The 55914-nt window shown below is 71.6% G+C and carries 51 protein-coding genes, 1 rRNA gene and 1 pseudogene (1 of these 53 only partly in view); 24 read left to right on the top strand and 29 right to left on the bottom strand.

The window, feature by feature from the left end; genetic code table 11:
- From ABWI04_RS14510 to ABWI04_RS14500, 3 genes are all read right to left on the bottom strand, one after another.
- Nucleotides 1-467: the start of a hypothetical protein gene (locus tag ABWI04_RS14510; protein WP_353832702.1), read on the bottom strand. The gene continues 682 nt to the left of window position 1, outside the view; the window shows 467 of its 1149 coding nt (coding positions 1-467); the start codon lies at nt 465-467; the stop codon falls past the left edge of the window.
- A 92-nt stretch (nt 468-559) separates the two neighbouring features.
- Nucleotides 560-1723, bottom strand: coding sequence for an alpha/beta hydrolase (locus tag ABWI04_RS14505; RefSeq protein WP_353832701.1), 1164 nt, complete (start codon nt 1721-1723; stop codon nt 560-562).
- A 179-nt stretch (nt 1724-1902) separates the two neighbouring features.
- A complete protein-coding gene (locus ABWI04_RS14500) occupies nt 1903-2805 on the bottom strand; it encodes a LysR family transcriptional regulator (protein ID WP_345183113.1) in 903 nt (300 codons plus the stop codon).
- A gap of 126 nt (nt 2806-2931) precedes the next feature.
- On the opposite strand from ABWI04_RS14500, the gene ABWI04_RS14495 reads away from it, so the two are divergent.
- Complete coding sequence (locus ABWI04_RS14495; protein WP_353832700.1) at nt 2932-3828, top strand: serine hydrolase; 897 nt, start codon at nt 2932-2934, stop codon at nt 3826-3828.
- 98 nt (nt 3829-3926) lie between these two features.
- Nucleotides 3927-4622, top strand: coding sequence for a DoxX family protein (locus ABWI04_RS14490; RefSeq protein ID WP_353832699.1), 696 nt, complete (start codon nt 3927-3929; stop codon nt 4620-4622).
- 92 nt (nt 4623-4714) lie between these two features.
- On the opposite strand, the gene ABWI04_RS14485 is transcribed toward ABWI04_RS14490, so the two are convergent.
- The 3 genes from ABWI04_RS14485 to ABWI04_RS14475 form a co-directional block, all read right to left on the bottom strand.
- Nucleotides 4715-5650, bottom strand: coding sequence for an NAD-dependent epimerase/dehydratase family protein (locus ABWI04_RS14485; RefSeq protein WP_345183119.1), 936 nt, complete (start codon nt 5648-5650; stop codon nt 4715-4717).
- Nucleotides 5651-5736: 86 nt separating this feature from the next.
- On the bottom strand, nt 5737-6678 hold the full coding sequence (gene sigJ, locus ABWI04_RS14480) for an RNA polymerase sigma factor SigJ (protein WP_345183122.1): 942 nt from the start codon (nt 6676-6678) through the stop codon (nt 5737-5739).
- A 113-nt stretch (nt 6679-6791) separates the two neighbouring features.
- On the bottom strand, nt 6792-7391 hold the full coding sequence (locus ABWI04_RS14475; RefSeq protein WP_353832698.1) for a TetR/AcrR family transcriptional regulator: 600 nt from the start codon (nt 7389-7391) through the stop codon (nt 6792-6794).
- 102 nt (nt 7392-7493) lie between these two features.
- On the opposite strand from ABWI04_RS14475, the gene ABWI04_RS14470 reads away from it, so the two are divergent.
- Complete coding sequence (locus ABWI04_RS14470; RefSeq protein WP_353832697.1) at nt 7494-8966, top strand: MFS transporter; 1473 nt, start codon at nt 7494-7496, stop codon at nt 8964-8966.
- A 177-nt stretch (nt 8967-9143) separates the two neighbouring features.
- Here ABWI04_RS14470 and ABWI04_RS14465 read toward each other — a convergent pair whose 3' ends face one another.
- The 3 genes from ABWI04_RS14465 to ABWI04_RS14455 form a co-directional block, all read right to left on the bottom strand.
- Nucleotides 9144-11960: a vitamin B12-dependent ribonucleotide reductase gene (locus tag ABWI04_RS14465; protein WP_345183129.1), complete on the bottom strand. Its 2817-nt coding sequence runs from the start codon at nt 11958-11960 to the stop codon at nt 9144-9146.
- A 118-nt stretch (nt 11961-12078) separates the two neighbouring features.
- Complete coding sequence (gene nrdR / locus ABWI04_RS14460; RefSeq protein ID WP_141583086.1) at nt 12079-12552, bottom strand: transcriptional regulator NrdR; 474 nt, start codon at nt 12550-12552, stop codon at nt 12079-12081.
- Nucleotides 12553-13173: 621 nt separating this feature from the next.
- The gene (locus ABWI04_RS14455) at nt 13174-13509 is read right to left on the bottom strand and encodes a LysM peptidoglycan-binding domain-containing protein (RefSeq protein ID WP_353832696.1); all 336 of its coding nucleotides are present in this window, start codon (nt 13507-13509) and stop codon (nt 13174-13176) included.
- Nucleotides 13510-13685: 176 nt separating this feature from the next.
- Here ABWI04_RS14455 and lexA point away from each other — a divergent pair, with 176 nt between their 5' ends.
- The gene (lexA, locus tag ABWI04_RS14450) at nt 13686-14372 is read left to right on the top strand and encodes a transcriptional repressor LexA (RefSeq protein WP_353832695.1); all 687 of its coding nucleotides are present in this window, start codon (nt 13686-13688) and stop codon (nt 14370-14372) included.
- A gap of 783 nt (nt 14373-15155) precedes the next feature.
- Here lexA and leuS read toward each other — a convergent pair.
- Nucleotides 15156-17618: a leucine--tRNA ligase gene (gene leuS / locus ABWI04_RS14445; RefSeq protein ID WP_353832704.1), complete on the bottom strand. Its 2463-nt coding sequence runs from the start codon at nt 17616-17618 to the stop codon at nt 15156-15158.
- A gap of 228 nt (nt 17619-17846) precedes the next feature.
- Nucleotides 17847-18461 (bottom strand): hypothetical protein, encoded by a 615-nt coding sequence (locus ABWI04_RS14440; protein WP_353832694.1) that lies wholly within the window; start codon nt 18459-18461, stop codon nt 17847-17849.
- 291 nt (nt 18462-18752) lie between these two features.
- Between ABWI04_RS14440 and ABWI04_RS14435 the strand changes: the two genes are divergently transcribed.
- On the top strand, nt 18753-20297 hold the full coding sequence (locus tag ABWI04_RS14435; protein WP_353832693.1) for a long-chain-fatty-acid--CoA ligase: 1545 nt from the start codon (nt 18753-18755) through the stop codon (nt 20295-20297).
- 21 nt (nt 20298-20318) lie between these two features.
- On the opposite strand, the gene ABWI04_RS14430 is transcribed toward ABWI04_RS14435, so the two are convergent.
- Nucleotides 20319-21161 carry a helix-turn-helix transcriptional regulator gene (locus tag ABWI04_RS14430; protein WP_353832692.1) on the bottom strand — a complete coding sequence of 281 codons (843 nt, stop codon included), beginning with the start codon at nt 21159-21161 and terminating at the stop codon, nt 20319-20321.
- Nucleotides 21162-21275: 114 nt separating this feature from the next.
- Here ABWI04_RS14430 and ABWI04_RS14425 point away from each other — a divergent pair.
- Together ABWI04_RS14425 and ABWI04_RS14420 are read left to right on the top strand one after the other, a co-directional pair.
- Nucleotides 21276-21659 (top strand): annotated as a pseudogene (locus ABWI04_RS14425) (SDR family NAD(P)-dependent oxidoreductase); the annotation flags it as partial.
- Nucleotides 21660-21783: 124 nt separating this feature from the next.
- Entirely contained in the window at nt 21784-21945 is a 162-nt protein-coding gene (locus ABWI04_RS14420; RefSeq protein ID WP_353832706.1) for a Rossmann-fold NAD(P)-binding domain-containing protein, read from the top strand.
- 6 nt (nt 21946-21951) lie between these two features.
- Here the strand turns inward: ABWI04_RS14420 and ABWI04_RS14415 are convergent, their stop codons facing one another.
- Nucleotides 21952-23199 (bottom strand): cytochrome P450, encoded by a 1248-nt coding sequence (locus ABWI04_RS14415; protein ID WP_345183146.1) that lies wholly within the window; start codon nt 23197-23199, stop codon nt 21952-21954.
- 147 nt (nt 23200-23346) lie between these two features.
- Nucleotides 23347-24738, bottom strand: coding sequence for an aspartate aminotransferase family protein (locus ABWI04_RS14410; RefSeq protein ID WP_353832691.1), 1392 nt, complete (start codon nt 24736-24738; stop codon nt 23347-23349).
- A 162-nt stretch (nt 24739-24900) separates the two neighbouring features.
- Here ABWI04_RS14410 and ABWI04_RS14405 point away from each other — a divergent pair, with 162 nt between their 5' ends.
- Nucleotides 24901-25782 carry an alpha/beta fold hydrolase gene (locus ABWI04_RS14405; RefSeq protein WP_345183150.1) on the top strand — a complete coding sequence of 294 codons (882 nt, stop codon included), beginning with the start codon at nt 24901-24903 and terminating at the stop codon, nt 25780-25782.
- Here the strand turns inward: ABWI04_RS14405 and ABWI04_RS14400 are convergent.
- Nucleotides 25763-27319, bottom strand: a complete 1557-nt coding sequence (locus tag ABWI04_RS14400) for a GMC family oxidoreductase (protein WP_345183152.1) — start codon at nt 27317-27319, stop codon at nt 25763-25765. The two genes, ABWI04_RS14405 and ABWI04_RS14400, sit on opposite strands and share 20 nt — an antisense overlap.
- Nucleotides 27320-27498: 179 nt before the next feature.
- Between ABWI04_RS14400 and ABWI04_RS14395 the strand changes: the two genes are divergently transcribed.
- Nucleotides 27499-28989, top strand: a complete 1491-nt coding sequence (locus tag ABWI04_RS14395; protein ID WP_353832690.1) for a tetratricopeptide repeat protein — start codon at nt 27499-27501, stop codon at nt 28987-28989.
- Between the two features lie 30 nt (nt 28990-29019).
- Here the strand turns inward: ABWI04_RS14395 and ABWI04_RS14390 are convergent, their stop codons facing one another.
- Nucleotides 29020-29592 (bottom strand): TetR/AcrR family transcriptional regulator, encoded by a 573-nt coding sequence (locus tag ABWI04_RS14390; protein ID WP_345183157.1) that lies wholly within the window; start codon nt 29590-29592, stop codon nt 29020-29022.
- Between the two features lie 89 nt (nt 29593-29681).
- Here ABWI04_RS14390 and ABWI04_RS14385 point away from each other — a divergent pair, with 89 nt between their 5' ends.
- Together ABWI04_RS14385 and ABWI04_RS14380 are read left to right on the top strand one after the other, a co-directional pair.
- Nucleotides 29682-30053, top strand: coding sequence for a DUF4267 domain-containing protein (locus ABWI04_RS14385; RefSeq protein ID WP_353832689.1), 372 nt, complete (start codon nt 29682-29684; stop codon nt 30051-30053).
- A 34-nt stretch (nt 30054-30087) separates the two neighbouring features.
- Nucleotides 30088-30582, top strand: coding sequence for a cupin domain-containing protein (locus ABWI04_RS14380; RefSeq protein WP_345183161.1), 495 nt, complete (start codon nt 30088-30090; stop codon nt 30580-30582).
- Nucleotides 30583-30651: 69 nt separating this feature from the next.
- Here ABWI04_RS14380 and ABWI04_RS14375 read toward each other — a convergent pair whose 3' ends face one another.
- The 4 genes from ABWI04_RS14375 to ABWI04_RS14360 form a co-directional block, all read right to left on the bottom strand.
- Entirely contained in the window at nt 30652-31917 is a 1266-nt protein-coding gene (locus ABWI04_RS14375; RefSeq protein WP_353832688.1) for a class I SAM-dependent methyltransferase, read from the bottom strand.
- 89 nt (nt 31918-32006) lie between these two features.
- Nucleotides 32007-33374 carry an FAD-binding oxidoreductase gene (locus ABWI04_RS14370; protein ID WP_353832687.1) on the bottom strand — a complete coding sequence of 456 codons (1368 nt, stop codon included), beginning with the start codon at nt 33372-33374 and terminating at the stop codon, nt 32007-32009.
- 228 nt (nt 33375-33602) lie between these two features.
- Nucleotides 33603-34121, bottom strand: coding sequence for a DUF1707 and DUF4870 domain-containing protein (locus ABWI04_RS14365; protein ID WP_353832686.1), 519 nt, complete (start codon nt 34119-34121; stop codon nt 33603-33605).
- Between the two features lie 35 nt (nt 34122-34156).
- Nucleotides 34157-34939, bottom strand: coding sequence for a polysaccharide deacetylase family protein (locus tag ABWI04_RS14360; RefSeq protein ID WP_345183170.1), 783 nt, complete (start codon nt 34937-34939; stop codon nt 34157-34159).
- A 200-nt stretch (nt 34940-35139) separates the two neighbouring features.
- On the opposite strand from ABWI04_RS14360, the gene ABWI04_RS14355 reads away from it, so the two are divergent.
- Nucleotides 35140-35511, top strand: coding sequence for a hypothetical protein (locus ABWI04_RS14355; RefSeq protein WP_345183172.1), 372 nt, complete (start codon nt 35140-35142; stop codon nt 35509-35511).
- 133 nt (nt 35512-35644) lie between these two features.
- Nucleotides 35645-36514 (top strand): alpha/beta fold hydrolase, encoded by an 870-nt coding sequence (locus ABWI04_RS14350; RefSeq protein WP_353832685.1) that lies wholly within the window; start codon nt 35645-35647, stop codon nt 36512-36514.
- Nucleotides 36515-36651: 137 nt separating this feature from the next.
- On the opposite strand, the gene ABWI04_RS14345 is transcribed toward ABWI04_RS14350, so the two are convergent.
- On the bottom strand, nt 36652-37638 hold the full coding sequence (locus ABWI04_RS14345) for a DUF4192 domain-containing protein (RefSeq protein WP_353832684.1): 987 nt from the start codon (nt 37636-37638) through the stop codon (nt 36652-36654).
- A 180-nt stretch (nt 37639-37818) separates the two neighbouring features.
- Between ABWI04_RS14345 and ABWI04_RS14340 the strand changes: the two genes are divergently transcribed.
- Nucleotides 37819-39870: an ATP-dependent DNA helicase gene (locus tag ABWI04_RS14340; protein WP_353832703.1), complete on the top strand. Its 2052-nt coding sequence runs from the start codon at nt 37819-37821 to the stop codon at nt 39868-39870.
- Here ABWI04_RS14340 and ABWI04_RS14335 read toward each other — a convergent pair.
- The 3 genes from ABWI04_RS14335 to ABWI04_RS14325 form a co-directional block, all read right to left on the bottom strand.
- The gene (locus ABWI04_RS14335; protein ID WP_345183179.1) at nt 39867-41078 is read right to left on the bottom strand and encodes a pyridoxal phosphate-dependent aminotransferase; all 1212 of its coding nucleotides are present in this window, start codon (nt 41076-41078) and stop codon (nt 39867-39869) included. The two genes, ABWI04_RS14340 and ABWI04_RS14335, sit on opposite strands and share 4 nt — an antisense overlap.
- Before the next feature lie 148 nt (nt 41079-41226).
- Nucleotides 41227-43737 carry an FtsX-like permease family protein gene (locus ABWI04_RS14330; RefSeq protein WP_353832683.1) on the bottom strand — a complete coding sequence of 837 codons (2511 nt, stop codon included), beginning with the start codon at nt 43735-43737 and terminating at the stop codon, nt 41227-41229.
- Nucleotides 43734-44510: an ABC transporter ATP-binding protein gene (locus tag ABWI04_RS14325; protein WP_345183183.1), complete on the bottom strand. Its 777-nt coding sequence runs from the start codon at nt 44508-44510 to the stop codon at nt 43734-43736. The genes ABWI04_RS14330 and ABWI04_RS14325 overlap by 4 nt, the downstream gene beginning before the upstream one ends.
- 210 nt (nt 44511-44720) lie before the next feature.
- On the opposite strand from ABWI04_RS14325, the gene ABWI04_RS14320 reads away from it, so the two are divergent.
- From ABWI04_RS14320 to ABWI04_RS14305, 4 genes are all read left to right on the top strand, one after another.
- Entirely contained in the window at nt 44721-45395 is a 675-nt protein-coding gene (locus ABWI04_RS14320; RefSeq protein WP_345183185.1) for a TetR/AcrR family transcriptional regulator, read from the top strand.
- A 58-nt stretch (nt 45396-45453) separates the two neighbouring features.
- The gene (locus ABWI04_RS14315; RefSeq protein WP_353832682.1) at nt 45454-46455 is read left to right on the top strand and encodes an AurF N-oxygenase family protein; all 1002 of its coding nucleotides are present in this window, start codon (nt 45454-45456) and stop codon (nt 46453-46455) included.
- A gap of 200 nt (nt 46456-46655) precedes the next feature.
- A complete protein-coding gene (locus tag ABWI04_RS14310) occupies nt 46656-47474 on the top strand; it encodes an SDR family NAD(P)-dependent oxidoreductase (RefSeq protein WP_345183189.1) in 819 nt (272 codons plus the stop codon).
- 123 nt (nt 47475-47597) lie between these two features.
- A complete protein-coding gene (locus tag ABWI04_RS14305) occupies nt 47598-48089 on the top strand; it encodes a 2-thiouracil desulfurase family protein (protein ID WP_345183191.1) in 492 nt (163 codons plus the stop codon).
- Between the two features lie 30 nt (nt 48090-48119).
- Here the strand turns inward: ABWI04_RS14305 and ABWI04_RS14300 are convergent, their stop codons facing one another.
- Complete coding sequence (locus ABWI04_RS14300) at nt 48120-48635, bottom strand: Lrp/AsnC family transcriptional regulator (protein ID WP_345183193.1); 516 nt, start codon at nt 48633-48635, stop codon at nt 48120-48122.
- A 77-nt stretch (nt 48636-48712) separates the two neighbouring features.
- Between ABWI04_RS14300 and ABWI04_RS14295 the strand changes: the two genes are divergently transcribed.
- Nucleotides 48713-49774 carry a Glu/Leu/Phe/Val dehydrogenase dimerization domain-containing protein gene (locus tag ABWI04_RS14295; protein WP_345183195.1) on the top strand — a complete coding sequence of 354 codons (1062 nt, stop codon included), beginning with the start codon at nt 48713-48715 and terminating at the stop codon, nt 49772-49774.
- A 90-nt stretch (nt 49775-49864) separates the two neighbouring features.
- On the top strand, nt 49865-50419 hold the full coding sequence (locus ABWI04_RS14290) for a DinB family protein (protein WP_345183197.1): 555 nt from the start codon (nt 49865-49867) through the stop codon (nt 50417-50419).
- 72 nt (nt 50420-50491) lie between these two features.
- Here ABWI04_RS14290 and ABWI04_RS14285 read toward each other — a convergent pair whose 3' ends face one another.
- The gene (locus ABWI04_RS14285) at nt 50492-51121 is read right to left on the bottom strand and encodes a TetR/AcrR family transcriptional regulator (protein WP_345183199.1); all 630 of its coding nucleotides are present in this window, start codon (nt 51119-51121) and stop codon (nt 50492-50494) included.
- 78 nt (nt 51122-51199) lie between these two features.
- On the opposite strand from ABWI04_RS14285, the gene ABWI04_RS14280 reads away from it, so the two are divergent.
- Nucleotides 51200-51916, top strand: coding sequence for an SDR family NAD(P)-dependent oxidoreductase (locus ABWI04_RS14280; protein WP_345183201.1), 717 nt, complete (start codon nt 51200-51202; stop codon nt 51914-51916).
- A 10-nt stretch (nt 51917-51926) separates the two neighbouring features.
- Here the strand turns inward: ABWI04_RS14280 and ABWI04_RS14275 are convergent, their stop codons facing one another.
- Together ABWI04_RS14275 and ABWI04_RS14270 are read right to left on the bottom strand one after the other, a co-directional pair.
- The gene (locus ABWI04_RS14275; RefSeq protein WP_345183203.1) at nt 51927-52265 is read right to left on the bottom strand and encodes an STAS domain-containing protein; all 339 of its coding nucleotides are present in this window, start codon (nt 52263-52265) and stop codon (nt 51927-51929) included.
- A 183-nt stretch (nt 52266-52448) separates the two neighbouring features.
- Nucleotides 52449-53357, bottom strand: coding sequence for a helix-turn-helix transcriptional regulator (locus ABWI04_RS14270; protein WP_353832681.1), 909 nt, complete (start codon nt 53355-53357; stop codon nt 52449-52451).
- Between the two features lie 167 nt (nt 53358-53524).
- Here ABWI04_RS14270 and ABWI04_RS14265 point away from each other — a divergent pair, with 167 nt between their 5' ends.
- The 3 genes from ABWI04_RS14265 to ABWI04_RS14255 all read left to right on the top strand — a co-directional run bounded on the left by ABWI04_RS14265 (nt 53525) and on the right by ABWI04_RS14255 (nt 55764).
- On the top strand, nt 53525-54991 hold the full coding sequence (locus ABWI04_RS14265; RefSeq protein WP_353832680.1) for an MFS transporter: 1467 nt from the start codon (nt 53525-53527) through the stop codon (nt 54989-54991).
- Between the two features lie 67 nt (nt 54992-55058).
- Nucleotides 55059-55340, top strand: coding sequence for an ArsR/SmtB family transcription factor (locus tag ABWI04_RS14260; RefSeq protein ID WP_378188805.1), 282 nt, complete (start codon nt 55059-55061; stop codon nt 55338-55340).
- Nucleotides 55341-55374: 34 nt separating this feature from the next.
- On the top strand, nt 55375-55764 hold the full coding sequence (locus tag ABWI04_RS14255) for a VOC family protein (protein WP_345183211.1): 390 nt from the start codon (nt 55375-55377) through the stop codon (nt 55762-55764).
- A gap of 62 nt (nt 55765-55826) precedes the next feature.
- Here ABWI04_RS14255 and rrf read toward each other — a convergent pair.
- A 5S ribosomal RNA gene (gene rrf, locus ABWI04_RS14250) occupies nt 55827-55914 on the bottom strand; the annotation flags it as partial.

Below are 55914 nucleotides of genomic sequence, written 5' to 3'. Positions count from 1 at the left end.
GCGGTCGGCCATCGTTCCCGCATGTAGATGGGGAGCGCGATGGCGAGACCGATGGCCATGCCGGTGAATCCGATGCCGATGAAAGTCATCTCCCACGAGGGCGCCGCGTCGCCGCCGGTTTCCTCCCCACCGCCGCCCAGGAGGGCACTGACCATGCTGTAGGGCATGAGGGGGATCAGGAAGCCGCCGCCCACCCAGGTGAGGAAGACCAGGGGCGCGGCCGGGATCCGCCACCGCATGCCCCGCGCCAGGACGAGCCCCAGCGCGATCCCGGTCGCGGACATGCCGACCGTCACCACGTTGAGCACGATCCAGTCCGCGCCGCCGAAATGCGCCGGAAACTGGCCGAACGCCGCGGCCGCTACCCACACGACCTTGACCGCCAGATAAAGCGACAGCGACGCGGCGGCGCCGTACCCGCCGAGCCGTCGCGCCGCCGCCCATCTCGTCCCGATCACTCCGGACATTCCCGTCATGATCGAAGCCTGCCGCCCGCCGGGCGGGCGCCCCTCCCCCGCGCGGGGCGTTCGCCTCACCCGGGGGAGGGAGGGCGGCGGCCCTAGCGATCGGCGGGAAGGAACTCGTCGAGGGCTTCGGCGACCAGGTCGGGACGTTCGAGGGTCTGCATGTGCGGCGTGCCGGGAAGCTCCCGGTAGGTCGAGCCCGGGATGCGCCCGGCGATGCCCGACATGATCTCCGGGGTCGTCGAGGCGTCCAGTTCTCCCGCGAGCACCAGGGTCGGGAAGTCCTTCCCTGCCAGCCGGCCCTGGACGTCCAGGCCCTTGAAGGCCCGCCAGGCCGCGGCCCAGTCGGCGGAGTCGAAGCGCCGGATGCGCTCCCGCGCGTACCGGACGCCCCAGGGGTCGGTGGCGAGCGCGGCGGGCGTGAACCAGCGCGTCAGGGTGGGGACGATCTGCGCTTCCATGCCGTCGGCCTCACCGGACCGGGCTCGGTCCTCGAAGGCGTCGAAGGCGTGGTCGGTGGTGGCGAGCAGGGCCAGCGACGCGACGCGTTCGGGTGCGCGGACGGCGGCGGTCTGCGCGATGCCGCCGCCCATCGACAGGCCGACGACGTGCGCCCGGTCCACGTCGAAGGCGTCGAGGACGCCGAGCAGGTCCGCGGCGAGGTCGTCCATGGTGAACGGGCGGGGCGCCCCGGATGCGCCGCCGTGTCCGCGGAAGTCGTAGGCGAAGACCCGCCGGCCGTCCGCCAGCCGCTCCATGACGGGCTCCCACATGCGCCAGTCCACGCCCAGGGAGTGCGAGAGGATCACGGCCGGTCCGCGGTCGCCCTTCTGCGCGACGACGGTCTCATGGTCGGCGAGCGCGATGCGATGCATGCGCGGCGGCTTGTCCATGCCCTGCTCTTCCAGAACGCCGTTGACGACGGCGAGCGCGTCGAGCGCGCGAGGGAAGCCCGCGTAAACCGAGACGTGCTCGCACAGGGCCAGCAGTTCGGACGGTTCGACGCCCTGCCGCAACGCTCCCCGCACATGGATGGCGAGGCGGCGGTCGGCGCCGCCCAGGGCCGCGATGATGGCGACGGAGGCCAGCTCGCGCGCCCGGCGGCCCAGTTCGGGCCGGGCCAGCGCCCCGCCGAACGCCCCCTCCACCACGGCCTCGAACATCTGCGGGGACGTCTGGAGCACCTCACCGAGCGCCTCTTCGGGCCTGCGCCCCATCAACCCTTCATATTCGCGCCGTCCGCGCTCGCCACGGTTCATGTCCTGCTCCTCTGTAGAAGTCCGCGTTCTGTGGGACGCCTCCATGCTCGTGCCGATAGCGGCAAGATGTCCAAGACCTAGCAAAGCTGACCGTCAGATCTCAGCCTTATTACCCTCGGATCGGCCGCCCGCGTCGCGGACGTCTCGCCATGCCGCTCCGGTTCCCCGACGGTCTGCGGTCACGGTCCGATCGAGGCGAGGTCCGGACGGCGCGCCGCGAAGTCGATGAACGCGGCCAGCGCGGGACTCGGACGGCGTCCGGCGGGCCAGGCGAGGGACGGCGCCCAGGTCGGTTCGGGCTCAAGCCGCACGACGCTCACCGGCTGGCCCGGCTCCTCGGCGACCGAGCGGGGGACGACGGCCGCGGCGAGTCCCACGCTCGCCATCGCCCTGGCCGTGCTGTACTCCCGCGTCTCGAACCGGATGCGCGCCGTCGCGCCGGCGGCCGCCAGGGCGGACAGGACGATCTCGCGGATCACCGAGCCCGGCGAGTAGCAGACCAGGTCGACACCGTCCAGCGCGGCGACGGGCACTCTGTACCGGCCCGCGAGCGGCGCCGACTCCGAAGTGATGAGGACGAGCGGCTCCTCGCCGAGGGGGAGGGACTCCAGCCGCCGCCCTTCCTCCTGCGGCGGCATCCGGACGACGGTCGCCGCGTCGAGGCGTCCTCCGCCGAGGCCCGCGACCATCTCCTCGGTGTTCATCTCCCGAAGTTCCACGTCGACCGCCGGGAACTCCCCGGAGAACTCCGCCAGCAGGCGCGCGAGCCGGGCCGTCAGGCCGCGGGCCCCGCCGAGGCGGATCCGGCCCCGCGTCCCCTCCGCCCAGCCGCGCATCTCGTCCTCGACCGCCGCGATGTCGGACAGGATCCGCTCGGCGTGCTCCAGGAGCGCCGACCCGGCCGGTGTCAGCTCGACCCTGTGGTTGTTGCGCTCGAACAGGGTGATGCCGAGCTGCCGCTCCAGCTTGCGGATCTGCTGGGACAGGGCGGGCTGCGCGATCTGCAACGTCTCCGCCGCACGCGTGAAGTGCAGCTCACGCGCCACCGCCCTGAAGTACTCCAGCTGACGAGAACCCATCATGCGTACATGTTCTCACCACGACGTAACTCATGTGCCGCACCTATTACGCCGTCTCAAGTGTTAACGCAGGGGTAACAGCCCGCTCCCGACACTCCCGATCATGGATCCCGACGCAGGACGGCGTCGATGAGACGGGCCGTGCTCCTCGCCGCCGCGGTGCTCGCCGCGACCGCGACCCTCGTGGCCGGTTCGACGGCGTTCGTCTACGAGCCCCCCGCCGTCCCTACGATGGCCCCGACGACCCCGACGGCCCCGGCCCAGAGGCGGCATCCGACGACGCCCACCCTCACCCGATCGCAGCGCGACGAACTCACCCGCGCGCTCCGCCGGTACCTGGACGGCAGGACCGGCGATCTGTCGATCTCGGTGCGCGAGGCGTCCACCGGCCTCTCGTACTCCTACGGCGACGGCCTGCGCACGGCGACGGCCAGCATCGTCAAGGTCGACATCGTCATGGCGCTGCTTCTCCGGGCTCAGCACGAGCGGCGTGCGCTCACGTCCAGCGAGAAGGCCCTCGCCGAGCGGGCCATCAAGGTCAGCGACAACGACGCCGCCAGCGCGTTGTGGCGTTCCGTCGGCGGCGCGGGCGGTCTGGCCTCCGCCAACAGGAAGCTCGGCCTGCGCGACACCGAGCCCGGTCCCGGCGGCTCCTGGGGGTCGACGACGACGAGCGCCGCCGACCAGATCCGGCTGCTGACCGCCCTCACCTCGGCGGACAGCCCGCTGAGTTCCGCGAGCCGCCGCTACGTCCGCCGCCTGATGGGGGACGTGGCGCCAGAGCAGGCATGGGGAGTCAGCGCGGCGGGGACCGGCGCCGAGGTGAAGAACGGCTGGCTGCCCCGCGAAAGGCACGGCGGCGCCTGGACGGTCAACAGCATCGGAATCGTCGCCATCGCGGGCCGCACCTTCCTGCTCGCCGCTCTCTCCGAACGCGACTCCACCCTGCGGGACGGCGTCGAGACCCTGGAGCACGTTTGCGGAACCGTCGCCGCGGCCCTCGTCCGCGCCTCCATCGAAACCTGAGCGGTCCGTTCACCTGCGATGTTCGCGATATCCGCCCCGGGGCCGTCATACTCTCCGTCAACCAGGGCCCGTCCCCCCGCGCCGAAGGAGCCGCTGGCATGCGCACTCGTCCGCTGTACGACGTCGCCGCCGTCCTGGCGCGGCTGGGCGTGGGCATCGTCTTCATGGCACACGGCTGGCAGAAGATCGAGGCGGGGGTCACCGCGACGGGCCGCTCCTTCGACGCCCTCGGCGTGCCGCTGCCGACCGCCGCGGCCGTCTACTCCGCGTTCGTCGAGCTCCTCGGCGGGGCCGCGCTGATCGTCGGGCTCGGCCTGCCGATCGCCGGGGCCCTCCTCTTCATCGACATGGCCGGCGCGTTCGTCTTCGTCCACGCGGACCAGGGCCTGTTCCTGGTGGACGGCAAGACCGTCCAGAACGGATACGAGCTGGTCCTCGCGCTGGGCATGGCCGGCCTGCTGTTCGCGGCGGGCGGCGGAGGCCGCCTGACCCTCGACCAGTGGATCGTCGCGAAGCGCTTCCACCGCCCCGGTCAGGGCGACGAGGACGAGGAGGACGCGGCGAGCTTCGTGGAGTCGCTGCGGCAGGCCGAGACGAAGCCCGCGAAGAAGCCGCGCCGCTCCCCCAAAGCGCCCGCGGCTCCCGCCCCGGACCCGTCCGAGAAGCCGGACAAGCCCGCCGACGACCCCGACGACGTGCTGGTGGCCGGACGCCGCAAGCCGTCCCAGCGCCGCCGCGCCTCGTCCACCCAGCCGACCAAGCGGCCCGCCGACGACACCGGCACACCGACCTGAGCCAGGCGAAGGGACCGACCGAAGCCGGTCCCTCGCTCCGTGAGCACCGGCTGCTCCGCCCGCTCGTGGAGGGCGGGGCGGCGATCACCAACTCATGCCTTGACCTGGAGGCCCTGACGCCAGCTGGGGTGCGCCGGGTTCCAGCCCAGTTCGCGCTTGGCCTTGGCGTTGGACGCGCCACGCAGTTCGGTCATGAGCACGACTCCGGCCTCTCCGGCTGCCAGCCGTCCGATGAACCGCGGCACGCGCAGCGGCTTCTTGGCGCCCAGCATCGCCGCCAGCTCCGGCAGCCATTCGGCGACCGGGGCGGGGTCGTCGTCCACGATGTTGTAGACACCGCGGCCGCCGTTCTCCACCGCCGCGACCGTGGCCTCGGCGGCGTCGGCGATGTGGACGAACGACCACACGCCGCCGCCGTCGCCGACTACCGGGAACTTGCGCTTGCGGATCATCTCCAGCTGCTCGGAACCCGGCGCCATGGAGGTGCCGGGTCCGTAGAACGCGCCGTAGCGCAGCACGATGCCCTCGGTCCAGTCGGCACTCAGCACGGCCTTCTCCAGGTGCCCGACCGCGGCGATCATCGAGGCCATCTGCGCGACCGGTGAGCGGTCCAAGGGGTCGTGCTCGCTCTTGACCCGCCCGCCGGTCCGATCGTAGGTGAACGCGCCGTTGCTCTGGGCGACGAAGCGCCGTACCCCGGTGGCGCGGGCGGCGGCGAGCAGATTGTCGTTGCCCTCGATCCGCAGCCGGTCGGTCGCGGCGAAGCTGCGTTCGAAATGGCGGGTGTCGATGTGCCCGATGGCGGTCAACTGGTTGACGATCACCTCCGGGGCCGCTTCGCGCACGGCCGCCTCGACCTGGGAGCGGTCGAGCGCGTCGGCGATGACCGGTACCGCGCCCAGCCGCGCCGCCCCGGCCTTGCCGGCTTCGCCGCGGACCATGGCGAACACCTCGTGCCCCGCTTCGACCAGACGAGGCACGAGCTCCTTGCCCATCGCTCCGGTCGCTCCTGCCACCAGTACTCTCATCGTCGGCTCCCTTGCTCTCCGGTCCGGGTTCGCCACTTGAACCGGATGGCCCGCCGATTGCTGACAGAAGTCGAACGTGTCCTACGTCACACCGTGAGCAGGGGCTCCCCATGCTCGGCCGCCGCCCATTGCGCGGTCGCGCGTTCGAGCTTGTCGGGGTTCGCCTGAGTGCGGCAGGCGGTGATGCCCTCGGCCGTCACCTCCAGGCACATGACGGCGACGACCCGGCCGTCCACGACGGCCACAACGGCGGGCTCGCCATTGGCGACCCAGGCGTAGATCTCGGACGAGCCGCCGACGATGGCGCGTTTGGCCTCCGCGGGCTTGAAGAGCGCCCGCACGAACGTCGCGACCGCGACGGCTCCCTCGAACGCCTTGGTGCGCGCCGGGACCTTCCCTCCGCCGTCGCCGACGGAGACGGCGTCCTTGGTGAGCAGGCGCACGAGCTCATCCGTCCGCCCGCTGGTGGCGGCCGCGAGGAACTCCTCGACGATCCGATGGGCGGCCGCCTCGTCGATCGCGCCGCGGGCCTTCCCGTGCGCGACATGCTTCTTCGCGCGGTGAAAGATCTGCTGGCTGGCGGCCTCGGTGATGTCGAGGATCTCGGCGATCTCCCGGTGCGGGTAGTCGAAGGCCTCCCGCAGCACGTAGACGGCCCGCTCGTTGGGGGTCAGGCGCTCCATGAGGGTGAGGACCGCGTACGACACCGATTCGCGCTGCTCGGCCGTGTCGGCGGGCCCGAGCATCACGTCCCCCGCGAGCAGCGGCTCGGGGAGCCATCGGCCCACGTAGGTCTCGCGGCGCGCCCGCGCGGAGGTGAGCTGGTTCAGGCACAGGTTGGTGAGCACCTTCGTCAGCCAGGCCTCGGGGACCTCGATGTGGGCGACGTCGGCGGCCTGCCAGCGCAGGAACGTCTCCTGCACGACGTCCTGCGCCTCGTCCGCCGAACCGAGCAGACGGTAGGCGATGGCCTCCAGGCGGGGCCTCGCCAGCTCGAACCGGTCGACGTCCGTCCCCGTCAAAGGCATGATCCGATCCTAGTCTCCCGCAGTTCCACCTGGTCGCGGCCCGTCTCGTGTGCTCGTGCACTAGAGCAGTGCGCTTGTTCGAAGGGTGCGGTATTCCCGCCCGAATCTCTGTCTCAAGCGCCGCCGTCACCACGTACGGGGCCCTCACCGGAGCGAAGTCCGTCGAAGAAGACGGCCAGGATCTGCTCACGGTCCTCAGGTCCTCGTTCCACGGCCCAGGCGACCGCCGCGACGAGCGAGAACAGCGCGGAGGCGTTGACGTCCGGCCGGACTGCTCCGGCCTCCTGAGCGCGCGCCAACAGTTGCGCCCCACCCGCTTTCATGGCCTGGCAACTGGCGTGCAAGTCCGATTCCGGATCGGCGAGGCTGTCAACGAGGGCGTCGACCAGGCCGCGATAGGTCATCGCATGCTCCACCGCGGCCTCGAACCACTCGACCAGTGCGTCGCCAGGCATAGCGGCGGTGAGCAGTGCGTCCGAGCGCACGCGCAGCCCGCGCAGGCTCTCACCCAGTAGTGCCTCCAGAAGCGCCTGGCGGTTCGGGAAGTGCCGGTAGAGGGTCACGTTCCCGACGCCGGCTCTGCGCGCGATGTCGTTCAAAGACGCGCCGACGCCCTGCTCGGTGAACGCCGCCCGCGCCGCCGTCAGCAGCCGGTCGTAGTTGCGCTGCGCGTCCTTGCGCGGCGCCCGCCCGGTCGCCCGCCCATTCGCCATGAACCCTCCGCCGGTTGCTAAACGAGGAACCTCCTCATATCGTACCGGACTTGAATCGAGGAGCCTCCTCGTTTAACTCTCATCGCCGCAGCGAGGAGCACCATGACCGAAGAGATCCTGCCCGCGCCGACGACGGGGGCCGCCCGTGTGCCCGATCCGCCCGGACCGCGGCGCCGACCGGGCCTCGTGCTGGCGATCGTGCTGATCTGTCAGACGATGTTCATCCTCGACACCAGCGTGGTGAACATCGCCCTGCCCCACATCCAGCGAGACGTGGGGTTCTCCCCCGCCGATCTGTCGTGGGTGCTGAACGCCTACATGCTGGCGTTCGGCGGGCTGCTCCTGCTCGGCGGACGCGTCGGCGACGTCTTCGGCCAGCGGCGGGCGCTCATCGGCGGAGTCGCCGTGTTCACCGTCGCCTCACTAGCCGGGGGGCTGTCGACGTCGGCCGGGATGCTGCTCGCCGCCCGCGCCGGGCAGGGGATCGGCGCCGCCGTCGCCGCACCGACCGTGCTCGGCCTGATCACTATCGGCTTCCCCGACCAGGCCGCGCGAGGGCGGGCGCTCGGCGCCTACGCGGCCGTTTCCGGCTCCGGCGCCGCGCTCGGTCTGATCGCCGGCGGAATGCTCACCGACTGGATCTCCTGGCGCTGGGTCCTGTTCATCAACGTGCCGGTCGGCGCCGTCCTGCTCATCTCGGCCCCGCTGTTCATTCCCAAGACCGACCGCCGTCCAGGACACTTCGATCTCGCCGGCTCGCTGACCTCGACCCTGGGCGTGACCGCACTCGTCTTCGGCTTCATCCGCGCCGCCGAACAGGACTTCGGCGACCCGCTCGCCCTCGGCGCGCTCGGCGCGGCCGTCATCCTGCTCGCGCTGTTCGTGGCCGTCGAGGCCCGTGCCCGGCAGCCGATCACTCCGCTGCGGCTGTTCGCCGACCGCAACCGGGCCACCGGCTACCTCGGCCTGCTGTTCGTCATGGCCGCGGGCAACGGCATGTTCTTCTTCCTCACCCAGTTCCTGCAGCAGATCCGCGGCTACGACCCGTTGAAGGCCGGCCTCGCGTTCGTGCCGCTGACCCTCTTGATCCTCGTCTCCTCCAACGCTTCCGCTCGGCTGCTGCCCCGCCTCGGCGCGAAGACGCTCACCGCCTCCGGTGCCGCGGCCATCACCGTCGGCCTTCTCTGGCTGGCCCGGCTCACACCGTCGGCCGACTACGCGGGATCGCTGCTCGGCCCGACACTCATCGCCGGCCTCGGCATGGGCACCCTGCTGGTCGGGATCACCACCGTGCTGACCTCGGGCGTACGCGCGGAGGACGCCGGCGCCGCCTCCGGCCTTCTCAACGTCATGCAGCAGATCGGCGGCGCACTGGGGCTGGCCATCCTCGTCACCGCGTTCGGTGCCGCCACCCGCACGGCAGACGGAACAGGCCACCACGTCTTCACCAAGGGGGCGACCACGGCCTTCACCGTAGGAGCGGTTTTCACCGCCTGCACCATCCTGCTGGCCCTGACCATGAAGACCCGCCAAGCCCCCACGCGCGAACCCCTGCCTGGCGAGGAGCCCATCTGATGGCGGTCGCATAACCCCGTCGAAGCTTCGCCTCTGGCCCTGGCAAAGGCCGGTCACGACAGGCCGCAGGTCGAATGCCGAGTCGCACTCAACGCAACGAACGCTCACGCGAAAGGGAGAGCGGGGTACCGGCTCATCGCCGATACCCCGCTCTGACCAGGCACTACACAGCCGAGATCAGCTGCAGCCGCTGGTGGAGCCGCAGCCCTCGCAGACGTAGCAGCTGCCCGCCGGGCGCATCTTGGTGCCGCAGGTGAGGCAGAGCGGCGCGTCGGCCGTGCGGCCCTGGCGGCTCTCGATGACCTCCATGGACGAGCGCGCCTCGCCGCCCGCGGCCGGGGCGGGCGCCGCAGGCCGGGCGATCTCGGCGGACTGCGCCAGGGACTCGCGGTCGACCTCCTCCTCGACGTGCAGGGCGGCGGGGTCCTCGCCGTTGGCCTGCATCGCGCGCTCCTCGGCGGTGAAGATGCCGAGGCCGGCGCGCTCCTCGTACGGGAGGTGGTCCAGCGCCAGGCGGCGGAAGATGTAGTCCATCACCGAGGTCGCCATGCGGATGTCCGGGTCGTCGGTCATGCCCGCCGGCTCGAACCGCATGTTGGTGAACTTCTCCACCCACGTCTCCAGCGGGACGCCGTACTGGAGGCTGATGGAGATCGCCATGGAGAAGGCGTCCATCACGCCGGCGAGCGTGGAACCCTGCTTGCCGAGCTTGAGGAAGACCTCGCCGACGCCGTCGTCCGGGTAGGACGAGGCGGTCATGTAGCCCTCGGCGCCCGCCACGGAGAAGCGGGTCACGGTCGCGGGACGCTGCTTCGGCAGGCGCCGGCGGACGGGACGCGGCGCCGTCTCGGCGGGCGCCGCCGCCTTCGGCTCCTCCTTCTTGCCCGCGACGGACAGCGGCTGGCCGACCTTGCAGTTGTCGCGGTAGATCGCCAGGGCCTTCAGGCCGAGCCGCCAGCCCTCGAAGTACACCTTCTCGATGTCCTCGATGGTGGCCTGCTCCGGCATGTTGACGGTCTTGGAGATCGCGCCGGACAGGAACGGCTGGACGGCCGCCATCATCCGGACGTGCCCCATCGGGCTGATCGCCCGCTCGCCCATCGCGCAGTCGAACACCTCGTAGTGCTCGGGGCGCAGCCCGGGCGCGTCCACGACGTGGCCGTGCTCGGAGATGTACTCGACGATCGCCTCGATCTGCTCCTGCTGGTAGCCGAGCTGCTTCAGGGCGCGCGGCACCGTGTGGTTGACGATCTGCATGGACCCGCCGCCGACGAGCTTCTTGAACTTCATCAGCGCGAGGTCCGGCTCGATGCCGGTGGTGTCGCAGTCCATCATCAGGCCGATCGTCCCGGTGGGGGCGAGCAGGCTGGCCTGCGCGTTGCGGTAGCCGTTCTTCTCGCCGGCCTTCAGGCAGTCGGTCCACTGCTTGGCCGCGGCGGCGTGGATCGCCTTGCCCATCGCGTCCAGCGTGCGGACGTCGTCGTTGGCGGCGGCGTGCTTGCGCATGACGCGCTTGTGGCCCTCGGCGTTGCGCGCGTAGCCCGCGTACGGCCCGACGACGCCCGCGATCTCGGCCGAGCGCCGGTAGGCGACGCCCGTCATCAGCGACGTGATCGCCGCCGCGAGGGAACGTCCGCCCTCGGAGTCGTAGGCGTGCCCGGTCGCCATCAGCAGCGCGCCCAGGTTGGCGTAGCCGATGCCGAGCTGCCGGTAGTCGCGGGTCGTCTGCGCGATCTTCTCCGTCGGGAAGTCGGCGAACGTGATGGAGATGTCCATCGCCGTGATGATCAGCTCGGTGAGCTTGACGAACCTGGCGACGTCGAAGGCGTCCTCGGGGGTGAGGAACTTGAGCAGGTTGATGCTCGCGAGGTTGCAGGACGAGTTGTCCAGGCTCATGTACTCCGAGCAGGGGTTGGACGCGGTGATCCGCCCGGTCTCGGGGTTGGTGTGCCAGTCGTTGATCGTGTCGTCGTACTGGATGCCCGGGTCGGCGCACTCCCACGCCGCCTTGGCCATCAGCCGGAACAGCTCCTTGGCCTTGATCGTCTCGACGACCTCGCCGGTCATCCGGGCGCGCAGCGCGAACTCGCCGTCCGACTCCACGGCGTGCATGAACTCGTCCGACACCCGGACGGAGTTGTTGGCGTTCTGGTACTGGACGCTGCCGATGTCCTTGCCGCCGAGGTCCATGTCGAACCCGGCGTCCCGCAGCGCGCGGATCTTGTCCTCCTCGCGCGCCTTGGTCTCGATGAACTCCCCGATGTCGGGGTGGTCGACGTCCAGCACGACCATCTTCGCGGCCCGGCGGGTCGCACCGCCCGACTTGATCGTCCCGGCGGACGCGTCGGCGCCGCGCATGAACGACACCGGGCCGCTGGCCGTCCCGCCCGAGGACAGCAGCTCCCGGCTGGAGCGGATGCGGGAGAGGTTCAGGCCGGCGCCCGAGCCGCCCTTGAAGATCACGCCCTCTTCCTTGTACCAGTCCAGGATCGACTCCATCGTGTCGTCCACGGACAGGATGAAGCACGCCGAGACCTGCTGCGGGGACTTGGTGCCGACGTTGAACCACACGGGGGAGTTGAAGCTGAACATCTGGTGGACCAGCGCGTACTTCAGCTCGTGGTCGAAGATCTCGGCGTCCTCGTCGGAGGCGAAGTAGCCCTCCTTGAGGCCCGTGTCCACGTACATCCGGACGACGCGGTCGACGAGCTGCTTCAGGCTCCACTCCCGCTGCGGCGTGCCGACCGCCCCGCGGAAGTACTTCGACGTGACGATGTTGACGGCGTTCAGCGACCAGAAGTCGGGGAACTCGACGCCGCGCTGCTCGAAGTTCACCGAGCCGTCGCGCCAGTTGGTCATGACGACGTCACGACGCTCCCAGCGCATCTCGTCGTACGGGTGCACGCCGGGCGTGGTGAAGATGCGCTCGATCTTCAGCCCTTTGCGGCCCCCCTTGCCGCGCCGCGCCGTCGAGCCGCTCACCGTCTCCGTCATGACCTTCCCCCTCTCGGACCCTCCCGCCGGGCCCTGTCCAGGAACAACCACGCCGCCGCGCGAACGATGCCCGCGCGGAGACGCCTTTACTTGTGCTGATGTGTTTCCGGAACCGTCCCTAACGGGACGGGCCGGGCTCCCCCGAGGAACCGGCCTTCCGCAGTGCTTCGATCTCCTTGGCGAAGTCGTCCAGCGACTCGAAGCTCCGGTAGACCGAGGCGAATCGCAGATAGGCGACCTCGTCGAGTTCGCCGAGCGGCCCCAGGATCGCGAGGCCGATCTCGTGCGAGGGGATTTCCGCGGATCCGGACGACCTGATCGCCTCTTCGACCCGCTGTCCCAACTTCGCGAGCGCATCCTCGTCGACCGGGCGGCCCTGGCAGGCCCTGCGCACCCCGGCGATGATCTTTTCCCGGGAGAACGGCTCGGTGACCCCGCTGCGCTTGGCCACCATCACGAGCACATTCTCCTGCGTCGTGAATCGCTTGCCGCATTCCGAGCACGACCGGCGGCGCCTAATGGCGCCACCGTCATCGGTCGAACGGCTGTCGATGACTTTGGTGTCAGGGTTGCGACAGAACGGGCAGTGCACGTCCAATCCCTCCCCTGTCGTAAACGAGTTACACCGATGGTAGCGCCATATATAGGGAACTACATCGATGTGACTACTAGATGTTGTGGTCAACCGTAGGGCTCGCCGGACTGCTTCGCAACCTGCTCCCGCGTCCCCTCCGTCACATCCGCCGCGTCCGCGCAGGTCATCTCCGAGACCCGGATTTTCCGTCCGGGCGTGTCGTCACCCACCGCCTCCGGCAGGCCCCTCCCGGTAACCCCCATCACGGCAAAGTCCCAGCAAGAGGCCCCTCTGCCCCACCCGCCGCCTCCAGCAAGGCCCACCGCGCTCGGCCGCGCCGACAGTCGTCGCCTCAACCACTCACACGCACGCCCCACCGCCTCTTGCCGCTACGGGCGCGACCCGCCACCCCCACCTCCCAAGAACAAGGCCCACCCAGGCCGCCATGCCGCACCCGGCGCCCCCTATCGATCGCGACGAGACCCGCGTGACATCCAGAACGGCGGACGACGCGGCGACGGCGCGCATGATCAACAGGAGCCCGGACCGCTCCTGCAGCCGTCGAGCGAGAGGAAGGAACGTCCGACGGGTGCGACGAGTGGCCGCAGCAGTGGTGACCGAGCGTGTCGGGCGCGCCGGTCAGCTTGAGGGCAGCCGGAGCTCCTGGCCCGGGTGGACGGTGGGGTCGCCCGCCAAGCCGTTGAGGTCGATAATGCTCTCCACCACGAGGCGAGGATCGCTGCCAGGATCGGCGGCGGAGGCGATGTCCCAAAGGGTCTCGCCGGGCTCGACGACGACCGTTTCAGAGGGCCGCGCCGGGCCGCCGTGGCTTTCCCGGGAACCGGCGAAGGCGCCCGAGCCCACGTTGAGCCAGAGCAGGATGAGCGTGACGGTGGCGGCGAAGGCGACCAGGACGGCGCGGCCCCGGCGGGTCAGGCGGATCGGGGGATGGTCACTGCGGGGTGAACCCGACATCTCTCCCCTCCTCGACTTCGAATGCATTTTCGATCGAACGCCTGTACGATGTTCTACCAGGGGCCCTCCCGAAAAAGCGAGCGCATCTTCGAACAATTGTTTGATCATCGGGCCTGGACGCGATAGCGTTCATGACAAGGAGTGACGGATCCGAGGCGCCCGGGAGGCGACGAGCGATGAGCAAGGTCCGGGAGCTGCCCGACGGGCCGATGGACGAGACGGGCCTGACCCAGCGACAGCGCATGGTGCTGGAGGTGATCCGTGACTCGGTCCAGCGCCGCGGGTACCCGCCGTCGATGCGCGAGATCGGCGAGGCCGTGGGGCTGACCAGCACCTCCAGCGTGTCGCACCAGCTCCGGGCGCTGCAGCGCAAGGGTTTCCTGCGGCGCGACCCCAACCGGCCGCGCGCGGTCGAGGTGCGGGTGCCGGGCACGACGCCGGTGCGCACGCACGAGGAGACCTACGAGCCGGCCTCGGGGCAGCCCGCGCCCGCCTACGTGCCGCTCGTCGGCCGCATCGCCGCCGGTGGCCCGATCCTCGCCGAGGAGGCCGTCGAGGACGTCTTCACGCTGCCGAAGCAGCTCGTCGGCGAGGGCACCCACTTCCTGCTGAAGGTCACCGGCGACTCGATGATCGACGCCGCGATCGCGGACGGTGACTGGGTGGTCGTGCGGCAGCAGCCGGTGGCCGAGCAGGGCGACATCGTGGCCGCCATGATCGACGGCGAGGCCACGGTCAAGACGTTCAAGCGCCGCGACGACGGCCACATCTGGCTGATGCCCCAGAACCCCGCCTACGAGCCGATCCCCGGCGACGAGGCCTCGGTGCTCGGCCGGGTCGTGGCGGTCCTCCGCAAGATGTGACGCCGGCCCTCAGCGGCCGCCGGACCACCTCCGGCGGCCGCCCACGCACGCCCAGCTCCCCCGCCCCCAGCCGCAGTCACCAAACGCCAAGACGGCCCCCTGGCACCACCCCAGGGCGCGCAACGAGCGCTCTACCCCATGCCGCACGTGTGCCCCCCGCCAAGCGCCCCACCCGGCAAGCGCCGTCTATGCCCCGCGCTCGCATGGAGCGCAACCTCAATGGCACACGCCCCGGCACAAGGCACACCCCGAGGCTCCGCACTTCGTGTGGCGCACCACCCAGGCAGCGCACCCAACCCATCAACGCATCACCCTCCAGCGGCGCACCACCCGCATAGCGCCCAGCTCTGACGCACAACCCGTATGGCACACCCTGAGCAGCCAAGACCGGCAAAAAACTCGGTCCGAGGGGCGCATGAGCTAAGTGGGCACGCCACCTCAGACAACGCACTCGGCCAGCGGCGCAGCGCCCTCAATCGGCGGGTACACGACCCGCATGGCGCGCAAACTCAAGCTGCGCGTGCCCTCGGCACGAGGGGCCGCCCGCGGGGGTGCGTTGCCTTGCATGGCGCGCCTTTTCAGGGGGCGCGCTGGCTGGGTGGCACGGCTGGTTCGGGTGGCGCCTCGCTTGCTAGCTCGTGCCAAGGGGCATTGGGGCCTGTCTCTGGCGCATGAGCCGCAGGGGGCACGATCGGTGGCTTGGTTGGACGTGGCGGCGCGCCGGCCGGGCACTGCTTGGGGCAGGGTGCAGTGTCCGGGCGGCGTGCTCGTGTCGGGTCGGGGTCAGCGTTTGGGGACGATGTTGACGATCTTGGGGGCGCGGACGATGATCTTGGCGATGTCGGCGCCGGCCAGGGCGTCCTGGACCTTGGGCGAGGCCAGGGCGCGGCGCTCCAGTTCCTCCTCGGCGATGCCGGGCGGGACGTCCAGGCGGTCGCGGACCTTACCGGCGACCTGGACGACGCAGGTGACCGACTCCTCCACCAGCAGGGCGGGGTCGGCGGACGGCCAGCCCGCGCGGACGACCGGCGCGGTGCGGCCCAGCAGCTCCCACGTCTCGTCGGCGGTGTAGGGGGCGAACAGCGACAGCAGGACCGCGATCGTCTCGGCGGCCTCGCGGACGGCCGGGTCGGCGGCGCCGGGGCCGGAGTCGACGGCCCTGCGGGTCGCGGTGACCAGCTCCATGATCCGCGCGATGGCGACGTTGAACCGCTGCGTCTCGACCAGCGTGGTGACCTCGTCGACCGTGCGGGCCGTGGCGCGGCGCAGGGTCGTGTCGCCGGAGGTCACGTCGACGCCGGGCTCGGAGGAGACCTCGGTGGCGATGCGGTGCACGCGGGACAGGAACTTCGACATGCCGTGCGGGGACACGTCGGCCCAGTCGATGTCGTCCTCGGGCGGACCGGAGAACAGGATCGCCAGCCGGACGACGTCCACCCCGAACTCGCCGATCTGCTCGCCCAGGTCGACGCCGTTGCCCAGCGACTTCGACATCGCCTTGCCCTGGTTGATCACCTGGCCCTGGTTCAGCAGCCGGGTGAAGGGCTCGGTGAAGTCGACCATGCCCATGTCGTGCAGGACCTTGGTGAAGAACCGGCTGTACAGCAGGTGCAGGATGGCGTGCTCGACGCCGCCCGTGTACTGGTCGACCGGCATCCACTTGCGGACCTGCTCGACGTCGAACGGGCCGCCCTCGTAGCCGGGCGAGCAGTAGCGGAAGTAGTACCAGGACGAGTCGACGAACGTGTCCATGGTGTCGGTGTCGCGGGTGGCGGCGCCGCCGCACTTGGGGCACTCGGTGTTCACCCAGTCGGACGCGGCGGCCAGGGGCGAGGTGCCCTTGGGGGCCAGGTCGGCGCCGCGCAGGCCCTCGGGCAGGGTCACGGGCAGCTGGTCGTCGGGGACGGGGACCTCGCCGCACGCCTCGCAGTGCACGATCGGGATCGGGCAGCCCCAGAACCGCTGCCGGGAGACCAGCCAGTCGCGCAGCCGGAAGTTCACGGACGCGCGGCCGGTGCCGCGCTCCTCCAGGATCGCGGTGATGCGGGCGATGCCGTCGCCCTTGGTCAGCCCGTCGATGGGGCCGGAGTTGACGATCGCGCCGTCGCCGGGGGTGGCGACGCCGGTCTCGGCGGGGTCGGCCAGGCCGGTCTCGACGACGACGCGGACGGGCAGGCCGAACTTCAGCGCGAAGTCCAGGTCGCGCTGGTCGTGGGCCGGGACGGCCATGATCGCGCCGTGCCCGTACTCGGCCAGGACGTAGTCGGACGCCCAGACGGGCAGCCGCTCGCCGTTGACCGGGTTGACCGCGTAGCGGCCCAGGAACACGCCGGTCTTCTCGCGTTCGGTGGACAGCCGCTCGATCTCGCTCTCGCGGGAGACCTCGTCGCGGTAGGCCTCGAACGCGGCGCGGTGGTCGGGGTGGCAGATCTCCTCGGCCAGCGCGGCGTCGGCGGCCACGACCATGAAGGTGGCGCCGTACAGGGTGTCGGGACGGGTGGTGTAGACGGTGACGGGCTCGTCGCGCCCCTCGATCACGAAGTCGACGTCGGCGCCGGTGGAGCGGCCGATCCAGTTGCGCTGCATCAGCAGGACGCGCTCGGGCCACTTGCCCTCCAGCTGCGCCATGTCGTCCAGCAGCCGGTCCGCGTACTCGGTGATCTTGAAGTACCACTGGGTCAGCACGCGCTTCTCGACCAGCGCGCCGCAGCGCTCGCAGTGCCCGCCGACGACCTGCTCGTTGGCCAGGACGGTCTGGTCCTTCGGGCACCAGTTGACGTGGCCGCCCTTGCGGTAGGCCAGGCCCCGCTCGTAGAAGCGCAGGAACAGCCACTGCGTCCACTTGTAGTACTCGGGATCGGAGGTGTGCAGGCGCCGCGTCCAGTCGAAGGACGGGGCGTAGCGGCGGAAGGAGGCCGCCTGCGTCTCGATGTTGGCGTAGGTCCACTCGGCGGGGTGCGAGTCGCGCTTGATGGCGGCGTTCTCGGCGGGCAGGCCGAAGGAGTCCCAGCCGATCGGGTGCAGGACGTTGAAGCCGCGCTGGAACCAGTAGCGCGCGACGACGTCGCCGATGGCGAACGCCTCCGCGTGGCCCATGTGCAGGTCGCCGCTGGGGTAGGGGAACATGTCCAGGGCGTAGCGGCGCTCCTCGGCGGGGCCCTCCTCGTCCGCCTTGAACGGGTCGAGCTCCTCCCAGCGGGCCTGCCACTTGTCCTGGACCGCCCGTGGGTCGTACCCGTCGTTCAGGGGGGACGCCCCCCCTGCACCCCCCGGCGTTGCGCGGTGGGGAACGTCGCTGCTCACGCTTCTGACTCCGGTTCCTGCTGCTGGGTCGTGGCCGTCCGCCGACATGAAACGGCCCCTCGCGCAGGAGGGGCCACCACGCTGACGTCAGTGCGTCAACGCGGTCCTTCGAGGAGCAGCCTGGCTGGCATACCTCAAGAGTAGCGCAACCGCAACCCCGCCCGCCGCGACTTAGTGCCCCGACTCCTGGCGGGCCATGGACACGACGCCGGTCACCTGCACGCGGGTCAGCTCCAGGTCGGCGCCCACGGCGGACAGCGTCTCCTCCTCGGAGACGGTCAGCGGGCCGTCGACCAGCGCGATCTCGGCGGCGGCGCGCAGGATGCTCTCCCGCGCCTCGGGGGCGAGGGCGGAGGCGGCGCGTCCCATCTCGACGCGGACCTCGTCGAAGGGACGGCCGAGGTCGGCGTTCAGGGCGGACTCGTCGAACCCGGGCTCGCCGGCCTGGCGGACGACGGCGACCGCGCGGGAGCGGGCGACCGCGTTGGTGTAGTCGCCGGAGCGCAGGACCTGGGCGATCGCCATGCGCAGCAGCATCGCGGGCATCTGCGCGAGCTGCGCGGTCGTCGGCACGTCGAGCACGGCGGGGTTCCAGCGGCCGTGGCAGGTGTCGCACTCGACGAACTCGCCGCCGGCCTTCGTCAGCGGGATGACCGGGATGAAGAACAGCGTGAAGAAGTTGCGCCCCTGCCTGCGGCGGTACTCGCGGTCGCCGCCGCATCCGGGGCAGTGGAAGATTCCCCTGGTCAGGGTGAAGAACACCACGCGCCAGCCGAAGATGATCAAGATTGCGCACCCTTTCTCGCTGCAGCGGCACATGCTAGCGCCGCGGGGTGACGGGCATCCGGCGCGGGCCCGGCGTCCGTCCGAACCGTCCGGATCCGGTCACAGAGCCGGGAACCCGACGAAGACGGCCCCTCATCCTGCCCGCGGAGGCGCCGTCACGACGACGAAAACGCCACGTCAAGGCCTGCGAACGATGGCGCCGGACGCGTCCCGTGCAGCAGGATGTGCGGAACGGTTTCATACACTCGCCGGTAACTAACCGGCCGGTCACCTTTCCGCGCGAGGAGTGCCATGCTCAACCTGTCCGTGCTGCTGGAGGACGCCGCCCGGGAGACGCCCGACCGCGACGCCGTCGTGTTCGGCGACCTCCGGCTCTCCTACTCCTTCCTCGACCAGGTCGCGAACCAGGTCGCGAACCTGCTGCGCGAGCGCGGCGTCGGGCCGGGCGACAAGGTGGCGCTGTCCAGCCCGAACCTCCCCTACTTCCCGATGGTGTACTTCGGGGCGCTCAAGGCGGGGGCGGTGGTCGTCCCGCTGAACGTGCTGCTCAAGCCGCGGGAGATCGCCTACCACCTCGGCGACTCCGGCGCCAAGGCGTTCTTCTGCTTCGAGGGCACGCCGGAGCTGCCGCTCGGCGAGATGGGGCGCGCCGGGTTCGAGCAGGCGGAGGGGTGCGAGCACCTCTTCCTGCTGCCCGCCGACCCGTCCGCCGCCGAGTCCCCGGTGGAGGGGGCGGAGCTGTTCTGGGCCGCGCTCGCGGGGAAGCCGGGCACCTTCGAGACGGCGCGGACCGGGCCGGACGACACCGCCGTGATCATCTACACCAGCGGGACGACCGGGCAGCCGAAGGGCGCCGAGCTCACGCACAGCAACCTCCTCATGAACGCCATGGTGGACGACACGCTCTTCTACCGGACGCTGCACGACACGTCGCTGGTCACGCTGCCGCTGTTCCACATCTTCGGGCAGACGTGCGTGATGAACGTCGGCCTCTACCGGCGCGCGACGCTCGTGATGCAGGCGAGGTTCGACGCCCGGCAGGCCGTCGAGCTGATGGTCAAGGAGAAGGTGAACATCTTCGCGGGCGTCCCGACGATGTACTGGGGCCTGCTGACCGACGAGACCTCCGACGAGGAGATCGCGGCGATCCGGGAGAACCTGCGCGTCGCGGTGTCGGGCGGGTCGGCGCTGCCGATGGAGGTCCTCAAGGGGATCAAGACCAAGTTCGGCGTGGACGTCCTGGAGGGCTACGGCCTGTCGGAGACGTCGCCGGTGGCCTCGTTCAACCGCCCGGACCGCCCGACCAAGCCCGGCTCGATCGGCCTGCCCGTGTGGGGCGTGGAGATGAAGCTGATCGACGACGACTGGAAGGAGATCGAGGGCGAGGGGCCCGGTGAGATCGCCATCCGGGGGCACAACATCATGAAGGGCTACCACGGGCGGCCCGAGGCGACCGAGGCCTCCGTCAGGGACGGCTGGTTCCGCACCGGCGACGTGGCCCGCCGCGACGAGGACGGCTACTACTACATCATCGACCGCTCCAAGGACATGATCATCAGGGGCGGGTACAACGTGTACCCGCGGGAGCTGGAAGAGGTCCTGATGACCCACCCGGAGGTCTCGCTGGCCGCGGTGGTGGGCGTCGCGCACCCCTCGCACGGCGAGGAGGTCAAGGCGTACGTGATCCGCACGCCCGGCGCGACCGTCACCGAGGACGAGCTGGTCGCGTGGGGCAGGGAGCAGTTCGCCAACTACAAGTACCCGCGGATCGTCGAGTTCCGCGACGAGCTGCCGATGACCGCCACCGGCAAGATCCTCAAGCGCGAGCTGCGCTGACCGCGCGCGGGCCCCGGGGCCTCAGCGGACGCTGAGGTCCTGGGTCCCGACGACGCGCAGCAGTTTCATCGCCTCGTGCGAGGGCGTGCCCGGAGTGGTCGTGTAGAGGACGACCCGCTGGTCGCGTTCCGGCACGTAGAGGACGTCGCAGTGCATGTCCAGCTCGCCGACGACGGGATGCGTCATGCGCTTGCGGCTGCCGCGCCTGATCTCGACCTCGCCCTCGTCCCAGAGCCGGGCGAACAGCGCGCTGCGGCCGGCGACCTCGGCGACGAGCCCGGCGATGCCGGCGTCGCCCGGATACCGGCCGAACGCCGCCCGCAGGTCGGCCACCAGCCCGCGGGCGAACCGCGTCAGGTACTCGTCGGCGCCGTACCGCTCGATGTCGGAGCCGGTGAACAGCCAGCGGACGACGTTGCGGTCACCGGGCGCCATCGCGGCGATCTCGGTCATGAGCGCCGCCGCGAGCGGGTTCCAGGCGATGATGTCCTGCCGGGCGCTCAGCACGTAGGCGGGCGTGTCGTCCAGCCGTTCGAGCAGGTGCACGATCCCCGGCGGGACGTCCCGCGAAGGGCCGCTCGGCGGTTCCGGCGCCTCGCCGGCGAGGCCGTAGAGGTAGGCGCGCTCATCGTCGGTCAGCCTCAGCGCGCGCGCCAGCGCACCGAGGATCTGCCTGGACGGGCGAGGCCCGCGTCCCTGCTCCAGCCGGATGTAGTAGTCCACCGACATGCCCGCCAGTCGCGCGACCTCTTCCCGGCGCAGACCGGGGGTCCGGCGGCGCGTCCCTCCCGGGAGCCCGACGTCGGCGGGCTGGATGCGGGCCCGCCGGGAACGCAGGAACGCCGCCGTCTCTTGTCTGTCCATGGCCTCCAGCATGTCCGATACTCCGGAGCGGCCGCCGGGCCGAGGGTGGTACGGCCGATCCCAGCTTCGGCCGGTCTCTCCTCAGCCCGGACGCCGCCGGTGAACCTGGACGGCATGACGACACAGATCGCACTCATCACCGGAGCCAACAAGGGCATCGGCTTCGAGACGGCCCGCCTCCTCGGCCGCGGCGGCGTCACCGTCCTGCTCGGGGCGCGGTCGGCCGAGCGCGGCGAGCCGGCCGCCGCCGCGCTCGCCGCCAAGGGGATCGACGCCCGTTTCGTCCGGCTGGACGTCACCGACGCCGACACCGTCGAGGCCGCCGCCAAGGGGATCGACGCCGAGTTCGGCCGACTCGACATCCTGGTCAACAACGCCGGGATCACCACGACGGGGGCCACCGGCTTCCCGCCGAGCCGGACGGCGCCGGACCTGGTCCGGACCGCGTTCGAGACCAACGTGTTCGGCGTCGTCGCGGTCACCAACGCGATGCTCCCGCTGCTGCGCCGCTCCCCCGCCGGGCGGATCGTCAACGTCTCCAGCGAACTCGGCTCGCTGGAAGTCGGCGCTGAACGCCGTCACCGTCGCCTACGCCAAGGAGCTGGCCGGCACCTCGGTCACGGTGAACGCCACCACGCCCGGGTACTGCGCGACGGATCTCAACGACCACGCCGGGCACCGGACGCCGGAGCAGGGGGCGTCCGTGATCGCCGGGGTGGCCCTCCTCGGCGACGGCGGCCCGACGGGCGCGTTCCTCGCCGAGGACGGCCCCCTGCCCTGGTAGCCGGGCTCAGATCGTGTAGGGCAGGCGCTTGATCCCGTTGATGAAGTTGGACTCCAGGCGGTCGGGGTCGCCGGAGGCGCGGAGGGCGGGCGTGCGGCGCAGCAGCTCGCGGAACATCACGGTGATCTCGCGCCTGGCCAGGTGCGCGCCGAGGCAGAAGTGCGGCCCGGGCCCGCCGAACCCGACGTGCGGGTTCGGGTCGCGCAGGATGTCGAACCGGTCCGGGTCGGTGAAGACCGACTCGTCCCGGTTGGCCGACCAGTAGTAGAGGACGAGCTTGTCGCCCTCCTTGATCTCGTGCTCGTTCAGCACGGTGTCGCGGGTCGCGGTCCGGCGCATCCAGATGACCGGCGAGACGTACCGGACGATCTCCTCGACCGCGCCGGGCATGCGGCCGTCGAAGTCCTCGGTGAGCAGGGCCCGCTGGTCGGGGTTGCGGGTGAACAGGTCGAGGCCGTGGGCGATCGCGTTGCGGGTGGTCTCGTTGCCGGCGACGACCAGCAGGATGAAGAACGAGCCGAGCTCCTGGTCGGTGAGCGACTCGCCGTCGAGGTTGGCGTTCACCAGGGCGGAGGTGAGGTCGTCGGTGGGGTTCGCGCGGCGCTGCCGCCCGAGGTCCTCGACCAGGCCGCGCAGCGTCTCGCCGGCGCCGAGCAGCGCCATCGCCATCTGCTCCGGCTCCGCCGTCGGGATGAACTCGGGGTCGTTGCCCGCGAGGATGACGTTCGTGGCGTCCAGGACGGTCCTGTACTGCTCCTCGGCGATGCCCATCATGTCGCAGATGATCTTCAGGGGGAGCCGGGCGGCGACGTCGGCGACGAAGTCGCCCGTCCCGCCGCCCGCCGCCACGTTCTCGACGATCTGGCCCGCGACCGCCTCGACCCGGTCCTCGAACCGCTGGATCATGCGGGGCGAGAACGCCCGGGACACGATCCGCCTGATCTTGGCGTGCCGGGGGTCGTCCATGCTGATCATCGAGCCGAAGTACTCGTGCATGTCGCCCGGCATGTCCGGGATGCTGATGGCGCCCCTGCCGGAGCAGAAGTCCTGCGGGCGGCGGGACGCCTCGACGACGTCGGCGTGCCGGGTCAGCGCGTAGTAGCCGGGGCCCTGGGGGGCGATGACGATGTCCGGCTCCTCGTAGCGGATGAGGCCGGCGTGCCAGCGCAGCGCCTTGAAGGCCTCGTGCCGGTAGTCGTGCGGCCGCCGCCAGAAATCCCAGTCGGTCAGGTTGATGTCGTCGACCTTGAGCACGCGCCCACCACCTCGTCATGTCCGAACCCGATTCGGTTTACATGCACCCTCTCAAAGTAAAGATGCAAGCGCACACTGATCGGCGGGGTGACGCGCCTCACACCGGTTCGCCGGGGGCGTGGCGCGCCCGCGCCCCCCGGCGTCCGGTCACAACCGCGTCCACGCCTCCTGGAGGACGGAGCGCAGAATCTGCTCGATCTCGTCGAAGTGCCCCTGGTCGCAGATCAGCGGCGGCGCCAGCTGGACGACGGGGTCGCCGCGGTCGTCGGCCCGGCAGTACAGGCCCGCCTCGTAGAGGGCCTTGTCGAGGAACCCGCGCAGCAGGCGCTCGGACTCCTCGTCGTCGAAGGTCTCCCGCGTGTCCTGGTCCTTGACCAGCTCGATGCCGTAGAAGTAGCCGTCGCCGCGCACGTCCCCGACGATCGGCAGGTCGCGCAGCCGCTCCAGCGTGCCCCGGAACGCGTCCCGGTTGCGCAGGACGTGCCCGTTCAGGTCCTCGCGCTCGAACAGGTCGAGGTTGGCCAGCGCGACCGCCGCCGACACCGGGTGCCCGCCGAACGTGTAGCCGTGCGCGAACATCTCCGTCCCGCCCTTGAACGGCTCAAACAGGCGGTCGGCCACGAGCATCCCGCCGAGCGGCGCGTACCCGGACGTCACACCCTTGGCGAAGGTGATGACGTCCGGCGTGTAGCCGAACCGCTCCGCGCCGAACGTCGTGCCGAGACGGCCGAACGCGCAGATCACCTCGTCCGACACCAGCAGGACGTCGTGCCGGTCGCAGATCTCCCGGACGCGCTCGAAGTAGCCGGGCGGCGGCGGGAAGCAGCCGCCGGCGTTCTGCACCGGCTCCAGGAACACGGCGGCGACGGTGTCGGCGCCCTCGAACTCGATGACCTCCTCGATCCGGTCGGCGGCCCACCGGCCGAACGCCTCGGGGTCGTCGCGGTGCTCGGCGGCCCGGTAGATGTTGGTGTTCGGCACCCGGAAGCCGCTCGGCACGAGCGGCTCGTACGGCGCCTTCAGGCCGGGCAGGCCGGTGATCGACAGCGCGCCGTGCGGGGTGCCGTGGTAGGCGACCGCCCGGCTGATCACCTTGTGCTTGCCCGGCTTCCCGGTGAGCTTGAAGTAGTGCTTGGCGAGCTTCCACGCGCTCTCCACCGCGTCGCCGCCGCCGGTGGTGAAGAAGACGCGGTTCAGGTCGCCGGGCGCGAGGGCGGCGAGCCGCTCGGCCAGCTCGACGGCCTTCGGGTGCGCGTACGACCAGATCGGGAAGTAGGCCAGCTCGGCGGCCTGCTTGGCGGCGGCCTGCGCCAGCTCCTCGCGGCCGTGCCCGGCCTGGACGGTGAACAGCCCGGCGAGGCCGTCCAGGTAGCGGCGGCCCGCCGAGTCGTAGACGTAGGGGCCCTCCCCGCGGACGATCACCGGGATCTCGCCGCCGTCCGGGGCCGCCGAGTGCCGCGCGAAGTGCATCCACAGATGGTCGCGCGCCGCCCTCTGCATCGCGTCGTGCTGCTGGCTGGTCACGTCCGACTCCGTCATCACGATTCCCTCGGTGCGATCGATCCAGTTGCTCTGATGCTATGTGACTGCGGATTCCGCTGTAAATACATGGTGATACGCCGATATCCGAAGAGAGAGGGCCCTGCCGGTCCGGCGCCGCGGAGCCGCGGGTACCGTTCGCCGCGAACCGAGGAGGCGTACATGGGCGACATCACGACCGGATCGGTCAACGCGAACGGGCTCGACTTCGGATACCTCGCCGCCGGCCCCCAGGACGGGCCCCTGGCGCTGCTGCTGCACGGCTTCCCCGACTCCCCGCACACCTGGCGGCACCTCATGCCGGAGCTGGCCGCCGCCGGCCACCGCGCCGTGGCCCCCTTCATGCGCGGCTACGCCCCCACGTCCGTCCCCGCGGACGGCGCGTACCAGAGCGGCGCCCTCGCCGCCGACGCCATCGCCCTGCACGAGGCGCTCGGCGGCGGCCCCGACGCCGTGGTCGTCGGTCACGACTGGGGCGCCTTCGCCACCTACGGCGCCGTCAACGCCGCCCCGGAACGCTGGCGCAAGGCGGTCGCCATGTCCGTTCCGCCCATCTCGGTGATGGCGACCTCGTTCTTCGACTACGAGCAGCTCAAGCGCTCGTTCTACATCTTCGTCTTCCAGACGCCGCTGGCCGAGCTCGCGTTCGGCCGGTCGTTCGTCGAGGGGCTGTGGCGCGACTGGTCCCCCGACGACGGCCGCGACCGGTCCGCGGACGTCGACCGCGTGATGGAGTGCCTCGCCGCGCCGGACAACGCCGCGGCGGCGATCGGGTACTACCGCGCGATGCTCGACCCGTCCCGGCTCGTCGACCGGTACGCGGCCGAGCAGCAGGCGACCACCATCGTGGGCGAGCGCCCCGTGCTCTACCTGCACGGCGCCGAGGACGGCTGCGTCGCCGCGGACGCGGTGGACCTCGACGCCGTCCGGGCCGCCCTCCCGCCCGGATCGCGGGCCGAGCGGATCGGCGGCGCCGGCCACTTCCTCCAGCTGGACCGCCCCGCCGAGGTGAACGAGCGCGTGCTCAGCTGGCTGGCGTCCTGACCAGGTCGGCGGCCTTCTCTCCGATCATGATGGCGGGGGCGTTGGTGTGGCCCCGGGTGATCTGCGGCAGGATCGACACGTCCGCGACCCGGAGCCCCTCGACGCCGCGGACGCGCAGGTCCGGGTCGACGACCGAGCCGGCGTCGGTGCCCATCCGGCACGTGCCGGTGGGGTGGTAGAGCGTCTCGGAGTGCCCCCGGACGTAGGCGGCCAGCGCGTCCTCGTCGTCCGCCCCCACGTAGGGCTGCATGACGTCGCCGACGAAGGGCCTGAGCGCGTCGGCGGCCAGCAGCTCCTCCGCGCGCCGCACGCCGTGCATCAGGCGCCGCAGGTCGCTCTCCTCCGTCAGGTAGGCGGGGTCGATCACCGGCGGCGCGGCCGGGTCGGCGGACGCGAGCGAGACGCGCCCGGACGACTCGGGCCGCAGCAGCACGACGCCGAGCGTCACGCCGTGCTCGGTCGGCGGGGTGAGCCCGTGCGCGACGTAGGGGGCCGGCGCGAAGATGAGTTCGAGGTCGGGGGCGTGCAGGGTGGGGGCGCTCTTGGTGAACACGACCGCCTCGCCCACGTTGGAGGTGAACGGCCCGCGCCGGGCGAGCAGGTAGCGGGCGATGTTCGGCAGCGACTCCGCGCCCGCGAGCGTGACCTTCCTCGGGCAGTGCCGGACGACGCCGACCGACAGGTGGTCCTGGAGATGGCGCCCCACCTGCGGGGACTCCACGACCGGCTCCACGCCCGCGCTCCGCAGGTGCTCGGGGTCGCCGACGCCGGACAGCATCAGCAGGTGCGGCGACCCGACCGCGCCCGCGGCCAGGATCACCTCGCGGCGCGCCGTGACGCGCCCGCCGCCGTACTCCACGCCGGTCGCCCGGCCGTCCTCGATCAGCACCCGCGACACCTGCGCGCCCGTCACGACGGTCAGGTTGGGACGCTTCCGCGCGGGACGCAGGTAGGCGTCGGCCGCGCTGCACCGCCTCCCGCGCCGCTGGCTGACCGGCGTGAGCGCGTACCCCTCGTTGGACGGGCCGTTCAGCTCCGGCAACCTGTTGAGGCCGGTGGCGGCGCACGCCTCCAGGAACGCCCGCGTGGTCACGTTCGGACTGCGCTGCTCGGAGATCGTGACCGGGCCGGAGGTGCCGTACACGTCGCCCTTGTTGCTGCCGACGCGCCCCTCCACGCGCTTGAAGTACGGGACGACGTCCTCGTACGACCAGCCGGGGACGTCCCAGTCGTCGTAGTCGTCGTAGTGCCCGCGCACCCACATCATCGCGTTCAGCGATGACGACCCGCCGAGCGTCCTCCCCCGCGGCCAGTACAGCTCGCGCCCGTCCAGCTCGGGCTGCCCGGCGGTGCTGTAGTCCCAGTCGTACTCGGTCTTGAAGAGCTTCGGGAACGCGGCCGGGATGTGGATCTCGCTCTTGTCGTCCGGGCCGCCCGCCTCCAGGAGGGCCACGGTGACGGAGGCGTCCTCGGAGAGGCGAGCGGCCAGGGCGCACCCCGCGGACCCGGCGCCGACGATGACATAGTCGTGTTCCATGGGGGCTCCAGCACTCCACGGGCCGCGGCACGGCCCGTTCTTCCCCCGGGCTTACCACCGGGAGGGGCCGCCCGTCCATGCGTGCGGAGCGGTTTCGGACGCATGGACGCCGGCGGGAACCCGGATCGGGCGCGCAGCGTCGATCCCGTGAACCTGTGATCACTCAGAGGGGGCGTGCGATGACCGAGTACCCGGCCGGATCAGTCGAACCGTACGAGCGCGGCCTGGAGGCCAGGCGCGGCGGGAACCTCGCGGAGGCCGAGGAGCTGCTGCGGGAGGCGTTCGAAGCCGGGCATCCGGGGGGCGCCCACGAGCTCGGGTCCCTCGCGGCGGAGCGCGGCGACGACCGGGAGGCCCTGGCGTGGTGGCGGCGGGCCGCCGAGGCGGGGCTTCCCGAGAGCGCCTTCGAGGTCGGCTACGGCGCGGAGCGGGACGGCGACCTGGAGACCGCCGAACGCTGGTACCGGCGGTCCGCCGAGGGCGGCTTCTCGGGCGGCGCCCTGAACCTGGGCATCCTGCTGGAGAACAGGGGCGACGTCGAACAGGCCATGGACTTCTTCCGCCGGGCCTGGGAGCTCGGCTCGGACAAGGCCGCGTTCAACCTCGGCCGGCTGTACGACGACGACGGCAAGGGCGACCTCGAAGCGGCGGAGACCTGGTACCTCCGCGCCGCCGAGCGCGGCAACGGCGGCGCCGCGTTCAACCTGGGGTTCGTGCGCCAGGACAGGGGCGATCCCGCCGGGCGGCTCCAGGCGTGGCGGCTGGCCGCCGATCTCGGGCATCCCAAGGCCGCCTTCTGCCTCGGCGACCACGCGCAGAAGGCGGGCGACGAGAACGCCGCCATCGGCTGGTTCCGCAGATCGGTGCAGGAGGCCGGCGCCGAGCACGCCGCCCGCAGGCTCGGCGACCTCTACCGGCGCCGGGGCGACGAACGCAGTGCCCGATTCTGGTCGGAGTTCCTGAGCGGGCTCAGCTGCTACAGCCCGGAGTTCGAGGCGTTCGCCAGTGCGGGGTCGGCCGCGGCGATCCAGCGCCAGAACGTCCTCAACACCGCCGTCGGTGACGGCGACATCGCCTTCGACGTCGACGCGCGCACCATCACCGCTGGCGGACGCACCCTCCACGGCATGACGTTCCTCGGCAGCTTCTCCCACGTGAGCGACACGTGGCTGTGGGCGTGGGCCAACCCGCACTACGGCGTCGGCGTGCCCGCCGTCGCCCCGCTGGCCGCGGTCCGCGAGCACGGCGCGCGCCGCGCCGTTCCGGAACTGACGGCGGGACGTCTGGACCTCTCCGGCTTCCCCGACCCGCACCAGGCCGCGACCACCATGGCCATCGCCGCCGCCGCGCTGCTCGGCGGCAACGGCGTGCAGAGCTGCCGCGTGAACGACGGGCAGGGCTCGTTCTACTTCCACGTCGACGACCCGGCCCTGCCCGCGGCCGAGTTCGACCCGCTCTCGGCGACGCGCCTGATGATGACCGCCGCCGAGATCTTCCCCACCGAGCAGCGCCGCGTCGTGCGCGGTTTCCTCACCCACCACGGGTGCCGGATCCGGGAGAGCGAGGAGATCATCGAGGGCGTCGCCCCGCAGGGCGGCCAGGTGACGGTCGCCTTCACCCCCGACGGCGCCATCAAGGCCACCAGCGCGGGCCGCACGGCCGCCGGCTGACCGGCCCGCCTCCGGCCGCGGCGGGCGGGGTCAGGCGGAGAAGCGGCGGAGCAGGACGGCCGTGCGAAGCTCGTGGTGCTCGCGGTGCATGCGCCCGTCGCGCATCAGGATGAGCAGGCCGTGCAGGCCGCTCCAGAGCGTCTCGGTGAGCACGTCCACGTCGTCCCCGCCCGCGAACGGCCGGACGGTCTCGCGCAGCTCGCCGAACGCCTCCTGGAGCGCGGGCGGCGCCTCGGGGGTCGCGAACGGCAGGTCGACGTCCCTGACGAACATCACGTCGTAGAGGGCGGGCCTGCGCTCCGCGAAGTCGGTGTAGGCCGCCGCGACCCCCGCCAGCGCCTCGGCGGGCCCGGACGCCGCCGTGCGCGCCCGCCGCAGCTCGTCCGCGAGCTCGGCGCACCCCTCGACCGCGACCGCCGCCATGATGGCGCCCTTGCCCTTGAAGTGGCTGTAGAGGACGGGCTGGCTGTACTCGATCTCCGCGGCGAGCCGGCGCGTCGTCACCGCGTCCCAGCCCTCGCTCTCGGCCAGCTCCCGCGCCGCCGTGATGATCAGCTTCTCGCGTTCCGCCCGCTCTCGCTCCCGGCGTCCCTGGATCGACATGGCAGTGATCCTAGCATTGCTAGCCATCCTGTCGACGCTATGCTAGCGTCGTTCTCGTTCCTAGCACTGCTAGCACTCATGGAGACGCCATGCTGACCCCCATCGCCTACGGACTGGCCGTCGTGCTCGCCCTGTTCTGCGTTCTCATCGGCGCGCGGTTCCTCACCGCGCCGTACCCGGCGGCCGCCGGCTACGGCGTCCCCGCCAAGGCCGACGGCGACATCGCCTACCTGAGGATCAAGGGGCTGCGCGACCTGACGACCGGCCTCCTCGGCCTCGCCCTGATCGCTTTCGCCGGCGCCCACGCCGCGGGCTGGTACATGCTGGTCGTGGCCATCGCACCGCTCGGCGACACCCTGATCGTGCGGCGCCACGGCGGCACGAAGGCCGTCGCGTTCGGCATTCACTTCGCCACCGCCGTGGCCGTGCTCGCCAGCGCGGTCCTGCTGTTCGCCGTCTGACCCCCTCCCCTGTCCCGGACAAGGAGCCCCTCGCATGTCGCTGATCTCACCGGACTTCGACGAGTCCGTGATCGTCCGTTCCGCCGAGGCCGAGGTGATCGGCCGCTCCCCCGTCACCATCAGGCTGCTGGCCGACAGCGGCTCGACCGGCGGCGCCCTCTCCACCCAGCGCGTCACCCTGGCCACCGGCGCGGACGGCGCCAAACCGCACCGCCACGACGGTTCCGCCGAGATGTTCTACATGCTGGACGGCGCCGCCCAACTCCTCTCGGGCGAGCAGGTGGTGACCGCGGAACGCGGCGACCTCGTCGTCGTCCCGCCCGGCCTGCCGCACGCCTTCGCAGCGGCCCCCGGGGAGAGCGCCGACATCCTCATCGTCATCACCCCCGGCGTCGAGCGCTTCGAGTACTTCCGCCACCTGGAGCGCATCGCCTACGGGAAGGTCCCGCCCGAAAGCCTCCTGGACGTCCAGGAGATCTACGACACCTACTTCCTCACCAGCGCGGCCTGGGAGAAGGCGCGTGCCTGACGGCCCCGAAACGGCGACGAGCCGACCGGAATGTTCCGGTCGGCTCGTCGCCGTTCGAAGCGGCCGTCGTCACGATCCCCAGTCGGGGCGCAGCGGCATGCGGCTCGTGCCGTCGTCCTCCAGCTTCACGCCGAGCGTCTGGTGCAGCTGGATCCAGTTCTGGTTGAAGCCGAGCACGCAGCCCGCCATGTAGACGCGCCACACGCGGGCGGTTCCCTCGCCGACCTCGGCGACTGCCTCGTCCCAGTGCGCGTCGAGGTTCTCGCACCAGCCGGTGAGCGTGCGCGCGTAGTGCTCGCGCAGGTTCTCCTGGTGCCGGATCTCGAACCCCGCGTCGTTCATCTGGCTCTGGACGTAGCCCGGGCCCTCCAGCTCGCCGTCCGGGAACACGTACCGGTTGATGAACCCGTTCTCCTTGCGGGAAGGAGACGTGTTGTCCGGACGCGTGATGGTGTGGTTCAGCATCCGACCGCCCTTCTTCAGCTTCCCGTGGAGGAAGGAGAAGTAGGCCGGGAGGTTCTTCTTCCCGATGTGCTCGGTCAGGCCGATGGAGCTCACCGCGTCGAAGCCGGTCTCGGCCACGTCGCGGTAGTCCATGTGCCGGACCTCCGCGAGGTCGGACAGGCCCCGGTCGGCGATCGCCTTCTGCGCCCACTCGGCCTGCTGCTTGGACAGCGTGACGCCGAGCGCCTTGACCCCGTACTCCTTCGCGGCGTGCATCACCATGCCGCCCCAGCCGCAGCCGACGTCCAGCAGCCGCATCCCCGGCTTCAGCCCGAGCTTCTTGGCCACCAGGTCGTGCTTGTTGAACTGCGCCTCTTCCAGAGTGGCGCCCTCATGCGGGTAGCACGCGCAGGTGTAGGCCATCGAGGGGCCGAGCACCCACTCGTAGAAGGTGTTGGACACGTCGTAGTGGTGGGAGATGGCCCGCGCGTCCCGCTTCTTGGAGTGCCGGAGCCACGACGGGATGCGGCTGAACGGCGCCTCCTGCGGGGGCGGGTCCAGCCGGCGCGACGCCGCCGCGCGCAGCAGCGGATCGCGCAGCACCCGGCCGGCGATCCTCGCCTTGTCGCGCGGCGTCACGTCGCTGAGCACCTGCTGCATCGTGGTCAGCGCCGTGATCATGTCGCCGTCGACGTCGATCATGCCGGTGACGTAGGCGCGGGCGAGCCCCAGCGCGCCCGGCGAGTGCAGCAGGTACGAGACCGCGTACGGTGAGCGCACGTCGAAACGGATGTCGGCGCCGGGCACCCCCGCCCGAGATCCGTCGTAGGCCGTGAACTCCACTGGCGCCTCAGCCCCGGCGAGCTGCTCGAAGACCCTGGCCAGCGTCATTGTGGTTCCTCCTGTCTCTCCGCCCCGGCCCGGGCGGCGGCGGTCGGGCCGCCTCCCGCGCGGGGCTCCCCCGAACTGCGGGCGCCTGGTCAGCGTCCGCGCACGCACTTGTCGTAGAGGTCCAGCAGCCGCCCGCGCGGATCGTAGACCCCCTTGAGCCGCCGGTAGGTCTCCCCGTCGTAGTACCGCCAGAACTCGTCCCGGCCGTAGAAGGCCGTCGAGTACAGGGACTTGTGGCCGTCGAGGGCGGCGACCTTACGCTCGATGAGCCGGTTGTGGTACTCGGGGATCTGCCCCGGCGGGATCCGCACCGTCCCCCAGAAACCGGCGTTCACGTAGGGGCGGCCCACGTCGAGCGGGTACAGCGGCCACCGCTCCTTCGCGCGCAGCGGGCACAGCCAGATCGGGCTCATGCCCACCTTGTCGTGGAAGAACTCCAGGAACTCCGGAAGCCGCTCGACCGGCACCTCGATGTCCTGGATGACGTCCTCGCGGGGCCGCAGCCCCCGCCACCGCTCCGCGCGCGCGACGAGCTGGTACCGGCGGTCGTAGGCGACCAGCTTGCGGTACACGTCGGAGCGCTTGAACTTGTCGGGCCACAGCCGCCGGACCGTCGGGTTCTGCACGCCGAACGCGCCCGAGCACCAGAACCAGTCGGTGTCCCAGCGCCAGATGTAGTCGCGGATCGTGAGGAAGTCGACCGACCGCTGCTGGATCGACCTGTAGTAGATCTTCTGGCCGGTGTAGTCGGAGGTGTAGGGCGCGGAGTCGGCGAAGAAGCCGAGCGTGATGTACTGCTCGTCCGCGCCGAAGACCGTCCCGTCCATGAAGTCGACGGTCTCGTCCTCGAACGTCCCGGACTCGGTGATCTCCCCCAGGACGCGGGCGAGCTCCGCCGCGTCGGTGAACCGCAGGTGCCGCAGCCGGACGTAGGGCCGGACGGGGCGCAGCTCGATCTTCAACCGGAGGCTGTAGCCGAGCGTCCCGTAGGAGTTCGGGAAGCCGTAGAACAGGTCCTTGTGCTCGTTGTCGCGCGTCGCCGTGACGACCTGCCCGTCGCCGGTGAGGACCTCCAGCTCCAGGACGCCCTCGTGCGGCAGCCCGTCGCGGAACGACGTCGACTCGATGCCGAGCCCGGTCACCGCCCCGCCCAGCGTGATCGTCTTCAGCTGGGGGACGACCGTCGGCATCAGCCCGTGCGGCAGCGTCGCGTCGACCAGGTCCTCGTAGGTGGTCATGCCCTGGACCTGCGCGGTCCGCTCGTCCGGGTCGACGCTCAGCACCTTGTCGAAGCCGGAGACGTCCAGGCCGGGCGCCGCCGAGGGGTCGCGCCACCGGAACAGGTTCGAGGTCCGCTTGGCCAGCCGCACCGGCGTGCCCTCCGGAATGGCCTGGTAGGACCTCCTGAGCGCCTCCACCGCCCGCTGGTGATCGCCCTTGATCGCAAGCTCCGTCATCTACCCCTCCCTCGCATAGTTAATCGATCATCCCATGCATGGTCCACATAACTCGGACGTTAAAGGAGTCACAGGTAGAGAGGGGAATAAACCCACGGGCGTGCGCATAGGCGTCGTTCCATCTCCTGGAGGCGGCCGGTCGCGCTCGACGCGACCACGTCAACCCTCCCCGGAGGGGTCCTCCGACAAACCCGAGCCGCGTTCAACGCCAGGCCCGCGCGCCCCGCGTCACTTCACCAGGCGCAGGATCCACGGATAGCGGAACGTCTGGCCGGTCAGCGCGAAGACGGCCGCGATCGCCGACAGCACCCACGCCACCGCGTACACGACCCCGCCGACGCCGAAGGTGACGATCGTGAGCAGCAGCAGCGTCACCTGGAAGTTCACGGCCTCCGCCGCCTGCCGCCGGACGTAGGGCGACCGCTTGCCGCTCAGCAGCATCAGCACCAGCGGGCCGACGAACAGCGTGGGGACGGCGACCGCGTGCGCGGCGGCGGCCAGCATCCGGTCCTCGCCCGTGGCGGCCTCGCCCCCGGCCGGCACGGGCGCCGCCGGGACGGGCACCAGATCGAGGAGGACGGCGCCGAGGTCGTTGCGCGTCTTGGCCGTCATCGCCAGTTGCACGCGCATGTCGAACTCGTCCTCGTCGAGCCGCCCCTCGGCGTAGGCGTCCTGAAGCCGCTGGATGACCGGTTCCCGCTCGGCGTCCGAGACCCGCAGATCCCCCACCGCGTAGCTGCTGTTCATACGCCCATGCTCCGCGCGGCACCGCCGCGGGGCCATCAGGGAAGACCCTGAGGATCCCCTGAATTCCGCTGGACGTACTCCTTCCCGGGGGTCAGGCGCCCGCCGAACAGCTCGGGCACCGTGACGAACACGTACCCCTCGGCGGCCAGCCGGTCGATGATCTTCGGGACGGCCTTCACGCTCGTCGGATGGATGTCGTGCATCAGCACGATGTAACCCGGCCGCGCCGCCTTCAGCACCCGCTTCTCGACGTAGGCGGTGTCGCGGTGCTCCCAGTCGAGGGGGTCGACCGACCACAGCACCTGGGCCATCCCCAGCTCCCGCGTGATCTTCGTCAGCCGCTCGGAGGTCGACCCGTAGGGCGGCCTGAGCAGGGTGGGCGTGACCCCGGACGCCCGCCGGATCGCGTCCTGCGTCCGGGTCAGCTCGTCCATGATCTTCTTGTGGGACGCCCGCCCGAGGTCGGCATGGGTGTAGCTGTGGTCGGCGATCTCGTGCCCGGCCTCCAGCTCGCGCCGCACGAGCTCCGGATGCTTCGCCGCGTTCTCCCCCACGATGAAGAACGTCGCCCGGACCTTGCGGGCGGCGAGGATGTCGAGCAGCTCCGCGGTGCTCTCCGCGGGCCCGTCGTCGAACGTCAGCGCCAGGCACTTGGCCCGCGCGCAGTCGGGCGGCGGCGGCTTCGGAGGCGCGGCCGGTCGCGGCGGGGTCTTCGCCTTCGCGGGCTCGGCGCGCGCGATGGGTCCCACCTGGCCCTGGGCCGGGGTGAGGGTGCTCAGGAGCCCGAACACCGCGACCGCGAGCACGGCTCCGGCCACCCGCCGAACAAGGTTCGGCCCGTTCATCGACACCCCCGCGTGATGATCCCCCGAAGGCGCCAGTCTAGGGCGCGGCCCCCCGGCCCGCCGGGGTCGTCGCCGCTGTGTCGGGAACCAGGGCGCCGCCGGTCTCGTTATCGTCGTACACCGCAAGCCCGCTCCGGAGCTCCTCCGGGCGGGACCCGACGACGGGGTGAGGGATGAGGTTCCGGGACCGGTTCGGGATCCGCAGGCACCGCGGGTCCACGGTGACCAGGCTCGACAGGGAGGCGACGGACTCCGACATCGAGGCGCTGATCGCCTTCGCCCGCGCCCGCCGCGGCGTCGAGTTCTTCGTCGAGCCCGAGACGTACGCCACCGACACCACGGCCGTCGCCGTCGCCCACGACGGCGAGTGGACCCGCCGCCGCGTCGGCTCCCCCAAGGTCATCGGCAAGGTGGCCCGCGACCTCGGCCTGCCCGTCTACGACGTCCAGATCGTCGGCTACCCGCCCCGCATGCGCGCCTGGAACGACCGCAACCGCGACCGGCGCATCGACCCCGGCACCCCGGGCCAGGCCGTCTCCTCCTGACCCGCCCGCGGAGTCCCGGAGGCCGGAGGCCGGGGGCCCTCGGGTGGCGCGGGTCGCGGGCTCGTCCCCGTGCTCGGCGTCCTGGTCGATCCGGGGCCGATGAGTCTTGGTAGCGGCCGGAGTCAGTTTGGTCATGACTACGCAGGTACTCGAGACTCCCGAGGTCGACCTCGTCTACGACGTCCACGGGCCGCCGCCGGCCGCCGGCGGGCGCCCGCCGCTGTTCATGGTCGGCCAGCCCATGGACGCCGGCGGCTTCGGTGCGCTGGCGTCGCACTTCCCTGACCGCACCGTGGTCACCTACGATCCGCGCGGTCTCGGCCGCAGCATCCGCAAGGACGGCCGCGTCGACCAGGTGCCCGAGACCCAGGCCGGCGACCTGCACGCCCTCATCGAGGCGCTCGGCGCGGGCCCGGTCGAGATGTTCGCGAGCAGCGGCGGGGCGGTGACCGCGCTCGCGCTCGTGACCGCCCACCCCGAGTGCGTGACCACCCTCGTGGCGCACGAGCCGCCGCTCATCGCGGTGCTTCCCGACGCCCGGGCCGCCGAGCGCGCCCGGGCCGGCGTCCGCGACGCCTACGAGGACGCGGGCTCGGGCGCCGGCATGGCGGCCTTCATCGTGATGACGTCGTGGCAGGGCGAGTTCACCGACGCCTACTTCGCCCAGCCCGCGCCGGCCCCCGCCGCGTTCGGGCTGCCGACCGAGGACGACCGGTCCCGTGACGATCCGCTGCTGTCCGACCGGTCGTGGGCGATCAGCGACTACCGGCCCGACGTCGACGCGCTGACCGCGGCACCGGCAAGGATCGTGATCGCGGTGGGCGAGGAGTCCGGGGATACCTTCACCGCACGCACCTCGGTGGCGATGGCCGAGCTGCTCGGTCAGCGACCGGCCGTCTTCCCGAGTCACCATGGTGGCTTCGTCGGCGGCGAGTCCGGCTACGCCGGGCAGCCCGAGGCCTTCGCGCGCAGGCTCCGCGAGGTGCTCGACGACGCCGGCTGACAGTGGTCCTTCAGAACCCGGCGCCCAGGTGCTCGGCATGCTCACGCTGCCCGCCGCCCTCGCGGCTGCGGTCACCCACGACGCCGCACGCGCCACCGACCTCCGTCTGCACCATGGCTTTCCTCCCGGTAGTCCGGTCACCAGGCCGCTCGCGCTCCGCCGTTCGCCGAACGGTCCAGGTTCTGCGGACGGGCCATGCCCGTCCGCAGTTTGGCGGGTGCGATGCCTGCGTTGACCACTTCGCGGAGGATGACGGCCATGGAGTAGGCGGGGTCGGCGTCCAGGGCGCGCTGCAGGGCGACGTTGGCCAGGCCGCCGTCGCCGACGGAGTAGGCGGCGAAAGCCAGCAGGGACGCGGGCGCCGGGACGCGGGCGGGGTCGACGCGGCGGACGATGTCGCGCCAGAACGCGATGTCGGCGGCCGATGCGTCCTCTTCGAGGCGGATCCAGGTCTCGTCGCGGACGCGCGGGTCGGTGAGGACGAGGCCGAGCCAGGCGACCTCGTCGTCGGTCGGGCGGGAGCCGGTGCGGGCGCGGGCCGTCAGCGCGAGGACGAAGGCGAGGTCGTCTTCGGCGGACGAGATCGGCCGGGCCAGGTAGCGCCGCTCGGCGCGCTCGGCGGCGCGGCGCATAGCGGTGCGGGCAGGGCCCTCGGGCGGCCGGACGGAGGCGATCAGCTCGGCGCGGTCGGCCAGGGCCACGTGGCCTCCGAAGGTCGCCTCGGCGGCGACGGCGCTGGCGGAGATGTCGTACGGGGTGCCTTCGGGTGGGCAGCAGACGTCGTCGCAGGTGAGCGACCACCAGCGGCCGTCGGCGACGCGGATGGCCTCGGCGACGGGGACGCCGGCGGCGGCCAGGGCCGCGCGCATGGGCCGGGCGGCCTCCGCCACCTCGCCCGGCGGGCCGTACCCGAGCAGGAGCGAGCGGGCGAAGCCGTTGCCGGCCAGGACGGCGGCGACGCGTTCGGCGGCGCCCGGCGCCGGTAAGTCGAGCCGGATCGCGCATGTGCCGCCGGATCGTCCCTCGAAGCCGATGACGACGAGGCTGCGCGAGGGGTGGAAGCCGAGCAGGTAGGGGACGGCCGCGATGGCGTCCTGGGCGGAGCGGATCACCAGTGATGTCATGGGTCGAGGTTGCCAGGGGCGGCGGAGGCGCCGCCGCGGCTCTCGGAACTGTGGATAACTCCCGGGTGATTCGGGGCGCGGTCGTGCGGGACGGGACGCGGGTGTCGGCCGCGGGCGGTAGCGTTGGGCGACGTGCCCGCCCCTGATCTGCTGACCGGCAGCGAGACCCAGATTCCCGACATGGCGACCCTGCTCGCCGCGGCCGTCGCGTCCGTCGGGGGCGCCGAGCGCCCCGGGCAGGTGGCGATGGCGCGGGCGGTCGAGAAGGCCATCGACTCCGGGGAGCACGTCGCCGCGCAGGCCGGTACGGGGACGGGCAAGTCGCTCGCCTACCTGGTCCCCGCGATCCGCCACGCTGTCAAGGAGAAGACGACCGTGGTGGTGTCCACGGCGACGATCGCGTTGCAGCGCCAGCTCGTCGACCGCGACCTGCCGCGGCTCGCGGAGGCCCTCGGCCCGCTGCTCGGCACCGAGCTGAAGTTCGCGATCCTCAAGGGGCGCCGCAACTACCTGTGCCTGCACCGGGTGCAGACGGGCGTGCCGGAGGAGGAGGACGGCGGGCCGAGCCTGTTCGACCCGCAGCAGCTGTCCACGCTCGGACGGCAGGTCAAGCGGCTGAACGAGTGGGCCGAGGAGACCAAGACCGGCGACCGCGACGAGCTGGTGCCGGGGGTGGGCGAGCAGGCGTGGCGGCAGGTCGCCGTGACGGCGAAGGAGTGCCTGGGCGCGCAGCGGTGCCCGCAGGGCAGCGAGTGCTTCGCCGAGCTGGCGCGGGCGGAGGCCGGCGAGGCGCACATCGTCGTCACCAACCACGCGCTGCTGGCCATCGACGCCCTGGAGGAGTTCCAGGTCCTGCCCGAGCACGACGTTGTGATCGTCGACGAGGCCCACGAGCTGGTCGACCGGGTCACCTCGGTCGCGACCGGGGATCTGAGCGCGGCCGGTGTGGAGACGGCCGCGCGGCGGTGCGGGCGGCTGACCGAGGAGCACCTCGCCGACCGGCTCAAGGAGGCCGCCGAAGGGCTCGGCCTCCTGCTGGAGGAGATGCCCGCGGGCCGGATGGACGTCCTGCCCGGCGGCCTGGGCAACACGCTGGCGTCCGTCCGGGACGCCGCGCACGCCTGCGTCACGGCGCTCGGGCCGGAGAAGAAGGACGCCGACCCCGGCGACATGGCCGCGCGGAAGGCGGCGCGGTCCTCGCTCGAGGAGCTGCACGACACGGCCGTGCGGATCCTGGAGGCGTTCCAGCCCGAGATGGCGCAGCGCTTCGACGTGGTGTGGCTGGAGAAGCCGTTCGTCCCGGAGGGGCGCCCGAAGCGGCCGCCGGCGCTGCACGTGGCGCCGATCGGTGTCGGCGGGCTGCTGCGCGCGACGCTGTTCGAGCAGCGCACCGCGGTCCTCACGTCGGCGACGCTCACGCTGGGCGGGTCGTTCGAGCCGCTCGCCCGCCAGTGGGGGCTGCCGCCGCTGGACGAGGGCGGCCCGAAGGACGCCAAGACCGCCGCCGAGGGCCTCGCGCGGACCGCGACGGAGAAGGGCGAGGAGACCGAGGTCGTCTGGTCGGGGCTCGACGTCGGTTCGCCGTTCGACCATCCGAAGGCGGGCATCCTCTACGTCGCGCGGCATCTGCCGCAGCCGGGGCGGGACGGCCTCGCCGACGCCTATCTGACCGAGATCACCGAGCTGATCGAGGCGGCGGGCGGGCGGACGCTCGGCCTGTTCTCCTCGATGCGCGCCGCGCGCCAGGCCGCCGACGAGCTGAAGGACCACCTGTCCCACCCGCTGCTGTGCCAGGGCGACGACTCCACGTCCCTGCTGGTGAAGCAGTTCGCCGAGGACGAGCGCACCTGCCTGTTCGGCACCCTGTCGCTCTGGCAGGGCGTGGACGTCCCCGGCCCCTCGCTGCAGCTCGTCATCATGGACCGCATCCCGTTCCCGCGCCCGGACGACCCGGTGTCGTCGGCGCGGTCCCGGGCCGTCGCGGCGCGCGGCGGCAACGGGTTCATGGCGGTCGCGGCGACGCACGCGGCGCTGCTGCTCGCGCAGGGCGCGGGCCGGCTGCTGCGGTCGATGGACGACCGCGGCGTGGTCGCCGTCCTCGACCCGCGGCTCGCCACGGCCCGCTACGGCGGCTTCCTCAAGAACTCGCTGCCGCCGTTCTGGGCGACCACGGATCCCGCCGTCGTCCGCGGCGCCCTCCGCCGGCTGGACGCCGCCGCGACGCCGTCCTAGCCGCGGTAGGCGGAGAGGAACTCACCGATGCGCCCGACGGCGTCCTCCAGGTCGTCGGCGTACTGGAGGGTGACGATGCGGAAGTGGTCGGTGGACGGCCAGTTGAAGCCCGTCCCCTGGACGATGAGCAGCTTCTGCTGCTCCAGCAGGTCGAGGGCGAAGCGCATGTCGTCCTCGATCGGGTACATCTCCGGGTCCAGGCGCGGGAAGACGTAGAGGGCGCCCGTGGGCTTGACGCAGCTGACGCCCGGCAGGTCGTTCAGGAGTTTCCAGGCGCGGTCGCGCTGCTCGCCGAGGCGTCCGGTCGGCAGGACGAGGTCGTCGATGCTCTGGTAGCCGCCGAGCGCGGCCTGGATGGCGTGCTGCCCCGGGACGTTCGGGCACAACCGCATGTTGGCGAGGATGTCGAGGCCCTCGATGTAGGACTCGGCGTGCTCCTTCGGCCCGGACAGCACCACCCATCCCGAGCGGAACCCGGCGACGCGGTAGTTCTTCGACAGGCCGCCGAAGGTGAGGCACAGCAGGTCGGGGGCCAGGGACGCGATCGGGACGTGCTCGGCGTCGTCGTAGAGGATCCGGTCGTAGATCTCGTCCGCGAAGATGATCAGGTTGCGGCGGCGGGCGACCTCGACGATGCGCGCGAGCACCTCGCGCGAGTAGACGGCGCCGGTCGGGTTGTTCGGGTTGATGATCACCAGCGCGCGGGTGCGGTCGCCGATCTTGGACTCGATGTCGTCCAGGCTCGGCTGCCACCCGTCGTCCTCGTCGCACAGGTAGTGGACGGGGGTGCCCCCGCACAGCGACACCGACGCCGTCCACAGCGGGTAGTCGGGCGTCGGGATGAGCACCTCGTCGCCGTCGTTGAGCAGCGCCTGCAGCGTCATGACGATGAGCTCGGAGACGCCGTTGCCGAGGTAGACGTCCTCGACGTCGACGCCGGTGACGCCGCTGTCCTCGAAGCGCTGCACGATGGCGCGGCGGGCGGGGAGGATGCCCTTGGAGTCGCTGTAGCCGTGCGCCTCCGGCAGGTTGCGGATCATGTCCTGGAGGAGCTCGGGCGGGGCCTCGAACCCGAAGGGGGCCGGGTTGCCGATGTGCAGCTTGAGGATCTTGCTTCCCTCGTTCTCCAGCTGCTTGGCGCGCTTGAGGACCGGCCCGCGGATGTCGTAACAGACATTGGTCAGCTTGCCCGACTGGTTGACCTGCATGGACTTACCTTAGCCACGGCGCGCCCGCGACACGCGGCCCGCCCCGCGACGGCCTCGCGACCTGGGAGGACGCCCCGTTCCCCCGGCGTGGCGCCGGGGGAACGGGGACGGGTGCGTCACGGTACGGCGATGTCACGGTGCGGCGACGTCACGGGGCGGCGATGGCGGACAGGATCGCCAGCCGCGCCGCGCGCCGCGCGGGACGGATCGCGGCGAGCGCCCCGGCGACCGCGCCGACCACGGCGATGACCGCGACCTGCGCGAGGGGTGGCGCGAACGGGTTGCCGAGGGCGGTGCCGAGGCCCCAGCCCAGGAACACGCCAAGGACGAGCCCGCCGCCGGTGCCGAACAGCGCCACGATGACCGATTCCCAGCGCACCATCGACCGGATCTGCGGGCGCGTCGCGCCGACCGCACGGAGCAGGCCGAGTTCGCGGGTCCGCTCGTGGACGGCCAGCGACAGCGTGTTGGCGATGCCGAGCAGCGCGACGACGATGGCCAGGATCAGCATCCCGTAGACGACGCTGACGAAGCCGGCCATCTCCTCGGTCTGCGCCGCCACGAACTCGTCCCGCGACTCCACCTCGGGCGCCCCGTACGGCTTGGCCAGCGCGGTGAGGGCCTGCCGGGCGGACGCGACCGACGCGCCGGGCTTCAGCTCGACGAACGCCCTGGTGTCCAGCGGCTGCCTGGTGTGCGCGTCCCATACGGTCCGCGGGACGAGGTAGTCGCCGGTCAGATCGGTGTTGCCGTAGACGGCGCCCACGGTGAGCTTCTGCGAGGCGCCGTCCGCGAACGTCACGCCGACCGCGGTACCCACGCGCCAGCCGTTGTCGTCTGCGGCCTTCTTCGAGACGGCGAACGTACCGGCGTCGTCGAGGCCGCCTTGGGTGACGTCCAAGTCGAGGACGCGGCGCAGGCTGGACGGGTCGGCGACACTGACGGTGGACGGCGCGCCGTTCACCCGCATGCTGCCCGTCCCCATCCCGGCGACCTCGCCCACCTGGGGCAGTTTCGCCGCCTCCCGCACGAGCGAGGTGGCGAACCCGCCGGTCTCGTTGGTGCCCGCGTCCACGACGATCGGGCCGTCGAACGACCCGGCCACGCCGTCCTCCAGGGAGGCGCGCAGCGATCCGAGGAGCACCGTCATCAGCGTGACGACCCCGACGCCGATCATCAGCGCGGTCGCCGCGCCGGCCGTGCGCGCCGGGCTGCGCGTGGCGTTGTCGCGCGCGAGCTTGCCGGACACGCCGCGCAGCCGCGCCGCGGGCCCGCCGAGCAGCGCCGCGACGGGGCCGGCGGCGACGGGGCCGAGCACGACCATCGACACGACGGTCACGACCGCGCCCGCGGCCGCCATCGCCATCTGCCCGGTGGCCGCGCCGAACGCGACGGTCCCGACGGCCACCGCCGCGAAGACGCCGCCGACGATGACGCGGGTCTCCGACGGCCGGGACGCCTCGGCCGAGACCTCGCGCAGCGCGGCCAGCGGCGGCACCCGCGACGCCTTCAGCGCCGGGCCGAGCGCGGCGGCCAGCGCGACCAGCAGGCCGACCGGGACCGCGATCATGACCGTGGTGGCGGCGACGGTGAGGCCCTCCAGCGCGATCCCGATGCGGAAGCGGACGAACAGCTCCCGCAGCAGGGCGGCGAACCCGAGCCCGCCGGCGAGCCCGGCGAGGGTCGCGGCGGCGCCGATCACCAGCGCCTCGAAGCCGACGATGGTGACGACCTGGCGGCGCCCGGCGCCGAGCGCGCGCAGCAGGGCCGACTCGCGGGTCCGCTGCGCCATCGTGATCGCGAACGTGTTGTGGATGCTGAACGCCGCGACCAGCAGGGCCACCCCGCCGAAGGCGGCCAGGACCGTCCGGAACACGCGCAGGAAGCCGTTCTGGACGAGGCTCATGCCCTCCTCGACCTGCGCCTCCTTCGTGAGCGCCTGGACTCCGGCGGGCAGCGCCGCCCGCACGCGGGACGCCAGTTCCGCCTGGTCGACGCCGTCCTGCGCGCGGACGGAGACGCCGCTGATGCGGTCGGCGCCCTTCGCGACGTGGGCCCGGGCGCCTTCGAGGGAGAAGGCCGTGAACGACGTCTCGCCGAAGGCCTCCTCGTCGCCGAACATGCTGATGCCGACGACGGTCACCGGAACCTTCTCCGGCGTGAGGACCGCCGTCCGGTCCCCCACCTTCAGGCGGCCCTCGTCGGCGAACATCCTGTCGATGACGACCTCGTCCGGCGCGCGAGGCGCCCGCCCTTCGGCGAGCCGGTAGGGGTTGAGCTTCGGGTCGGTCTTCCAGTTGCCCGCAGTCCGGGGGCCCCGCGACTGGATCACCGTGCCGTCCTTGGCGAGGAGCTGCCCCGACCCCTCGATGGTCGGCTCGGCGTTGGCGACGCCCTGCACCCTGCGCACCCGGTCCAGGACGGACGCGTCGATCTGCCCCCGCGCGCCCCACGGCGCGTCGCTCACCCTGGTCGCGTTCCTGACGACCACGTCCGTGTCGCCGTACGCGCTGGAGACGTACCCGTCGATGCTCGCCGCGAGGGTGTCGCCCAGGACGAGCGTCCCGGTCAGGAACGTCACGCCGAGGAAGACCGCCAGCAGGGAGCCGGCCAGGCGGCGCTTGCGTCCCCACAGCTCCTTGAAGACGAGCCCGGTCATCGGTGGTCCCCCAGCCCTCGCATGCGGTCGAGTACGCGGTCGGCCGTGGGGGCGTCCATGACGTCCACGACCCGGCCGTCGGCGAGGAACACCACCGCGTCGGCGTGCCCGGCGGCGACCGGGTCGTGGGTCACCATCGCCACGGTCTGGCCCAGGTGGTCCACGGCGTCGCGCAGCAGCGCCAGCACCTCGGCGCCGGTGCGGGAGTCGAGGTTGCCGGTCGGCTCGTCCGCGAACACGATCTGCGGGCGCGTGACCAGGGCGCGCGCGAGCGCCACCCGCTGCTGCTGCCCGCCCGACATCTCCGCCGGGCGGTGCGACAGCCGGTCCCCCAGCTTCAGGACGCGGACGACCGTGTCCAGCCATTCCCGCTCCGGACCCGCCCCCGCGAGGGTCAGGGGCAGGAGGATGTTGTCGCGCGCCGTCAGCGTGGGGAGCAGGTTGAACGCCTGGAACACGAACCCGATCCGCTCGCGCCTGAGCCGGGTCAGGCGGCGGTCCGACAGTGCCCCGAGCTCCTGGCCCCCGACGTAGACCCTGCCGGACGTCGCGTCCTCCAGGCCCGCGACGCAGTGCATGAGCGTGGACTTCCCGGCCCCGGACGGACCCATGATCGCGGTGAACCGCCCGGCCGGGAACTCCACGCTGACGTCGTCGAGCGCCCGCACCGCCATGGCGCCGGACCCGTAGACCTTGCCGAGGCCCACCGTGCGGGCGCCGCCCGCGCCGGCGTCCTCGGCGATCGATCGCCTTGCTTCCGCTGCGTTTCCCATGACCGGGATCGTGGCCTCACGCCACGGGGCCCGTCGTCGGGCCAGGAGATGCACTGCGCCTGCTCCCCGGGGAGGCCCGCGCCCGCCGCGGGTACGTCCGGCGCGGTACGGCCGGCCGGCGAAGATCAATAAGACCCGGCGTCCAATTGTGATGCGGGCAACATACATGCAGGCTTGATTGCATGTATGTCGCGCTCGTACCTTCGGAGCGTGTCAGTAAGCAGCCGCAGACGTCACCGGCTCGCCTCCCCCGGGCGCCGCACCCAGGAGGAGCGCCGGTCGCGCACGCAGGCCAGGCTCCTGGAGGCCACCACGGAGTGCCTGGTGGACCTCGGCTGGGCCGGGACGTCCACCACGGAGGTGGCGCGCCGCGCCGGCGTCTCGCGCGGCGCGCAGCAGCACCACTACCCGACGAAGATGGTCCTCGTCGCGGCCGCGCTGGAGCACCTGCTGGAGGCGCAGCGCCTGGCCTACGAGACGGCCTTCGCGGTGCTGCCGGCGGAGCGCCGCAACGTGTCGGGGGCGCTCGACCTGCTCTGGGAGGTGTTCCGCGGCCGCCCGGCCAAGGCCCTCATGGAGCTGGCGGTGGCGGCCCGCACCGACGACGAGCTGCGGCCGCTGTGCCGCGACCTGAACGAGCGGATCCTCCAGGTCATCACGGAGACCTTCGAGCGGCTGTTCCCCGACAACACCCTTGCCCCCGACTTCGTCTCGACGACGCTGCGCACCCTGTTCGCCATGTTCGTCGGGCTGTCCATCCAGAACGCGCTGGACGACGACGCCGACGGCCACCAGGCCGCGGTGCTGCGCCAGGTCAAGGACGTCGCGCAGTTGATCGTCCCCGAGCGGGGCCAGGCGGAGGCCCCGCCCCGCACCGGCCCCTAGCCACGACCCGTCACACATCGGCCCCGGCCGACCGCACCACCCCGAGGGAGCGTCCCCCATGCCGAAAGCCCCCACCGAACTCGCCGACGAGGTCCGCGAGCAGGTCAAGGACAAGAAGTCGTACCTCGGCGTCATCGACCGGCTGAACAAGGCCTCGGTCGAGAAGCACTGGGAGGCCTACGCCGACATCCCCTGGGACGACCCCGAGTTCCTCGTCGACAAGAACGACCCGCGCTGGGTGCTGCCCCCGTTCGATCGGCTCGGGGAGACGGAGTGGTACCAGTCGCAGCCGCAGGAGGTCCGGTCGCAGATCGGCCTCTGGCGCGTCGCCACCGCGATGAAGATCGGGCTGCAGTTCGAGAACCTGCTGAAGCGCGGGCTGCTCAACTACGCCTACCGGCTGCCGAACGGCCGCCCCGAGTTCCGGTACGTCTACCACGAGACGACCGAGGAATGTCACCACGGCATGATGTTCCAGGAGTTCGTGAACCGGACGAAGATGCCGATCCGCGGCATGCCGCGCGCGCTCAACCTCATCGCGCAGGCGGCCCCGTGGATCCCGCTGGTCAGCACCGAGATGTTCTTCGTCTTCGTGCTCGGCGGCGAGGACCCCATCGACTACGTCCAGCGCAAGTCCCTCAAGGGCGGGCACATCAAGCACCCCCTGGAGGAGACCATCATGAAGATCCACATCGCGGAGGAGGCCCGGCACATCTCGTTCGCCCGGCACTACCTCAAGCACCGGGTCCCGAACATGCACCCGTTCCGCCGCCGGATCCTCGGCATCGCGACGCCCGTCGTCCTCGGCGTGATGGCGCGGATCATGCTGTCCCCGCCCGGGCCGATGGTGCGGCACTTCGGCATCCCGAAGGACGTCGTCCGCGCCGCCTACAAGAACGACGCGGCACAGGCGGAGATCGCCAACTCGGTCGGCAAGATCCGCGACCTGATGGCCGAGCTCGGCGTCGTCACGCCGGTGAACAAGCAGGTCTGGAAGGCCTTCGGCATCTGGGACGAGCCCAAGCAGCGCCGCGCCGTCGAGCCCGCCAGGGCCGCCTGACCCGCCTCCCGGCCCCGGCCACCTCCAGAGCGAGCGCGAGGACGAGTCGGCGGCGGCGAGTTTGTCGCCGCGGTGAGTACCGGCGGCCCGCACCGCCGCCTACAATCCACGCAATTGAACAGAAAATCCAATTAGCCAGTGCGGTCCGGGCTCGCCCCACCCCCGAGCCCGGACCCGCTGTCGACCGAGCGGAGCGCGCAATGAGCATCGCGATCGTGACCGGAGGAGCGTCCGGCATCGGCCGTGCGATCGCCACGTCCCTGGTGGCGCGCGGCGACACCGTCGTGGTCACCGACATCAACGCCGAGGGCGCCGCGCGGGTCGCCGACAAGCTGAACACCCTCGGCAGGGGCAAGGCCGCCTCCGCGGCGCTCGACGTCACCGACGCCGACGCCGTCACCGACCTCTACAAGGGCGTCAAGGCCGACCACGGGCGCCTCGACCTGGTATTCAACAACGCGGGCATCGCGGTCGGCGGGCTGGCCGAGGAGCTCACCCTCGACCACTGGAACCGCGCCATCGACATCAACCTGAAGGGCGTCGTGCACGGCGTCCACGCCGCCTACCCGATCATGCTGGAGCAGGGCCGCGGCCACATCGTCAACACCGCCTCGCTCGCCGGGCTCGTCCCGATGCCGATCGGCATCCCCTACACCGCCACCAAGCACGCCGTCGTCGGCCTCTCCCTCGGCCTGCGCGCCGAGGCCGCCGGACGCGGCGTCAAGGTCAGCGTGGTGTGCCCGAGCTTCGTGGACACCCCGCTGCTGCACAACGTCAACCCCGACCTGCCCGAGACCCCGCTGAGCGGCGACGCCACCGGCGACATCGCCAAGGCGGCCCCGCGCCTCTACACGGCCGAGAAGCTCGCCCGCGACATCATGCGCGGCGTCGCCAAGAACCAGGCCCTCATCGTCGCGCCCGCCCACGGCCGCCTCGCCTGGCGCGGCGTCCGCCTCAACCCGGGCGCGGCCGTCCGCGTCGCCCAGATCGCCGTCAACCGCATCCGCGCCGGCCAGTAGGACCGCCACCCGCTTCCCCTTCGACCTGCGACGTCTTCGGGTGTCGCGGGTCGAAGGCGTGGCGCTCGCACCGCTCCGACTTCCGCGAGGGCCGTGGGGCGGTCCCCGCATAGGCTGGGCGACGTGGAACGCATCCTGGTCAGCTCGTGCCTTGCCGGGCGGCCCGTCCGCTACGACGGCGCGGCCAAGCCGGTGTCCGGCGGCCCCTTCGAACGCTGGCGCGCCGAGGGCCGCCTCGTCCCGTTCTGCCCCGAGGTGTCGGGCGGCCTGCCCGTCCCCCGCCCCGCCGCCGAGATCGTCGGCGGGGACGGCGGCGACGTCCTCGACGGCACGGCCCGCGTCGTCACCGGCGGCGGCGCCGACGTCACCGGCGAGTTCCTCCGCGGCGCCCGCCTCGCTCTGGAGGCCGCGCAGCGGTCCGGCGCCCGTCTCGCCCTGCTCAAGGAGGGCAGCCCGTCCTGCGGCGGCCACCGCGTCTACGACGGCACCTTCACCGGCGCGTCCGTCCCCGGATCCGGCGTGACGACCGCACTCCTGCGCCGCTCCGGCATCCACGTCTTCACCGAGGACGAGCTGGACGCACTGCAAGCCCTCCTGAACGACCTGGAGAACTGACGCCCGCAGACGGCGTCCTGTCCTTGCGGCTCACGGCCGGGAGACCGGCGGTTCGAGGGGCGGCAGGGTCTCCCGCCTGCTGCTCTGCCGTGGCGGCAGAGGGTCGAGCACCGGGTTGGTGAGGTGCTGGTAGATGATCGAGGTGCGGAAGCTGACGATTTCCCGACGGTTGGTGAACTGGTCCAGGAGGAACGCGTGCAGATGGTCGATGTCCTGGGCCGTGACGTGGACGAGGAAGTCGTCGCTGCCGGCCATCGTGTAGACGGAGACGACCTCCGGCAGCCGGGTCACCGACCGTTCGAAGGCGCCGACGACGTCTCGGCGCAGCGGCCGGACCTGGGTGAACACCATCGCCTGGACCGAGCGGTTGAGCGCGGGCAGCGACACCTGGGCCCGGTATCCCCGGATGATGCCGCGCTTGTGCAGAAGCCTGGTGCGTTCGAGGCAGGTGGACGGCGCGATGCCGAGTTTCTCGGCGAGGGCGCGGTTCGACTGCCGACCATCGGCCTGCAGATGATGCACGATCGCCGTATCAAGTTCGTCCACGATTGCCTCCCCGACGCCGTTCCGAATTTAGTTCGGCGCACAGCCGATTGAGCCGCACAACACTCTAGCTTCGGGCCATGAGCCGAGCATTCACCCACGAAGAGGTCGTCATCCGGTGCGGACGCCGCTCACGGCTGCCGCTGATCGTCGCCGTCCACTCCCGTCTTCTGGGCCCGGCGGTGGGCGGCTGCCGGTTGCGCCGCTACGACACCTGGCAGGACGGACTGACCGACGCCCTGCGCCTGTCGGAGGCCATGACCTACAAGGCCGCGGTGGCCGGTCTGGACTTCGGGGGCGGCAAGAGCGTGATCGTCCTCGACCGGGAGACCGAACTCACCGGGGACCTGCGCGAAGCCGTGCTCCAGGACCTGGGCGAGCTGGTCGGCTCCTTCCAGGGCTCCTACCGGACCGGCCCCGACGTCGGCACCGGCCCAGAGGACATGACGATCCTGCGGCGCTTCTCGCCGTACGCTTACTGCGCGCCCGAGAAGGACGGCGGGACGGGCGATTCCGGCGGCCCCACCGCCGTGGGCGTCCTGGCCGCCCTGCACGCCGGCGCCCGTCACGTGTTCGGCGACGTCTCCTGCGCGGGCCGCACCGTGGTGATCAGCGGATTCGGGTCGGTCGGCAGCGGCATCGCCGCCGGCCTGGCCGCCGAAGGCGCGCACATCGTGGTGTCGGACGTGGAGCAGTCCCGCAAGAACGCCGCCCTGGCGTGCGGCTACGGATGGGTCGAACCCGATCAGGCCCTGTACGCGCCGGCCGACATCCTCGTCCCGGCGGCCGTCGGCGGCGTCCTCGACGAGGCGACCGTCCCCCGTCTCACCGCGCCCCTGGTCGTCGGCCCGGCGAACAACCAGCTCACCGGAGAGTCCGTCGCCGACACCCTCTCGGAGCACGGCATCGTCTGGGTCCCGGACTACGTCGCCAGTGCCGGGGGCATCGTCTACGCTCTCAGCCGGGAATCGGAGAATTGCAGCCACGAGGCCGCCCAGAAGAGGGTGGAGGGTATCGGCGACACCGTCAGCCATGTTCTCGGCCTGGCCCGCACGACCGGAATCACCCCGCTGCGGGCCGCCCGGGAGATCGCCGAACGCCGGCTCGCCTCCGCCGCCTCACACGTCCGCGCCGACCGATGACATGGTCTGGACGACGCCGGGCACCTCGTTCCCGCCACCGAGGGCTTCCCCGGCGCCTTGCCCTGCTCCCCTCCCCCAGGAAGGCAGAAGATGGACGACACGCCCCGCCGCAGGAGAAGCGAGATCTTCGGTGAAGAGGAGGACGGCCGATTCGCCTTCCCCGCCGTCGGGGACGAGCGGGCGTTGCTCACCGGCGTCCTCGCCGCGCAGCGGTCGACCCTGGAAGTGAAGTGCGCCGGCCTGAACGCCGAGTTGGCCCGGCGGTCGGCGGAGCCGTCCACGCTGTCGCTGCTCGGCCTGGTCCGGCATCTCGCCGACATGGAGCGCCGCTGGTTCGGGACGGTCCTGGCCGGCCGGGACGCGCCCGCCCGCTTCTCCTCCGCCGAGGACCCCGACGGCGATTTCGACGGCGCCGCCCCGGACCCCGAGGTCATCGCCGGCGCCTGGCGCGCCTGGCGGGAGGAGGTGGCCTTCGCCGACGCCTACATCGCCGAGGCGCCGCACCTCGACGTCGAGGGCCGCGACGCCTGGCGCGGGCGGGTCTCCCTGCGCTGGGTGCTCATCCACATGATCGAGGAGTACGCACGGCACAACGGTCACGCCGACCTGCTCCGCGAACGCATCGACGGCGCGAGGGGCCTGTGAGCGAGGACGGGACGGGCCCGCGCCCCGGCATCCCCATCGCGGCGCGCACTGGGCGGCCGCCAGCGCACCGGCTCAAGCCATGAAACGGGTGATCTGCTCGGGGGTCAGTGCCGGGACGGGGAGCGGTCGCGCCGCCTCGGAGCGCAGCCCGTCGAGGAAGAACCCGAGGCAGCGCCGCCAGGCGTCGGGCGCGACGTCCGCCGACTCCCGGATCACCTGCGACATCGCCCACATCAGCGTCACGACGTCCTGCGGCTCGAAGTCGGGACGCAGGGCGCCGGCCTCCTTGGCCCGGGCCATGATCGTCACCAGGTGCCCGAATCCCCGGTCGCAGGCGGTGTTCAACTCGGGGGCGAGCGGGAAGCGCCGGGCGAGCGCGTCGTTGAGCCCCCGGTCCTCGGCCTGCAGCGCGAACAGCCCCTCGATGTAGACGACGAACCCGCTCCAGGGATCGGGATCGGCCAGGGACCGCTCGACGATCTCGTCCAGCGCGGCCAGGCGGGCGGGGAAGATGGCGTCGAAGAGGCTCTCACGCGAGGGAAAGTGGTTGTAGAGCGTGCCGATGCTCACGCCCGCCCTCCGCGCGACCTCGTCCAGCGGCGCGTCCAGGCCGCGTTCCCCGAACACGGCCGCGGCGGCGGCCACCAGCTTGTCCCGATTCCGCACGGCGTCCGCCCGAAGCGGCCTGCTCTTTCCGGCCATGCCTCCATCCTATGAAGTTGAGGAAAGCCTCGAGTTTCATGCTAAATTGAGGCCAACCTCAACTTACAGGAGTTGCGCATGTCCTCCACGACCGTCGTCATCGGGGCCGGACCGGGTCTCGGCATGTCCGTCGCCCACCGCTTCGGACGCGAAGGCCACAAGATCGTGCTCATGTCCAGGAACGGGGCGCGCCACCCCGGCTACATCGCGGCGCTGGAGGCCGAGGGCGTCGAGGCCACGGCCATCGCGGCGGACGTCCGCGACCGCGACGCGCTGCTCGCCGCGCTCCGCGGGATCGGCCACGTCGACGTCGTCTACTACGGCCCCGGCGCGTCGGATCTGAACGCCCGGCCCGTTCCCATCACTTCGGCGGACGTGCCGGCCGCCCAGGAGGCGATGCGCTCGGTGTATCCCGCGATCGACGTGGTCGGCGCCGTCCTGCCCGGCATGCTGGAGCGCGGCGGCGGCGGGCTGCTGTTCGCGGGCGGCCTCAGCGCGGTCGTCCCGATGCCCATGCTCGGCGGTCTCGCGCTCTCCTCGGCGGCCCTGCGGAACTACGCCCTGACGCTCAACGCGGCCCTGACCGAGAAAGGGATCTACGCCGGGACGCTGACGATCGGCGGCCTGATCGAACGCGGCGACATCCACCGGATGGTGACGTCCCAGCAGGACGGCCTGGACGGTCTGGACGGCCTCAGCATCCCCACCCTCGATCCCGACACCATCGCCGACACCGCGTGGGACCTCTACGCCAAGCGCGACCGCGCCGAGGCGGTCTTCAACGCGCTGGCCTGAACCGGTCCCCTCAGGTCGGCCGGTCCTGCTGGGCTGCGGTGAGCGCCTGCTCCACCGAGTCGTAGAGCGGAATGCCCTTGGTGACCGGCGGCACCGGCTCCGCGATGCCGGTCAGCCGGTGAAGCCTGCGGTGCCGTTCGTGAGTGGAGACGAGCAGAACGCCCCCGCCTCGTTCGAGCAGGCGGTAGTGAGCCCCCATCAGCACGCCCAGACCCGGCGCGTCGACGTGGTCGGCATCGTCAAGGTCGACGATCACGTGGCGGGGGCCCTGCTCGCCCTGCCACCTCATCGCGGCGAGCAGTTCCTCTCGCACACCAGGGGCCGTGTAGACGTCGAAGTCCCCCGCCACACGGACGATGGCGGGGGGCTGGTCTCACGCGTGCTGCATGTGCGATCTCCTCATCTGTCCTTGGCCGACTATGGGACGCGGCTCGCTCTTCGACCGTTCCGCCCAGGCGTTCCCCGTGTGCGAGCATCCGGCCCGCGGGGCGGCCGAGCCGCCACCCCGGCGGCGCCCCCGCGGCCGGGGCCGCTACGCGGGGCGTGACCGCTCCGAAGTGAAGTCGAGCGCGCCGGGGTGAGGGTCGGCGATCTCGTCGGCGATGCCCGTGAGCAGGCTCAGGGCCGCGGCCGAAGGGGTGCCCGGGTCGGCGGTGAACACCGCCATGCGCTGGCCCTCGTCGTTGGACAGCTCCATGATCTCGTTGTTCAGCGTCATCGCCCCCACCAGCGGATGCCTGAACTCGCGGACGTACCGGACGGCGCAGTCCTGGACCGGATGCGCCGCCCACAGTGACGCGAACTCGGGGCTGTGCACGGCGAGCTCGCCGATGAGGCCGGTCAGCTCCGCGTCGTGGGGGTGGCGGACAGAGGTCATCCGGACGTCCGCGACCGTGTCCCGGGCCTTGGTCCGCCAGTCGGCGTACAGCTCGCGCGTGTGCGGATCCAGGAAGACGAGGCGGGCGATGTTCGGGCGTGCATGGGGCTGGTCGGGCGCCTCGAAGGGGAGGTGCCCGGCGAGCAGCGCGTGCGCGGCGCGGTTCCAGGCGAGCACGTCGTAGCGGCGGCCCATGATCAGAGCTGGGGTGTCGCCGAACGCGCCGACCATGAGCCGGACGGCCGGGCGCAGCCGCTCCGGCCGCGGGCGCCTGCGCGGTGCGGACTTCTGACGGGCGAGGCTCCGCAGGTAGGCGTGCTCCGTCTCGTCCAGCTTCAGCACTCGGGCGATCGCGTCGAGGACGGCCTCCGAGGCGTTGGGGCTCTGGCCCTGCTCCAGGCGCGTGTAGTACCCGGCGCTGACGCCGGCGAGCTGCGCCAACTCCTCGCGGCGCAGGCCGGGCACGCGCCGCCGCCCGCCGTAGTCGGGCAGACCGACGTCCTCGGGACGGAGCCGTGCGCGACGGCTGCGCAGGAACTCGCCGAGCTCGGATCGCTGCTCCATGCCGTCCAGCATGCTCGCTTCCGTCCTTTTTCGCCTGCACCTGCCAGGTGTAGGCACCGCAAGCGTGCTCTCAGCGAGGGGCTGGGTAGCGCTCGCGATTCGCCGCAGGGTGGGCCGTGCCGGGACGCCGCCGTGCGCCCTGGCACGACACATCAGGAAAGGCGAACATGACGAACGACTTGATCCGGTTCGCGCGCTCCAGCGCACTCGACCGCCGCGAATGGCTGATCCTGGTCACCCTGTGCGGCGCCACGTTCATGACGGGACTGGACTACTCCGTCGTCACCGTGGCCCTGCCGGAGATAGGACGCGATCTGGGCTTCGCGACCACCGGTTCGCTGCAGTGGGTCGCGACGGCGAGCCTGCTGCCGACCGCGAGCCTGCTCCCCCTGTTCGGCCGCGTCTCCGACATCGTCGGGCGCCGCCGGCTGTTCGCCCTCGGAGTCGTCCTGTTCGGCGGCTTCTCCCTGGCGGCGGCACTGGCGAGCGCGCCCGCACCGCTGATCGCCGCCCGCGCGGGCCAGGGCGCGTCCGCCGCGATGATCACTCCGACGGCCGTCGCGCTGCTGACGGCGGCCTTCCCCGAAGGACCTCGCCGGACGCGGGCGCTGGGCGTCAACGGCGCGGTGCTGTCGCTGGGATTCGTCCTCGGCACCCTGGGCGGCGGCGTCATCACCAGCGGGCTGAACTGGCGCTGGACCATGCTGCTCCTGGCCGCCATCAGCGGCCTGGTACTGCTCGGCACGACCACTCTGCCGCGAGACATCGGCACCCGCGCCACGGCCCGGCTGGACGTTCCCGGTGCCGTACTGGCGAGCGTCGGCCTGTTCGCTCTGGTCTACGCCATCTCGACGGGCGCGGACGCAGGGTGGGCGAGCGCGCCAACGCTGGGGTCCCTCTCGCTGGCCGTGCTCTGCCTGAGCGCGTTCCTCCTGGTGGAGCGGCGGCACCCGGTCCCACTGATCCCGCTGGACCTGCTGAACAGGCCGACGGTGAAGTGGGGCGGCCTCGTCGGTTTCGTCACCCTCGGCATGTGCGGCGGTACGACGGTCCTTCTCAGCCTCTACATGCAGGACGTCCTCGGCTACCCGGCTCTCGCCACGGGCGCCGGTTTCCTCGCGGAAGGCATCGCGGCCCTCGTCGCGGGCCTGCTGGCCGTCCGCCTGATCACAGCGCTGGGCAGGGCACGCGCCATGAGCCTCGGCCTCGCCGTGCAGGGCCTCGGCACAGGCGCGATGATCCTTCTTCCGGTGGAGGGCGGACTCCCTCTCCTGCTCACCACGTCCGGCGCCATGGGCTTCGGTCATGTCCTGACGGTCGTCTCCTTCATCACCGCCATGACGTCCGGTCTGCGGGACGACGAACAGGGCGCCGCAGGCGGCCTGTCGCAACTGCCGCAGTTCCTCGGGGGCATCGGCACCGCCGGCCTGGCGGCCATCGCCACTGCCCGCACGGGCGCGCTCTCGCCCACGACGGACAAGGTCAACGCCACCCTGGGCGGCCTGCATGCGGCCACTCTGGCGGCCGGCCTCATCTGCCTTGCCGCCAGCGCCCTACCGCTGCTCCTCCGGTTGGCACCCCTCCGTCCGGCCGCCGGCACGAGCCGTTCCAGAAGGCAACGCACCTCCTCGTAGCGGAGCCCCGCACGGTCGATCTTGACAGGCAAGCGCACACTTGCCTAACGTTGGGTGAGTGGGAGACATGTTCAAGGCGTTGGCCGACCCCACCCGGCGCACCATCCTCGACGAGCTGACCCGCCAGAACGGCCAGACTCTCTTCGAGATCTGCGGCCGCCTGACGACCACGCACGGGCTCGGCTCGTCGCGGCAGGCGATCTCGCAGCATCTCGACGTCCTCGAGGCCGCCGGCCTGGTCGAGACCAGACGCGAGGGCCGGTACAAGTTCCACTACATCAACACCGGCCCGCTCCAGTACATCGTCGAGCGGTGGCTCCGCAGGGCCACGGGCCCTGAGCGTCCGTGACGGCGGCACCGACGAAGGCCGAAAGGGAACCGAGATGAGAATCAAACTGACGAGCGTGTTCGTGGACGACCAGGAGAGGGCCCTCAGGTTCTACACCGACGTACTGGGGTTCGAGAAGAAGCACGACGTTCCCCTCGGCGAGGACCGGTGGCTGACCGTGGTGTCCCCGAAAGACCCGGACGGCACCAATCTGCTTCTCGAACCGAGCAGCCACCCCGCGGTGAAGCCGTTCAAGGAAGCGCTCGTCGCCGACGGCATCCCGTTCGCCTCGTTCGACGTCGACGACGTCAAGGCCGAGTACGACCGGCTGCGCGGTCTCGGAGTCCGCTTCACCCAGGAGCCCGTCGAGATGGGCCCGGTCGTCACGGCCGTGCTGGACGACACCTGCGGCAACCTGATCCAGATCGCCCACCGGCCCGTCTGACCGCCCACCACGACAAATGAGAAAGGCCCCGCCGGTAACGGCGGGGCCTTTCTACAATATGTGTCCGGCGGCGTCCTACTCTCCCACACGGTCTCCCATGCAGTACCATCGGCGCTGAAGGGCTTAACTTCCGGGTTCGGGATGGGACCG

Origin of the sequence: Actinomadura sp. NPDC000929 (assembly GCF_040492065.1) — a bacterium.
Classification (GTDB): domain Bacteria; phylum Actinomycetota; class Actinomycetes; order Streptosporangiales; family Streptosporangiaceae; genus Spirillospora; species Spirillospora verrucosospora.
This window is presented reverse-complemented; position numbering and strand designations above follow the sequence as displayed.

Coding starts and splice junctions, on each gene's coding strand:
- ABWI04_RS14475 (WP_353832698.1), bottom strand. CDS start 7,391: ATGGCGAATGGGCGGGCGACCGGGCGGGCGCCGCGCAAGGACGCGCAG.
- ABWI04_RS14470 (WP_353832697.1), top strand. CDS start 7,494: ATGACCGAAGAGATCCTGCCCGCGCCGACGACGGGGGCCGCCCGTGTG.
- ABWI04_RS14500 (WP_345183113.1), bottom strand. CDS start 2,805: ATGATGGGTTCTCGTCAGCTGGAGTACTTCAGGGCGGTGGCGCGTGAG.
- ABWI04_RS14255 (WP_345183211.1), top strand. CDS start 55,375: ATGAGAATCAAACTGACGAGCGTGTTCGTGGACGACCAGGAGAGGGCC.
- ABWI04_RS14505 (WP_353832701.1), bottom strand. CDS start 1,723: ATGAACCGTGGCGAGCGCGGACGGCGCGAATATGAAGGGTTGATGGGG.
- ABWI04_RS14350 (WP_353832685.1), top strand. CDS start 35,645: ATGACTACGCAGGTACTCGAGACTCCCGAGGTCGACCTCGTCTACGAC.
- ABWI04_RS14390 (WP_345183157.1), bottom strand. CDS start 29,592: ATGTCGATCCAGGGACGCCGGGAGCGAGAGCGGGCGGAACGCGAGAAG.
- ABWI04_RS14265 (WP_353832680.1), top strand. CDS start 53,525: ATGACGAACGACTTGATCCGGTTCGCGCGCTCCAGCGCACTCGACCGC.
- ABWI04_RS14400 (WP_345183152.1), bottom strand. CDS start 27,319: ATGGAACACGACTATGTCATCGTCGGCGCCGGGTCCGCGGGGTGCGCC.
- ABWI04_RS14325 (WP_345183183.1), bottom strand. CDS start 44,510: ATGGGAAACGCAGCGGAAGCAAGGCGATCGATCGCCGAGGACGCCGGC.
- ABWI04_RS14315 (WP_353832682.1), top strand. CDS start 45,454: ATGCCGAAAGCCCCCACCGAACTCGCCGACGAGGTCCGCGAGCAGGTC.
- sigJ (WP_345183122.1), bottom strand. CDS start 6,678: ATGCCTTTGACGGGGACGGACGTCGACCGGTTCGAGCTGGCGAGGCCC.
- ABWI04_RS14365 (WP_353832686.1), bottom strand. CDS start 34,121: ATGAACAGCAGCTACGCGGTGGGGGATCTGCGGGTCTCGGACGCCGAG.
- ABWI04_RS14310 (WP_345183189.1), top strand. CDS start 46,656: ATGAGCATCGCGATCGTGACCGGAGGAGCGTCCGGCATCGGCCGTGCG.
- ABWI04_RS14485 (WP_345183119.1), bottom strand. CDS start 5,650: ATGAGAGTACTGGTGGCAGGAGCGACCGGAGCGATGGGCAAGGAGCTC.
- ABWI04_RS14335 (WP_345183179.1), bottom strand. CDS start 41,078: ATGCAGGTCAACCAGTCGGGCAAGCTGACCAATGTCTGTTACGACATC.
- ABWI04_RS14370 (WP_353832687.1), bottom strand. CDS start 33,374: ATGACGGAGCTTGCGATCAAGGGCGATCACCAGCGGGCGGTGGAGGCG.
- ABWI04_RS14395 (WP_353832690.1), top strand. CDS start 27,499: ATGACCGAGTACCCGGCCGGATCAGTCGAACCGTACGAGCGCGGCCTG.
- ABWI04_RS14380 (WP_345183161.1), top strand. CDS start 30,088: ATGTCGCTGATCTCACCGGACTTCGACGAGTCCGTGATCGTCCGTTCC.
- ABWI04_RS14495 (WP_353832700.1), top strand. CDS start 2,932: ATGAGACGGGCCGTGCTCCTCGCCGCCGCGGTGCTCGCCGCGACCGCG.
- ABWI04_RS14340 (WP_353832703.1), top strand. CDS start 37,819: ATGGCGACCCTGCTCGCCGCGGCCGTCGCGTCCGTCGGGGGCGCCGAG.
- ABWI04_RS14430 (WP_353832692.1), bottom strand. CDS start 21,161: ATGGACAGACAAGAGACGGCGGCGTTCCTGCGTTCCCGGCGGGCCCGC.
- ABWI04_RS14375 (WP_353832688.1), bottom strand. CDS start 31,917: ATGACGCTGGCCAGGGTCTTCGAGCAGCTCGCCGGGGCTGAGGCGCCA.
- ABWI04_RS14345 (WP_353832684.1), bottom strand. CDS start 37,638: ATGACATCACTGGTGATCCGCTCCGCCCAGGACGCCATCGCGGCCGTC.
- ABWI04_RS14465 (WP_345183129.1), bottom strand. CDS start 11,960: ATGACGGAGACGGTGAGCGGCTCGACGGCGCGGCGCGGCAAGGGGGGC.
- ABWI04_RS14355 (WP_345183172.1), top strand. CDS start 35,140: ATGAGGTTCCGGGACCGGTTCGGGATCCGCAGGCACCGCGGGTCCACG.
- lexA (WP_353832695.1), top strand. CDS start 13,686: ATGAGCAAGGTCCGGGAGCTGCCCGACGGGCCGATGGACGAGACGGGC.
- ABWI04_RS14410 (WP_353832691.1), bottom strand. CDS start 24,738: ATGACGGAGTCGGACGTGACCAGCCAGCAGCACGACGCGATGCAGAGG.
- ABWI04_RS14435 (WP_353832693.1), top strand. CDS start 18,753: ATGCTCAACCTGTCCGTGCTGCTGGAGGACGCCGCCCGGGAGACGCCC.
- ABWI04_RS14295 (WP_345183195.1), top strand. CDS start 48,713: ATGAGCCGAGCATTCACCCACGAAGAGGTCGTCATCCGGTGCGGACGC.
- ABWI04_RS14280 (WP_345183201.1), top strand. CDS start 51,200: ATGTCCTCCACGACCGTCGTCATCGGGGCCGGACCGGGTCTCGGCATG.
- ABWI04_RS14385 (WP_353832689.1), top strand. CDS start 29,682: ATGCTGACCCCCATCGCCTACGGACTGGCCGTCGTGCTCGCCCTGTTC.
- ABWI04_RS14270 (WP_353832681.1), bottom strand. CDS start 53,357: ATGGAGCAGCGATCCGAGCTCGGCGAGTTCCTGCGCAGCCGTCGCGCA.
- ABWI04_RS14455 (WP_353832696.1), bottom strand. CDS start 13,509: ATGTCGGGTTCACCCCGCAGTGACCATCCCCCGATCCGCCTGACCCGC.
- ABWI04_RS14260 (WP_378188805.1), top strand. CDS start 55,059: ATGTTCAAGGCGTTGGCCGACCCCACCCGGCGCACCATCCTCGACGAG.
- ABWI04_RS14285 (WP_345183199.1), bottom strand. CDS start 51,121: ATGGCCGGAAAGAGCAGGCCGCTTCGGGCGGACGCCGTGCGGAATCGG.
- ABWI04_RS14405 (WP_345183150.1), top strand. CDS start 24,901: ATGGGCGACATCACGACCGGATCGGTCAACGCGAACGGGCTCGACTTC.
- ABWI04_RS14490 (WP_353832699.1), top strand. CDS start 3,927: ATGCGCACTCGTCCGCTGTACGACGTCGCCGCCGTCCTGGCGCGGCTG.
- ABWI04_RS14290 (WP_345183197.1), top strand. CDS start 49,865: ATGGACGACACGCCCCGCCGCAGGAGAAGCGAGATCTTCGGTGAAGAG.
- ABWI04_RS14330 (WP_353832683.1), bottom strand. CDS start 43,737: ATGACCGGGCTCGTCTTCAAGGAGCTGTGGGGACGCAAGCGCCGCCTG.